Genomic DNA, 57,671 nt, shown 5'->3' with positions numbered 1-57,671 from the left:
AAGACTCAAACCTATCAAACAGCTCCAGGTGCTGGTCCGCGTCATATCATTTTCCATTCTCATTACAAAACCGCCTACCTCATTAACGAATTAAACGCTACCATCGATGTCCTTTTCTATGACGGACTTGGCTACTTTGAACAGTTCCAAACCATCTCAACCCTACCTAAAGATTATGAAGGTCAAAAATGGGCCGCTGCTATTCGCCTCTCAGAGGATGGGAAATTCCTCTATGCCTCAAATCGTGCCCATAACTCCATTGCAGTTTATGAAATCTTGGCAGATGGTAGCTTAGTGCTTCTGGAAATCGTTCCAACCAATGGACTCAATCCACGTGATTTCATTCTTAGTCCGGACCAAGAATATCTCATTGCAGTTCATCAAGATTCAGACAATGCCACTGTTTTTAAACGCGATAAAGCGAGTGGTCGATTGACTGAATTGAGCCATGATTTCCATGTCCCAGAGGCGGTTTGTGTCCTCTTCAACTAACAATCAAAACGCTTGCTAGTTTAGTTAAAAAATGATTAAATAGTGATAATAATAAATAGGTTATAGGAGAAAACTCATGAACCCAATGGATTTGTTTAACCAAGTCAAAGAAATGATCGAAAAGAAAGATTTCGATACAGCTAAAAAATTTATCGATGACAACAAGGATAACCTTGGTGACTACTTAGAACAAGCAAAAGCTCTTGTTGCTGGAAACGATCTAGTAAGTGGTGCTGTTGATAAAATCAAAGGTTTATTCTAATCCCTAAAATTCTCAACCACTTGGTTGAGAATTTTTTGTTTAGCTCGATAGCAAAAAAAATCCTTGAGAAAACTCAAGGATCTTTTTAGTCTAGTAAACTAGCTTATTTTTTCAAGTTGTAGAATGATTTCAATCCACGGTATTCAGCTACTTCACCAAGTTGATCTTCGATACGAAGCAATTGATTGTATTTAGCGATACGGTCTGTACGTGAAAGTGAACCAGTCTTGATTTGTCCTGCGTTTGTTGCAACTGCGATGTCAGCGATTGTTGAATCTTCAGTTTCACCTGAACGGTGTGATACAACGGCAGTGTAACCAGCTTCTTTAGCCATTTCGATAGCATCGAATGTTTCAGTAAGAGTACCGATTTGGTTAACTTTGATAAGGATTGAGTTAGCTGCTCCTTCTGCGATACCCTTTTCAAGGTATGAAGTGTTTGTTACGAAGAAGTCGTCACCAACCAATTGAACTTTTCCACCAAGACGTTCAGTAAGAGCTTTCCATCCGTCCCAGTCATTTTCATCCATACCATCTTCGATAGTGATGATTGGGTATTTGTTAACCAATTCTTCAAGGTAGTCGATTTGTTCTGCAGCAGTACGTACAGCAGCGCCTTCACCTTCGAATTTAGTGTAGTCGTAGACTTTACGTTCTTTATCGTAGAATTCTGATGATGCACAGTCAAATCCGATGAATACGTCTTTACCTGGTACATATCCAGCAGCTTCGATCGCAGCAAGGATTGTTTCAACACCGTCTTCAGTTCCTTCGAAACGAGGAGCGAATCCACCTTCGTCACCTACGGCTGTTTCAAGACCACGAGATTTAAGGATTTTCTTAAGAGCGTGGAAGATTTCAGCACCCCAACGAAGAGCTTCTTTGAATGTAGGCGCACCAGCAGGTACGATCATGAATTCTTGGAAAGCGATTGGAGCATCTGAGTGAGAACCACCGTTGATGATGTTCATCATTGGAGTTGGAAGAACTTTAGTGTTGAATCCACCAAGGTAGCTGTAAAGTGGGATTTCAAGGTAGTCAGCAGCAGCACGAGCTACAGCGATAGACACACCAAGGATTGCGTTCGCACCCAATTTACCTTTGTTAGGAGTACCGTCAAGAGCGATCATTGCACGGTCAATAGCTTGTTGATCACGAACATCGTAACCGATGATTGCTTCAGCAATGATGTTGTTTACATTGTCAACAGCTTTTTGAGTTCCAAGACCACCGTAACGAGATTTGTCACCGTCGCGAAGTTCAACCGCTTCGTGTTCACCAGTAGAAGCTCCAGATGGAACCATACCACGTCCGAAAGCACCTGATTCAGTATAAACTTCTACTTCAAGTGTTGGGTTACCGCGTGAGTCTAGGACTTCGCGAGCGTAAACATCAGTAATAATTGACATTTCTTACTCTCCTTTGAGTTTAAATTTTTTACACCTCTATGATACCTTAAAAATACGCGTTTTTCAAGAAAAAACGTTATCTTTGTGCAGATTTTCCTTAACTTTAGCAAGAAATCGCTTTCTTTATCTTGAAATCCAGCTCCATTCGTTTGTCATTTTGTAGTTAAAGTATGATATACTATTCTTATGACTGATCTATCTAAAGAAATTATGGAAAAGGCCCACGGTGGCTTAAAATTAAATCCTGATGAACAACGTCGCTTTCTAGGTACTTTTGAAGAGCGCGTCCTAGGGTATGCTGATTTAAGAACAAGCAACAGTCCTCAGCTTCAAAAGGGCTTTTTGAAGGTGCTTAAAAGCTTCAGTGAGCAAGCTGACCCTCTCTTTGTAAAAATCTCCCCAAATGTTGATTCTAGCGTCCAGTTGAGCTATCTAAAACAAGCAAAAGAGTTCGGTTGCCAGGCTACCATTGTTTCGGAAGAGCATGACTCCTCTCCTTTTGGGCTCGTGATACATACAGATGCACCAGTGACCACTACTGACAAGGACCTTCGCTCTGCTTTTGCAGATCTCTGGGAGGAAGAAAAGAAACCGAGCAAACCTTCTCTTTGGAAGAAATGGTTTGGTTGATCATGACTGTCCCCTAGGCATTTATATCAATAGCAAAAGATTACATAGAAAAAAGCGGTTTAACCGCTTTTTTCTATGCTTAATAGATTTCCAATATTTCTAGCTGTAAAGAGAAGATTTTCCCTTGCGTTCTTCAGAAGTTGGTCTAAACTATCAGGGTGTTTCGTTATGGAAAAAGCTCCGACTATATTTTCAAATGGGAGACTTGGTAAATCATCTGCAAGACTTCCACAAATAGCTATGACAGGGATTCCCTTTGGGGTTCGTCTCGCAACTCCTATCGGAGCTTTTCCTGATAGACTTTGATGGTCCAGTCGCCCCTCACCGACAATGACCAAGTCTGCATTTGCTACCTTGGAGTCAAAGTCGATTAGCTCTAAACAAGTTTCAATTCCTGAAACAATCCTTGCATGCGCGAAGGCACAGAGACCTGCCGCAAGACCTCCACCAGCTCCCATCCCTGCTTGGGTCAACACACTAGGACAGTTCTTTTCATAAAAGCTGTAAATAGCTTGATCTACTTGCTCAAACAAAGCAGGATTCAGCCCCTTTTGTTTTCCAAAAATATAGGTTGCTCCATCTAGTCCACATAGAGGGTTCGACACGTCTGCTAAGATATGTATCTGGACATCCACTGGAATCTTTATCGCTTTCTCTTTACGGATGGAATCACACTTTAAAAGACTTTGTCCACAGGCCTTCAATTGCTTTCCTTCTCTATCATACAATTGATAGCCTAGACCTACTGCAAGACCAAGCCCACCATCATTGGTGGCTGTTCCTCCAACCCCGATATAAATATCCTTTTTTCCTTTATTGATCAAATAACAGATCAGTTCTCCAATTCCTCGGGTCTCTATGTCAAGTGGATGACGTTGATCAACTGGAATTTTTCCTAAGCCGATCAAGTCGGCTACTTCAAAGAGAGCCATAGTTTCCTTCTCCACATACCGCATTTCTACCGGCTTTCCAAATGGACCTGTAACAAGGGCAAAGGTTTCCTTCAAGTCTAACGAGTATCGGATGGCATCCACTGTCCCTTCCCCTCCATCTCCAATAGGACAAGTAATCGGTTCTACATCGATAATAGACTGTTGCAAGCCTTCCGCAATCACTTCCGCTACTTCTTTCGCGGGTAGGCACTCTTTAAATGAATCTGGAGCAATTAAAATTTTCATGGAGCCACCTCCTTTATCTCTTTCTATGTTGGTATTTTCCATCACACCTTATCTCCATAAAAAAACATCCAGGAATATTCTCCTGGATGTTTTGGATTAGAATCGGATGGATTCTCTTGTTTTTTCATATGAGCTAACAAATCTCTCTGTTACTCCTGGTTCTACTGTTTCCAATGCTTCTGAAATGACTTTGAAGGAAGCAGGATAGTCATACTCTTTTTCAAAAATGTACAAAGCTTCATCAAAAGCTGCTTGGACATGATCATCGAACGAACGATAACGATTTGAGTATTGAAGCAACTGCTCTGTTAGAGTAGCGTATTGTACCAGTTTATAAGTTTCTTCTTCTAACTCTGTCATATCGTTGGTCAAAATATCCAGGAGACGATTGACGTTTTCAATATTGACACGACGACCTTCTAACTCAGCCAAAAGAGCTTCTGTGTTATCACTTGCAGTGAAGAAGATAGTAAGGAAGGATTGAGGAATTCCAGGTAAGTTACGCTTATCCATGTAGCGCTTAATAGCATGTAAACGGTTAGCGTAGATATTTACCTTTTGACGAGCATTCGTATCGTCTTTCTCAATCTTAGACAAGGTTTCGCTCAGTGCAATCTGATCATCTTCAATTTCCTTCAGACGTTCTTCAATCGCTTCTAACTCTTCTTGAAGAATAGAGTAAGCTTTTTGAGTTTCAGATGTATCATTCAAGGCATCCTCTACAACAAGCTCTTGAGCTGTTAATTCAGCTTCTAACTCCTTCAAGTGATTTTCCTTGAGTACTTTGCTTTCAAATATTTTGCTGAGACGTTCAACTTCTTCTGCTAAACTCTTGTTATTTTCCTTAGCATGGGCAAGGTAACCTGGTAATGCTTTGACCAATTTTTCAACCACTTTGTGTGATTCGATTTCACGAGTGAAAATATCATACAAGGCGTTGATTTCTTCTTGAATCTGCTCATTCTCATAGAGTGCATTATCTAATTCAAGAGCAGCAACATTGGCAAGATTGGCTTTCAATGCCGCATGCAGTTGTTGGAAACGTGCTTCCAAGTCGGTCTCTGTAAAATGATAACCAGATTCCAATAGTTTGCGATAACCAGATTCCAAATCTTCCAATTGGTCAGGAAGAGTTGTTTGTAGATCCTTCACAATTGCAGGAACTTTTTCAACAATGTGAGTCAAGGCTACAATATGGTTTTCTGCTGTGTCAAGAATTTCAGCAGCTTCAACAGGGTCACCTGATGAATTCAAGGTTACAAATTTTGAAAACTCAACTTGAATATTTTCAGATTGCTTCTCAATTTCGGGAAGCGCTGGGCCATACGCATCTGGATCAGAAGCCACTTGTTTTTGCAAGTTTTCAAACATATCCAAGGCATGAACAACTCGACCGCTATTCATTTCTTCTTTTTCTTTTAATTCAGATAAAGCTTGACGGATGGCCTTGATATCTTCATCAATTAATTGAACCTGACTCTCAATATTTCCAATTGCTTGCTTGGCTTTTAAAAAGCGGAAAGAATTGTTGTAGCCTTCTGCTTCAAAGAGGTTGTTCTCAATATCGGCAAAAGAATTGAGGGATAGGTCCACCCATTTTTGATTCCATTCACGAAATGCAACTTGACTTTGACCAATCAAATGCATATTCTTCACAGCCTCTACTTCATCATTTACTGGAAGGTTATACAACTCTTCTTTTCGTTCTTCCAGTGCTGCTAGTAAGGCTTCGTTACGCTTTCTCAATAAGACTGCCACTACATATCCTAAAACCAAAAGGACCCCAATGACAATAATGAGAATAATTAGTCCACGAGACATATAAAAACTCCTTCATTAAATTACTTGAAAGTAATCGTAGTTATTATATCATAAATATTCGAATAATTGGCAAATATCGCAGAATTTTATACATCAAGTGTACTATATTCGGCATTTTCTTCGATAAATTCACGGCGAGGTTCTACTCGATCTCCCATGAGCATATCAAAGATCTTATCTGCTTCTGCTGCATCATCCACTGTTACACGAGCCATGAGGCGGTGTTCCGGGTTCATAGTTGTTTCCCAGAGCTGATGATCATCCATCTCACCCAAACCTTTGTATCGTTGAATCGTTGGTTTGGAACGACCTTCAGAATAGCGTTCTAAAGCCGCAGCCAATTCTGCTTCTTGGTTGGCTCCTGGTTGAATGTATTCTTTGATCTCACTACCGACTTTGATACCATAAATTGGCGGTTGGGCGATATAAACATAGCCAGCCTCCAAAACGGGTTTCATATAGCGATAGATCAAGGTTAGGAGGAGGGTTCGAATATGAGCTCCATCGACATCGGCATCCGTCATGATGACTAATTTTTGATAACGGGCTTTTGATACATCAAATTCTGCACCAAAACCGGTTCCCATAGCTGTGAAAAGACTACGAATTTCTTCGTTGGCTAAAATCTTGTCCATGCTAGCCTTTTCCACGTTGAGGATTTTCCCACGAATAGGGAGAATTGCCTGGAACTCCCGGTTCCGACCTGATTTAGCAGATCCTCCGGCAGAATCTCCTTCGACGATGAAGAGTTCTGTCTCAGCTGGATTGTTAGATGAACAGTCTGCTAATTTACCAGGGAGGTTTGAGATTTCTAAACCAGATTTCTTGCGGGTGACTTCTCGGGCTCGCTTAGCAGCAACACGCGCTTTGGCAGCCAGAATTCCCTTTTCAACAATTTTCTTAGCAATCTGCGGATTTTCCAACAAGAAATCAGAGAAGGCATCGCTGAACAAACGGTTGGTAATCTTCACCACTTCAGAGTTTCCAAGTTTGGTCTTGGTTTGTCCTTCAAACTGTGGATTTGGGTGTTTAACAGAAATGACGGCTGTCAATCCTTCCCGAACATCTTCCCCTGTGAGATTCTCTTCATTGTCCTTGAGAAGTTTATTCTTACGAGCATAGTCGTTGATAACACGGGTTAAGGCTGTACGGAAACCTTGCTCATGAGTTCCCCCTTCATGGGTATGGATGTTATTGGCAAAGCTCATGACGGTTTCGTGATAACCAGTCGTATACTGCATAGCCACTTCAACCGTGATATCATCCATTTCGCCATCAGTATAAATCGGAGTTTCGAAGATGACATCCTTGTTTTCGTTGATGTATTCTACATAACTAGCAATCCCACCTTCATAGTGGTAATCTTTCGTTTGCTCCTGGCCTTCACGCTTGTCTGTAATCGAGATCCGTAAACCACGGTTCAAGAAAGCCAACTCTTGAATCCGTTTGTTCAATTTCTCAAAATCAAATTCAGTTGTTTCTGTGAAAATTTCTGGGTCTGGAGTAAAGTGGACTGTAGTACCAGTTCGATCTGTTTCACCGATCACTTCAAGATCTGCAACGACTTGACCGCGTTTGTATTCTTGGTAATGAATTTGGCCATTCTTATGGACGTGTACATCTAGCTGAGTCGACAAGGCATTTACGACGGATGATCCAACACCATGGAGTCCACCAGAAACCTTGTAACCACCACCGCCAAATTTTCCTCCTGCATGGAGAACGGTAAAGACAGTTTCTACTGCCGGACGGCCTGTTTTTTCTTGAATATCAACCGGAATTCCCCGTCCATCATCGATGACTGTAATCGAATTATCAGCTTCGATAAAGACTTCGATATGGCTAGCAAAGCCAGCAAGGGCCTCATCGATAGAGTTATCGACGATTTCCCAGACCAAATGGTGAAGACCTTCTTTAGAAGTGGATCCGATATACATCCCCGGACGCATCCGAACTGCTTCTAAACCTTCTAAAACCTGGATCTGACTGGCATCATATTCTTGGCCAGTCGTTTCTTGTTTCAATTCTTCTGTCATTCTTTCCCTTTTCTAATTAAAAATATAGGCACTTAATTGATCCATTGAGTCAAACAAATAGGTCGCCATGCCAGCTCTCTGGCCAGCTTCGATATCGATCGGGCGATCTCCAATCACCAAGCCTGACTCAATCGTATACTTGTCTTTTAAATACAACATGGAAGTAGGATCTGGTTTACGTGGAAAACCGTCATCAGCTGTCACAACTTCTGTAAAGTAATGACGAATTCCTGTTTTTTCTAGGATGGTCTCTACATGATGGTCACGGTGAGATACCAAAAAATGACGGGCTCCGACTGCTGTCAGACGTTCCAACAACTTCTCAGTCCCCTCGAATAAGCAGGGGATTTCAAGAGCTTCTATCTCTCGCTTTTTATACTCTCCCAAAAAGTCTGGAAGATCTGAGGCAAACTGCTGAACAGCATAATCCGTGGAAACCTTTAAAGCTACATAAACAGAATCATGATCAGCCTCCCTTTGGAAATACTGTAAGGTCGCTACAAAAGCTTTTGTAGAGGTCTCATAATTGTCCAATAAAGTCCCACCAAGATCCCATATAAAATCATGATAATCCATAGCTTCAATTATACCATAATTTTCGAAAAATTGCTTGTAAAGTCAATGTTTTCACGGTTTTTTTACAGTCTTCTCCCTCCTATTTTACTTTCATTCAAAAAGCATTTATATTTTAAGAAATCCAGACGATAAAAAAATAAAGGCAGGAAATTTCCTACCTTCATTTTTCTTCTCACCATCTAAGGTGCCGACGTTCCAAAAACATCTTGATAGAGCATGCCTTCTCTTAATTTTGCTGCATCTCCACCAAAATGCTTGACCAGTGCATAAGAAAAAGCAAGTGCCGTTGCAGGGCCCCGACTGGTCAAGATGTGACCATCCTGAACCACCGCTTCTTTCACATAGTGTCCTCTTCCAATTTCTTTTTCAAAGCCATCATAGCAGGTGTAGTGTTTTTTATCTAGCAGGCCTGCCCGATCCAACACAATCGGAGCTGCACAAATAGCCGCAAGACTTTTTCCTTGTTCATGGGCTTCTTTTAAAGACTGAATCAAGCCTTCATGGTCGCGTAGATTCGCCGCACCAGGCATCCCTCCTGGAAGGACAATGCCATCAAAATGATCCAATGAACCGGACCAGACCTCATCTACCTTCACTGTGATGCCATGAGAACCTGTCACTTCTTGATCAAATCCAACCATCTGACACTCGATTTCTGCTCTTCTCAAGACATCGACAACAGTCAAGGCCTCTATTTCTTCGAACCCACTTGCTAACATTACTGCTACTTTTGCCATATTAAATGATTCCTTTCTCTTGTAGCCGACTGAGTTGTTTCTGTCTCAATAGTCGACTTTCTTTTTTTCGTTCTTCACTTACCCGGTTTTGATGGCTCATCGATAACAATAAGCCAATCCCAATGAGGTTACTAACAATAGCTGATCCCCCTTGTGAGATAAAAGGCAAGGGAATTCCAGTTAGAGGCAATATTCCTGTTACAGCCCCAATATTTTCAAATATGTGGAAGACTAACATCATAATAAACCCAGTCGAGATATAAGTATAAAACTGATTATTGGATTTCAGAGTAATCCGCAACATTTTATAGACTAAAAACATGTATAAGAGGAGAAGAACCAAACCTCCTACAAAGCCAAAATCTTCCGCAATGACCGTAAAAATCATATCACTCTCCCGGACAGGGATCAACAGGTTGGATACATTAAAGCCTTGCCCCAATAAACCACCGCTTGCGATTGCCAACTGTCCTTGTGCCTGTTGAAAAGTCATAGTTTGAGCATAGTCAAAAGGATTCAACCAGGCTAAAATACGATTCATCTGATAGGTAGGCATCCCCAGAGTTTGATGGAGAAAGGCTCGCCCACCGTTTGATAGAAAGACGGCCAAAAAGAGAGCGATCCCACCTACGAGGGTTAAAAAGACTGGTAAAATGATTTTCCAGGAGACCCCTGAAATGAGGACGACTCCTGAGAAAATCGCCATAAATACCAAGGAAGTTCCAAAATCATGTTGAAAGGCCAAGAGTCCAAGAACTGGTATGGTGTAGGCCGCAATTTGTACAATTAGAAAAAAGTCTTTTTTTAGCGTTCGATCTTCTTCCCTATTGTTTCGTAAAAAATGAACAATCGAACGAGAGACCATCAAGATATAAGAAATTTTCATAAATTCTGATGGTTGAAAGAGGCTAATCCCCTTGTAGGCTACCCAGTTTTTAGAACCAGTCGAAGCAACCAAGTTTGGGTTGTAAAAATAAAGGGGCAAAACCATTAAGACCAAACCAAAGACATACAAATAAGGCGTCACTTTCCATAAAAATTCTGTATTAAAAAGCATGACGACAAAACTAATCATACAGCCCAAAACAATCCAGGCAACCTGTTGCCCTAAAATGGGCCAAACCAGGTCCGGATAATCATTTGAAACTGCAATGTAGACTGCCACCACTCCAAATGCCAATAACAACAAAACAGTGGTGATCAAGGAGAAATCTCCTCTAAGTTTGAAAGACTGACGTCTCTTCATTTCATCTCCCTTTCATTTAGATTCCTAAAAAGTATTGAAGTAGCAGACTAGAAATGGATACAGCTACCCAGGCAACAAGGCCAATAAGAAGAGGAGCTACCCCCTGCTTGCGAAAGGCTTGAATAGACACTTGACTTCCAATGCCAACCAAGGCCATAGCCATCAAATATTGTGACAACCATTTACAGAACGGAATCCAAGAACTTGGAAACCAGCCAAAGGAGGTCACTAAAGAGGCCAAAAGGAAGTAGAAAATAAACCAAGGAACGATTTTACTTAGTTTCACTTGCTTCCCTTCTCGATCCTGTTTCGACCGTCCAAGAAGTTTTATACCCAGCATTCCAAAACAGATTGGAATAATCATTAAGGCCCGTGTCAGCTTGACAACAGTCGCAATTTCACCAGCTTCTTTACTATAGGAAAATGCCGCCGCTACAACAGATGAAGTATCATTAATGGCCGTTCCTGCCCAAAAACCAAATTGCTGATTTGTCATCGCAAGAAGGTGACCAAAGAAAGGAAAAAGGAAGACCGCTAAGATGTTGAAGAAAAAGATGGTCGACATGGACAGAGCGATGTCGTTTTCATCAGCTTCTAGAACAGGGGAAGCCGCCGCGATTGCAGATCCTCCACAAATTGCTGTCCCCATTCCAACCAAGGTCGTTAAGATCTTTGGAGCTTTTAAAAGGTAGCCCACTGCAAAAGCAGAGAGAAAGGCAATACTGATGGTCGGTAAACTAACGATCAAAGAAGACAGGCCCAATTTGGTCACCTTTTGAAAGGACAAGGTAAAGCCCATCAAGATAATCGAATATTGCAAGATTTTTTTCCCTGAATAGGATAGACCTGATCTACTCGTTTGAGGCAAGACTTGGCTAGCATTCAAAAGGATGCCACATAAGATGGCAAAGAGACTAGAGCCAAGGATAGGCACTGCTTTTCCTAATACCATAGATAGTCCTGCTGCAAAAACTGCAATCATAAGGCCTGGAAGATACTGGCACCAATTAGATTTTTTATTCATTTTAACTCCTAAATTGTTCAACAACTACTTTTATTTCTCCAGTCTTAGCGATGACAAGAGGAGCGATTTTCTCTAAACTGGCTTGAATCTGCGAGCCATATTGACGGTTTAATAAGCGTTGATCTAATAAAATAACCAGAGATTCTTGCTCGCTCGAACGACTCGAGCGTCCAAGAGCCTGCTTTAGGCGTAAAATCGCTAGAGGCAAACTGTAATCATAGAAAGGATTCTTCCCCTCTAGACGCAAAGCTTCATGTAGCTTTTGTACGAAGAAATCACTTGGATTATCAAAAGGAATGCGAGGAATGACTTGAATAATTTTTGCTTGCTGGGCAAAATCGACTCCCTCCCAAAAACTACCGGATCCTAAAAGGACGGAAGCTTCCCCTCTATCAAATCGCCGTTTAATATTTGCCGCTTCGCCATTTTTATACTGAGCCAGATGACTCACTGTCATCTGATGTGAAGTTGCTAGAAGTAAGTCTTTGGAAGTAAACAAGGCAAAGAGAGGCAAGCCAGTAGCTGCTAGTTCATCCAAATATCGCGCTAAAGAGATTGCTAACTCCTCTTGAGTCAGGTTGGTCAAATCAGGAAATTCTCGATCAATGAAGATGGTTTGACCTTGATGGTAGGACAGTTCTTTCCCGATGAATTGGTAGTTCTCAATTCCTAAAATCGAAGCTAGATTGACCTTTTTACTAATCGATAAGGTAGCTGAGACCAAAAGAAGTCTGGTGGTCGTCGGAATAAAGTCTTGAAGCGAAACCAAGCCCTCTCTTCCAGATTGCAGTCGAATAATCGGATGCTGGTCCTCTTGTGTCCGGTCAATCCAAAAAATTTGAAAACGAGGGTCAAAGACCGTTTTTAATTCCGCTAAAACTGGACTATCTAGTTCAGATAAATCCTGGCGAATCTTTTGAACCTGTTCTGCTCCCAGTTCTATCTTTTTGTTGCCTGATTCAAGATGTTTGAGGATGGCATTCAATTCAAATTGGAGACTTTCAAGGATTCGCCGTTTCAACAAGGATTTTTCGATTTCTATCTCACGCTGCAGATCTTGCATGAAATCTGTTAATGATAAGGAAGCCCTTGAAAACTGCTCCAATGAAAAATAAAGTTTTTGTGCTTCATCCACCACTAGAGTTCGATTTTCTATCAATGAAGGATCATCCTCTAAACGAGTCAATAAATAGGCATGATTGGTAAGCACAACTCGGCTCATTTTGGCTTTTTCTTGACCAAGACGCCAAAAATCTTCTGTATAAAATAAAGATTTTTTTGATAGCTTCCCATCATGACGGAGCCGTTGAACAAAATTCCCGTAGCGATGAAGCTGCCCCACTTCGTTTAGATCACCTGTCCTTGTTTGAGCCAACCAGACCAATAATTGCATTTTGAACCGATTCCAGAGGCGATTTTCCTCAGGTTCATGCAATATTCGAAAGAATTCATCTAGTTTTAAATAATTTTGAGGACTCTTTAAACTATGAAAAGAGGTCTGAAAAACGTCCTCAATCATCTTTGCTTCCTGCTGCATGATTTGGTCTTGTAAGACCTTGGTCGGAACACTAACAACAATCTGGTCCTTTGTATGCGCTAGTAAAGGAAGGAGGTAGCCATAGGTTTTTCCAATCCCAGTAGGACCCTCAACAAAGGTGGCTACATCTCTAGAGGACTGAAGACTTTCTTCGATGGCCTGAGCAAACTCTTTCTGCAAGGGGCGGGGTTCCATCCCCATTAACTGGATATTAATATCAAACTGATCAGAAAAATTCTTAGCATCTCTCCTGATAAGAGGTTTACGAAGAAAAATACCATGACGGGAGGTTAAGTCCTCACCATGAAAAACTACCGTATCCTCGAAAGCATCCTCTATCAAGAGTCTCGACTCGTAAATTAGATTATCAGAAAATGGCAGCAAGGTTTCCACCAATTCTCTTGGGAGGGAAGCAATCGTTTCACGAATTTTAAGGAAGAGCTGGGCGGTTGCTTGGGCATCTGAAATGGCTGAATGGGCATGGTCCAAGGGGATCGCTAATTCTTCGCATAAGCTACTTAAATTGTATCTTTCTAAGGTTGGGAAAAAGACTTGAGCCAATTCAACCGTATCGATCCGGGGTGTTATGAGCTCAAATCCTTCCCAAAACAAAGATTCTGCCAAGAGATTGGCATCAAATTTGACATTATGAGCCACAAAAACAGCATCTTCAATCATTTCGTAAACTTGTCTGGCCACTTGTGAAAAATCAGGAGCCTTTTTTAGTTGCTGATTGGTAATTCCAGTCAGTTGGCGAATATGTTCGTCTAGTTGTTCATGCGGGTTGACGTCAGTCTCATAGGTCTCTACAATCTGCCCATCTTGAATGATGACAATCCCGATTTGAATTATTTTTGCATTGCTGCTTGCACTGGTTGCTTCCAGGTCCACGACAGCATATTTTCTTTTAACATTCGTCGTCATAGCACTTAAAATTATATCATTTTCCGACTCGCTTTGCTTGGGTTTTTATGACATTGAAGGAGCCAAATCCAACCAAGCGAGGATTCTTCGGTTTCTAGAGGCGTTTTAGTCAGCTATTTTATCATATTTTTGATAGACTAATAGAGAAAGGAGCTCTTATGAAAATACACCGTATTGTCAACCCCATCGCTTATGAAAACACCTACCTACTTGAAAACGAGCACGATCTTCTCGTTGTTGACCCTGGCAGTGCTTGGGAAGATATCCGAAAGCGCATTGATCATCTCGCAAAACCAATTGCTGCTATTCTCCTAACCCATACCCACTACGACCATATCATGAGTTTAGAGAAAGTGCGGGAAACTTATGGCCATCCACCTGTTTATGTAGATGCTCATGAAGCGACCTGGCTCCAAAGTCCTGTGGACAATCTTTCCGGGCTAGACCGCCATTCTGACTTAATGGATGTGATCTGCCAGCCAGCCGAAGAGCATTTTGATTACCGAACAGCTTACCATTTGAAAAACTTCCATTTTTATGTCCTTCACACACCCGGACATTCCATCGGAGGTGTCTCTATAGTTTTTCCTAACGATCATCTCGTCTTGACAGGTGATGCCCTTTTCCGAGAAACCATTGGACGGACCGATTTGCCGACAGGAAGCGGTCCCCAACTCCTAGAAAGCATCGAGACACAATTGCTCACTCTTCCCTCCTCTTACGCAGTTTACCCAGGTCACGGAAATGATACCACCATCGGTCATGAAAAAATGTTTAATCCCTTCTTTCGAAATCGTTAAAAAAAGAGAGTGGGACAGAAATCGGTCATTCGTTAGAATTCGATTTCATCGTCCCACCTCCGCACAGTTGAGTAGGGGCTATAAAAGCTGATGAAATCAGCGTAGTAGAGCCCACTCAACCACTGCGTCTTGCTCGACAATCCAAAGACAATTGAGAGGCTAGGACTTTTGTCCCAGCCTCTTTTTTATATTCTTAAATCTTCAAGAAACGTCTCATTGAAATCGATGAACCTAGCGCTCCAATTAAAATACCGAGACCAAACAAAGCACCGACCATAATCGGAACAAGAAGGTTTGGACTGTATAAGAACAATTTCTGATCTTGTAGAGTATTGTACATGGACTTGTAGACAATATTATAGACATAATAGAGCAAGAGAGCAGGTGGAATTGCACCAATCAAGCCAATCCAGGCACCTTCCAAAAGGAAAGGAGCACGAATATAGCCACTCTTAGCACCTACCAGACGCATAATCTTGATTTCTCGACTCCGTGAAATAATGGTAATCCGAATCGTATTGGAAATCAAGAAGACTGCGATAAAGATTAGTAAACCGGCACCAATCAAGCCCCAAATACGGATGAAGTTCCCGAGAGCAAAGAGACGTTGAGTATCAACTCCTCCATCTTTTACTTCAGACACCCCTTCAATTTTCTTAGCGGCCTTGGAAACTTCTTTCACATATTTAGGAGCCGTTGTCTCTACAAAATAGGCATCATAGAGAGGATTGGCATCCCCATCAAAAATTTTCCAGTTGTTACCGGCAGTCTTGATCAAGTTTTCATATTGTTCTTCCTTGCTAGAGAACTCAACCTTATCAACATTCTTCATGGCTGTCAACGCATTATAGACTTTCTTGTAGTCTTCATTATCAACCATCTGCCCTTCTTTTTCTATCTGCGGGCTTTGATCTTGGATATCCTTGCGCATATAGACAACAATTCGTACACTATTTTGAATATCATCTGATAGCTTGATCGTATTCGCAATCACTGAGGCAAAAATTGCTACTAGTCCGAGTGTAATCATCACCGAACTAACCGCAGCAATGGTCATCCAGCCATTCCGTTTTAAACTTTTAAATGATTCAATGAGATGGCGGAAAAATCTTCTAATCATCGTATCCGTACTCTCCTTCCGCTTCATCCCGTACAACACGTCCATTTTCAATGGCGATAACACGGTGACGAAGTGTATTTACAATTTGGCTATTATGAGTCGCCATCAAAACAGTGGTTCCTTGTAAATTAATTCGCTCCAAGAGGTTCATAATTTCCCAAGAATTATCTGGGTCCAAGTTCCCTGTCGGTTCGTCCGCGATCAATACTTTAGGATTGTTCACAATAGCACGCGCAATGGCGATCCGTTGTTGCTCACCACCTGAAAGCTCATTTGGAAATGAACGAACCTTGTGTTTCAAACCAACAAGATCTAGCACTTCCATAACGCGTTTCTTAATGTTGCGACGACGCTCTCCAATTACTTCCATTGCGTAGGCAATATTTTCATATACCGTCTTTTTAGGAAGCAATTTGTAGTCTTGGAAGACTACTCCAACATTTCGACGCAACATCGGAATATCGCGTTTTTTAATTTTATCTAGGTCAAAACCAGCTACTTTCAAGGTTCCTTTATCATGTTTCACCTCACGGTAAAGCAAGCGAATAAAGGTTGATTTCCCTGCACCAGAAGGTCCTACAATATAGGCAAATTCTCCTGGTTCAATATGAACGGTCACTCCACGAAGAGCTGTCGTTCCGTTGTCATACTTTTTGACAACATCTTTCATTTCAATCATTGACATGTATTGAAAATTCCTTTCCACAATTTATATAGAAGGAGGGCTTTAATTGAGACGCCATTTTAAATAGGCATCAATAAAGCCATCAATATCTCCGTCCATTACTTTATCAACTTGGGCTACTTCGTAACTCGTACGATGATCCTTCACCATGGTATATGGCGTAAAGACATAGGAGCGAATCTGACTTCCCCAGGTGATTTCTTTTTTATCACCCTTTAAGGAGTCCACCTCAGCTGCCTTCTTTTCTTGCTCCAATTGATAAAGTTTTGCCTGCAACATTTTCATTGCACGGTCACGGTTTCCGTACTGAGTGCGGTCAACCGTCGAAGCCACTACAATCCCTGTTGGGATGTGGGTCAATCGAACACCTGTTGAAACCTTGTTGACATTTTGTCCACCAGCTCCACCTGAACGGAAGGTATCCATCTTGATATCATCATCTCGGACTTCCACTTCAATCGTATCATCCAATTCTGGCATGACTTCAACTGACGTGAAGGAAGTATGGCGACGCTTAGCTGAGTCGAATGGCGAGATCCGTACCAAACGGTGGACACCCATTTCTGATTTCAACAAGCCATAGGCATGCGGTCCTTCGAAGGACAGCGTCACTGATTTAATCCCAGCCTCGTCTCCTGCCTGATAGTCCAAGACTTCCACTTTGAAACCATGAGCATTTCCGAAGCGGGTATACATCCGAAGGAGCATATCTCCCCAGTCCTGAGCCTCAGTACCTCCAGATCCTGGATGGATTTCCAAGATTGCATTATTATTATCATAGGGTTCTGATAAGAGAAGCGTCATTTCATAACTGGTCATCATCTTATCCAACTCTATCAACTTCTCTTCTAGCTCTTCGTGAACGGATTCATCTTCTGAGAGAAACTCAAGAAGGATTTCGGATTCATCAAACAAGTCTGTCATTTGATGGAAATTCTCGTAGGTTTGTTTCAACTCATTTAATTCCTGAGATGTCTTTTGCGCTGCAATATTATCATCCCAAAAATCAGGTTCTGTCATTTTGTTTTCCAAAATGGCAATTTCTTCTTCCAGACCCTCTAAGTCAAAGAGACCCCCTGAAAGAAGCTAATTTTTCACGATTCGCGTCAATTTTCTGACGGATTTCTGAAATATCCATAAGTACCTCTTTCTAAGTATCAGTCTATTATACCACAAACCCCGTCATTTGCACATAGTAAGAGATAGTAGGAATCATTTATCCTACAAAAATCGCATAAAACCAAGCCGTTGTCACTTCCCTTGTTACATAATTGTTAGATTTGTTACATGTTGGTTAACTTTCTTTTTCTTATCAACTTGTGATACACTAGTGATATGACACGTATTGGTTTTATGAGTGACCTGCACCTGGATTCCAATCAGTTTGGCGAGGCCGAACGCATGCAACTCCTTCAGGTCCTACAAGAAGAACAGATTGATCACCTTCATCTAGCTGGCGACATTTCCAATGACTTTAAGCAGATGAGTCTCCCCTTTATTCAGGAGCTCCAAACCCAGCTCCCTGTTTCCTTTAATCTGGGCAATCACGATATGTTATACCTCTCAGAGGAGGAAATCCATCAGTATGATTTTCAAGTCCAGACCTTTGGAGATAGCCATTTAGTCAGTCTTGCTGGTTGGTACGATTATAGCTTTGTCCCTGAAAAGAGCAAGGAGGCCCACCTACGTACCAAAAATACTTTCTGGTTTGATCGAAGATTGGAACGTCCCTTAGACGACCCAACAATCACGCAAGAAGTTCTCTCCCGATTGGATCAGGTACTAGCTTCTTTAGATGGTAGAATCATCGTCGCTCTTCACTTTGTTCCCCACAAGGATTTTCTCGTTAGCCACCCCTACTTTCAGAAATTCAATGCCTTCTTAGGTAGTCAAGCTTTTCATGATCTCTTTGTAAAACATGGGGTAAGAGATGTGATCTTTGGTCACTTGCATCATCGCCATTCTTCCAGAGTCATCGATGGCATTCACTATCACATGCGGCCCCTTGGCTATATTCGAGAATGGCAATTGACGGAGAATTTTTTCAAGTCCTTCCCTCAGTACAAGATTTCCCAAATGTATCGCCTTCATAAACGCTACAATGCTGTGAAAGACTTACCTGAATTTCATCACTATAAAAGACAGAATATAGCAAATGAATTTCGTCAGGCTTTAACCATCCTTGACTGCTAAAAAAAATAAAAAGATTTCGATCCCATAAGGAGTCGAAATCTTTTTTCGTTAAAATAGCTTATTCTTCTGTTTCAAGGAGATTCTTTGCAACAAGAGCTGCCAAGATACCACCAACGATTGGAGCAAGGATAAAGATCCAAATTTGTTGAAGGGCTGCACTACCTACAAAGAGAGCAGGAGCCAAGCTACGAGCTGGGTTAACAGAAAGACCTGTAATGTTCAAACCTACAAGAATGATCAAGGTCAAGCTCAAACCGATCACAAGTCCAGCAATTTTCCCATTTCCTTTAGAAGCTGATGTCACTGTCATAATGACCAAGATAAAGATAAAGGATGCAATCACTTCGAACAAGAATCCGCCAAGTGGAGTTACTCCTTTAGCCAAGGCATTTTCACCAAGACTAGCTGTTGACATACCTGAATTGGACAAAAGGAAGAAGACAGAAGCAGTCGCAAGGAAAGCTCCCACTACTTGCGCTACAATGTAGTTGACCAAGTCTTTAGATGACAAGCGTTTGTTGACAAACATAGCAATAGAAACAGCTGGGTTCAAGTGGGCACCAGAAACAGTCCCAATAGAGTATGCAGCTGCAACAATTGACAAACCAAATGCCAAGGCAATTCCTAGATGCCCAAGACCTTCAGTTCCATTTCCAAAAACAACAGCGCCAGTCCCGATAAAGACAAGCATAAATGTGCCGATTACTTCAGCAAAAAACTTTTTCATAATATAGTTTCCTTTCTTCAAACTGTCGTCTAGTTTATCAAAAATCAATTCTGGACTCAAGAAATATGCCCAAACATTTCTGCACACAAAAAAAGCCATCTGAAGATGACTTTTCAATGCTTAAATAGCGTTTTTATCCTTACCGAGTGCACGTTGGACGGCTTTGACAATTTCAACAAGAACCACAATCATAATTGCACCTACAGCAACCACCAACCATTGCGTCAAACTCAAGTTTGAAACGTGGAAGAGTTTATTAAATCCAGGTACCATAATGGTTGCCATTAAGAGAATAAAGGCTACTGGGATAGACCAGTTAAAGGTCTTGTTCTTGAAGAGTCCCACTTTAAAGATCGATTGATAGACCGATTTCACGTTAAAGGCATGGAGCAATTGGATTAAACCGAGAGTTGCAAAGGCCATAGTAAGGGCATCCGCATGGATTTCTGCGTGACTCTGGTGCTCTGGGAAAAGAATTGCCCATCCGTATACGCCAAGTACCAAGATAGTTTGGAAGATTCCTTGATATAGGATGGCTCCAAAGACCCCACCGTCAAAGAAGTTGGACTTACGTCCACGAGGTTTGTGGGTCATGACACCTGGCTCAGCTGGTTCCACACCAAGAGCGATAGCTGGTAGGGTATCTGTTACCAAGTTAATCCATAATAGATGCACTGGTTGAAGAACGTCCCAACCAAAGAGGGTTGCAAAGAAGATAGTGAAGACCTCAGCCATATTAGCAGACAAGAGGTATTGGATGGATTTTTGGATATTGGAGAAGACCTTACGTCCTTCTTCAACTGCTACGATAATGGTTGCGAAGTTATCATCGGCAAGGACCATATCAGAAGCTCCCTTAGAAACCTCTGTACCAGTAATCCCCATACCGATACCAATATCAGCAGTCTTAAGTGATGGCGCATCGTTGACCCCGTCACCAGTCATGGCAACAACCTTGCCTTCTTTTTGCCATGCTTTCACAATCCGAACCTTGTGCTCAGGCGATACACGCGCGTAAACAGAGTATTGCTTGAAGACTTTTTGGAATTCTTCATCAGAGAGCTCATTCAATTCAGCCCCTGTGAAGACATGGTCTTCTGTATCATTTGGATCGATGATACCGAGACGTTTGGCGATAGCTTCCGCTGTATCTTGGTGGTCACCAGTAATCATGATTGGACGGATGCCCGCCTCCTTAGCGACACGAACAGCTTCTGCAGCTTCTGGACGTTCAGGGTCAATCATGCCGACCAAACCAGAGAAGATAAGGTCAGATTCAACAATTTCAGATTCCAAGGTTGGAATTTCATTGCTGGTCTTATAAGCCATCATCAAGACACGAAGGGCTTGTTTGGCCAAGTCTTTGTTGGTAGCAAGGATAGCATTTTTATCTTCTTCTGTGATTGGGCGAACTTCTCCGTTGACTTCGATGCGTGTCACGCGTTTGAGCAATTGGTCAGGCGCACCCTTGACAGCGATAAAGTAAGAGCCATCTGCTTCCTTATGAATGGTAGACATGAGTTTACGGTCTGAGTCAAATGGCAATTCAGCCACACGTGGCTCATCCTTCAAGACTTCACGAACATCAAAGTTGTGGTCCAAACCAAACTGTACAAGAGCTGTCTCCGTTGGATCACCAATCAGCTTGCCAGATGGATCCACCTTGGTGTCATTGGCAAAGTTCATGATACGGAGGGTATTATTGCTAACAGCAATTTCAGATGCCGAGCTTTGCAATTGACCGTTGGTATAAACTTTCTCAACCGTCATTTGGTTCATAGTCAAGGTACCTGTTTTATCAGATGCGATGATTTCTGTTGAACCAAGAGTTTCAACCGCTGGCAATTTGCGGACAATCGAATTACGTTTTGCAAGGGTTGTAGTTCCCAAAGATAGAACGATAGTTACAATGGCAGGAAGCCCTTCTGGAATAGCCGCTACTGCAAGGGCAACTGCCACCATCAAGCCTTCTAATGGATGTTCACCACGAACAAAGACACCAACCAAGAAGGTAATCACTGCAATCACAATGATTAAGTAAGTCAAGGCCTTAGATAATTGTTCCAGGCTTTGCTTCAATGGTGTCTCTGTCTCGTCGGCATTAGCCAACATATCTGCAATCTTACCAACTTCTGTATACATACCAGTGTTAGTCACAACACCAATACCACGACCGTAAGTTACGTTTGAGTTTTGGTAAGCCATGTTAACACGGTCCCCGATACCAGCATCTGCTTCAACAAGTCCTGTCACATCTTTTTCAACTGGAACAGACTCCCCTGTAAGAGCTGCTTCTTCAATTTTAAGGGAAGCTGCTTCAAACAAGCGCATATCAGCAGGCACCACATCTCCCGCTTCTAGCAAGACGATATCCCCAGGCACCAGTTCTTTTGAGTCAATCTCAATAACATGACCATCACGACGAACACGGGCCATGGGGCTAGACATATTTTTCAGAGCTTCAATGGCCGCTTCAGCTTGCCCCTCTTGGTAAACCCCAAAGGCAGCATTCAAGACAACAACAGCTAAGATGATAATAGCATCTGTTAAACCATCCATCCCTTCTGTAATCACAGAAAGTGCCGCTGCCGCTAGCAAGATGATAATCATCAAATCCTTAAATTGATCAAGGAATTTAGCTAGTAGGCTACGTTTCTCACCCTCTTCTAACTCATTACGACCATAAGTCGCTAAGCGTTCTTGAGCTTGAGCAGTTGACAAACCTTCGATAGATGAGTCCAATTTCTTTAGGACTTCTTCTGCGGTTTGAGTGTAAAACAAGTCTTTATTTTGTTCTTTTGACAAAACAGTCTCCTCCTTTTTTGGCCTCTTTTTACAAAAAAGAGACCTGTTTTTTAAAAAAACAAGTCTCGCTGTTTAATATAGTGCCGGAAATAATTCGTAATGACGACACTATCGCGGGAAATCCGCCAGCTACTCCCTTGAGTGGTTTCATTATACCACAACTCGTAAAAAAATCAAGAAAAACTACTGATAAACTAGTCTTCCCAAGTCAATTCTAAGTGATAGGTAGCGAATTGCTGACTTTCATCTGCCGTCAACAACTGATAGGACAAACCAAGCTTATTTTGCTCTAATGCATATTCCTTGGTATCAATCACAAATTGTTGCATGCCTTGGGGAGTCGGAATAAGTGCATGGCCTTTCTCTGAAGCCATAAATTTCATGATGGATTTTGGAGTTGAGAAGCGAGTCATGGTCAATTCTTGATCATGGAATTTCAAAGCTACTTTTTCTCCTTCTTCGTTGACGTAAAGCAGATAGTGATAGCCACCCTTTTCCTTCCATTCCCCTTCGTAATATTGATCCATCACTTCGAGTTGATCATCAAATTGAATCTGATTTTGTATTCTAATTTTCAAAAGTTCCCATCCTTTCCCTCTTTCCTTTATTTTACCAAAAACTTCTTTCTTTTTCCTATTGCAACCATCTCTCGATACCAATTTAGGCCGTTTTCTGCTATAATAGAGGCATGAATGAAAAAGTATTTCGGGATCCTGTGCACAACTATATCCACGTGGATCACCCAGTCATTTACAAGCTCATTAATACAAAAGAATTTCAACGACTACGTCGCATCAAACAGTTGGGAACCTCTGGGTTTACCTTTCATGGGGGCGAGCATAGTCGTTTTTCGCACTGTCTAGGAGCCTACGAAATTGCTCGTCGTATCTTATCTATCTTTGATGAGAAATATACCGACCAATGGGACTCGAGTGAATCCCTCCTTACCATGGTTGCAGCCTTGCTCCATGACATTGGACACGGGGCCTATTCACATACCTTTGAAGGACTATTTGATACAGATCATGAAAAAATGACCCAGGAAATCATTACCTGTCCTGAAACGGAAATCTACCAGATTTTAATTCAAGTAGCTCCAGATTTCCCTCAAAAGGTTGCCAGTGTTATCGACCACACCTACACTAATAAACAAGTGGTGCAGTTAATCTCTAGTCAGATTGATGTCGATCGCATGGATTACCTTCTACGAGACGCCTACTTCACTGGTGCCTCTTACGGAAACTTTGATTTAACTCGTATATTGCGCGTTATTCGTCCAGTAGAAAATGGGATTGCTTTTCAGGTCAATGGGATGCATGCAGTTGAAGATTATGTTGTTTCTCGTTACCAAATGTATATGCAGGTCTACTTTCACCCAGCTACTAGAGCAATGGAAGTCCTATTACAGAACCTACTCAAGCGAGCACGTCATCTCTATGCTACGCACAAGGAGTTCTTTCACGCGACTTCACCTCGCTTGATTCCATTCTTTGAACACCAAGTGAACCTTGCCGATTACTTGGCTTTGGACGACGGCGTCATGAATACCTATTTTCAATCTTGGATGGAGAGTCCTGATTCTGTTCTCTCTGATTTGGCCCAGCGTTTTATCAATCGCAAGGTTTTCAAATCCATTCTCTTTCAAGATAAGGATGAAAAACAATTAGCTGCTCTCAAACAACTGATTCAAGAGGTTGGTTTTGATCCAATCTATTATACAGCTATCCATCGAAACTTTGACCTTCCTTACGACGTTTACCGACCAGATTCAGAAAAACCTCGTACTCAAATTGAGATCATCCAAAAGGATGGTAAATTAGCTGAGCTATCCCTACTCTCTCCTATCGTTGCTTCCTTAGCTGGTAGTAGACAAGGGGATAACCGCTTCTATTTCCCGAAAGAAATGTTGCTTGAAAATAGCTTGTTTACACCTCAACTACAATTATTCCAGTCCTATATTATCAACGATACCTTCACAGGAGAGAAACATGAACATTAAACTTGTTGCCCTGGATATCGATGGAACCCTTTTAACATCAGACGGCCAAGTAACCCCCGAAGTTTTCCAAGCTATCCAAGATGCCAAAGCTCAAGGGGTTCATGTTGTCTTAGCAACTGGTCGTCCTCGTTCTGGTGTCCTTCGATTGTTGGAGGAACTTCATTTGGATCAACCAGGTGACCTCGTCATCACCTTCAATGGGGGACTGATTCAAGACGCCCACACTGGTGAAACTCTCTATGAAGAACACCTCTCCTACAACGATTATTTGGATATTGAAGCGCTAGCTCGTAAGTTAGCTGTTCCTATGCATGCTAGTACCAAGTCTGGCATTTATACAGCTAATCGTAACATTGGTACCTATACCGTCCATGAAGCCAAATTGGTCCACTCGGATCTTTTCTATCGGACTCCTGAAGAAATGGAGCATCATACGGTTCTCAAGTGTATGTATGTCGACGAACCGGAAGTCTTAGAAACGGTCCTCTCCGCTATTCCGGATAATTTTTACGACCGTTTTACGATTGTGCGTTCCGCACCTTTTTACCTTGAGATTTTACCTAAGACAGTAAATAAAGGTCAAGCTCTCTTACAGTTAGCGTCCAAGTTAAACCTAAGTCCAGACCAAGTGATGGCGGTCGGAGATCAAGAAAACGACCAGGCCATGCTAGAGGTTGCTAGTCTCCCTGTAGCAATGGACAATGCCAGTCCTGAATTAAAAAAGATCGCTAAAGTCATCACGCGCTCCAACGATGAGTCGGGTGTCGCTTACGCCCTTAGAAAGTGGGTACTCCATTAATGTATAGTTATAAAATCGGTATTACAGCCGAAGAACATGATGAATTCGTTAAAAATAGCCCCCAGACCAATTTGCTTCAAAGCTCAGATTGGGCAAAGATCAAAGATAACTGGGGCAATGAACGCCTTGGGATTTACCAAGATCAAAAACTAGTTGCAGTTGCAAGTATTTTAATCCAACCACTCCCACTTGGTTTTACTATGCTCTATATCCCACGTGGACCTATAATGGATTACCAAAATAGCGAATTAGTGGCCTTTATGCTCCAATCCATCAAAACATATGCTAAAAGCAAGCGAGCTGTTTTCGCCAAATTTGATCCCTCTCTTTTCCTAAGAAAAGGGTTAATTGGCCAAGAGGCAAAACATCAAGAGGCTACTTTAGCGATTATCCAATCTTTAAAAGAATGTGGAGTGGAATGGGTTGGTCGGACGGAGGACATGGGAGAAACCATTCAACCACGTTTCCAGGCCAATATCTACAAGGAATACTTCACAGAGGACCAACTGTCTAAATCCACCAAGCAAGCCATTCGGACCGCCCGAAATAAAGGAGTCGAAGTCATCTTTGGAGGCACTGAACTCTTAGACGAATTTGCAGCTCTAATGAAAAAAACAGAGGCTCGTAAAGGTATCCATCTTCGTGGAAAAGACTATTATGAGAAACTGCTAACAACCTATGCAGGGCAATCTTACATCACTCTATCAAGAATTAACTTGGCTCAACGCCTTGCTTCACTCAAAGAGCAACTTGAAAAAAATCAAGCAGAAGCTAGTCGTTTTAACGAAAAAACAAAACCAGGCAAGGTTGATAACAACCGTCAAGAAAAAGAACGTTTGGAAGAAGAAATCCAATTTCTCAATCAAGAGCTAAAAGACAGCCAAGAAATCGTTTCTCTTTCTGGAACCTTGACTCTTGAATTTGGAGGCACTTCAGAGAATGTCTATGCAGGGATGGATGAGAACTTCCGCCGTTATCAACCAGCTATTTTGACTTGGTATGAAACAGCCCAGCATGCCTTTGACCGTGGAGCTGATTGGCAAAATATGGGAGGAGTTGAGAACCATTTAGATGGAGGACTCTACCACTTCAAGTCAAAATTTAATCCAATGATCGAAGAATTTGTTGGCGAATTCAACCTCCCAACAAGTATTCTTTATCCCCTTGTTAACAAAGCCTATCAATTACGAAAAAAACTAAGAAATAAACAGTAAGGTGACCTATGACATTCAATATTATTAGTAGGGAAGAATTTTACCAACACTCTCTCACTACTTCCAATCACTCTTTTTTACAGAGTATTGAAATGGCTGATTTGCTTCAAAAAAGAGGCGCAACTATTCAATATATTGGATGGGAAGAGCAAGGAACATTAGCTATCTCTGCCATTTTATATAGCCTACCCATGACGGGAGGCTTGCATTACGAAATCAATAGTGGACCAATCGTGACGGATGCTCGCTACCTACCAGATTTTTACGAAGCATTGCAGGATTATGTAAAAGAAAATGGTGGTATCGAATTTATTTTAAAACCTTATGACCACTATCAAGTTTTCGATAGCAATGGAAACCCGACCGAAGAAGAGCAAAAACAACTTCTCCATTCATTACTGGATCTTGGCTATCAATTTGATGGCTTACAAGTAGGCTATCCAGGAGGAGAACCTGTTTGGCATTATCTGAAAGACCTAACTGATTATGATGCGAAATCTCTCCTAAAATCCTTCAACAAAAACTGTAGCCGTAATATTACGACTGCCCTTAACTATGACATTTCCATCCGAAATATTAGTAGAGATGAGATCCCTCAGTTTAAAAAAATTATTGAAGAAACTGGAAAACGTCAAGGATTTGAAGACAAGAGTCTAGACTACTACTACGATCTCTATGATACCTTTAAGGATAATGCAGAATTTCTCATTGCTGAAATCAATACAACTGATGCACTTGCTTACTTAGACCAGAAGATTTCCTTACTAAATCCTTCATCTAAACAATATGAGCAACAGCTACAAAAATTAGAGAAACAAAAGACAATTGTCCGAGAGACCTTGGCTGATGAAACTGCTGAAACTGTTCCTTTGGCCTGCGCCCTCATCATCTATAATCCATCAGAAGTGACCTATTTATTTGGTGGTTCGTATACCAAATATCAGAAATTTTCTGCCGCCTTCTTGATTCAATACCATGCAATGAAGCGCGCACTAGAAAAAGGAATCACCTTATACAATTTCCTAGGCATTCAAGGAATCTTTGACGGCTCAGACGGTGTTCTTCGTTTCAAACAAAACTTCAACGGATATATTGTCCGTAAGATGGGAACCTTCCGATATTACCCAAATCCTCTGAAATTTAAAACCTTGTCCTTGATCAAACGAATCTTAGGACGTTCATAAGAAAACAAAAGCCAGCTTACTAGCTGGTTTTTTTAAGACAAGAAAAGAAGGCTGGGACAAAAGTCCTAGCCTCTCAATTGTCTTTGGATTGTCGAGCAAGACGCAGTGGTTGAGTGGGCTCTACTACGCTGATTTCATCAGCTTTTACAGCCCTACTCAACTGTGCGGAGGTGGGACGACGAAATCGAATTCTAACGAATTACCGATTTCTGTCCCACTCTCTTTTTATGTTCGATTAGTTTACGAAATCAAGCAATGCCAAGAAGCTTTCTGGATCAAGTGATGCACCACCAACAAGAGCTCCATCAACATCTGGACAAGCCATGTATTCTGCAACGTTTTCAGGTTTCACTGAACCTCCGTATTGAACACGTACTTTATCAGCTACTTCTTGACCAAAGTCAGCTGCTACAACGTCACGAACCACTTTACACATTTTTTGTGCGTCGTCTTGTGAAGCTGATTTACCAGTACCGATAGCCCAGATTGGCTCATAAGCGATTACAGATGCAGCAACTTGCTCAGCTGTCAATCCAGCCAAAGCCGCAGATACTTGAGCACCTACGAATTCAGCAGCTTTTCCTGCTTCGTAAGTTTCAAGGCTCTCACCACAACAGATGATTGGAAGCAAACCATTAGCAAAGATTGCTTTTGCTTTTTTGTTGATATCTTCATCAGTTTCATGGAAGTAGTCACGACGTTCTGAGTGACCGATCACGACGTAATCAGTACCGATTTCTTTCAAAACTTGTGGGCTAGTTTCACCAGTGAAGGCACCAGCGTTTTCAAAGTAACAGTTTTGAGCAGCAACTTTAAGGTTTGAACCTTTAGCCGCAGCAAGAACAGTTGTCAAATCAAGGGCAGGAGCTGCAATCCCAGCTTCAACAAGGTCAGATGAAGGAAGTTTTGATGCTACAGCTTCAACGAATGCTTTTGCTTCTTCTGGGTTTTTGTTCATTTTCCAGTTACCAGCAATAAATGGTTTACGTGACATTTCACACACCTCGTTTTTCTAATTTTATATAACCTATTTTACCATAATTTTCGTCATAATGAAAGGTTGCACAAGATCATTTTGCTTTTTAGCATAATAAAAACCCCGTCTTCACGGGGTTTTTTGTCTGTCTATATAATTGTTAATCTGGGAACTAGATCGAATTAAGCTTCGATTTCAGTAACCATACCTGAACCAACAGTACGTCCACCTTCACGGATAGAGAATGTAGTACCTTTTTCAACGGCAATTGGGTGGATCAACTCAACGTCGATAGTCACGTTATCACCAGGCATTACCATTTCAGTTCCAGCAGGAAGTTCGATAGATCCAGTTACGTCAGTTGTACGGAAGTAGAACTGTGGACGGTAGTTGTTGAAGAATGGAGTGTGACGTCCACCTTCTTCTTTAGTAAGGATATAAACTTCACCTTTGAATTTAGTGTGAGGGTTGATTGAACCTGGTTTAGCAATAACTTGTCCACGTTCGATTTCATCACGTTGGATACCACGAAGAAGCACACCAACGTTGTCCCCTGCAAGACCTTCGTCAAGTTGTTTACGGAACATTTCAACACCAGTAACAACCGCTTTTTGGATTTTTTCTTTAATACCAACGATTTCGATTTCGTCGTTGACTTTAACGATACCACGGTCGATACGTCCTGATGCTACAGTACCACGTCCAGTGATTGAGAATACGTCTTCGACTGGAAGAAGCAATGGTTTGTCAGTATCGCGTTCTGGTTCTGGGATGTACTCATCAACAGTGTTCATCAAGTCCATGATGATGTCTTCGTATTTAGAATCACCTTCAAGAGCTTTAAGAGCTGAACCTTGGATAACTGGAAGGTCATCACCTGGGAAATCGTATTCTGAAAGAAGGTCACGGATTTCCATTTCAACCAATTCAAGCAATTCTTCATCGTCAACCAAGTCAACTTTGTTCATGAAGACGATCAAGTGTTTAACACCAACCTGACGTGAAAGAAGGATGTGCTCACGAGTTTGTGGCATTGGTCCATCTGTAGAAGCTACTACAAGGATAGCTCCGTCCATTTGGGCAGCACCAGTGATCATGTTTTTAACGTAGTCCGCGTGTCCTGGAGCGTCGATGTGAGCATAGTGACGTTTTTCAGTTTCGTACTCAACGTGCGCAGTGTTGATGGTGATACCGCGTTCGCGTTCTTCTGGAGCAGCATCGATAGACGCATAGTCTTTTGGTTGGTTAACTGATGAAGGCAAGCGACGTGCCAAAACAGTTGTGATAGCTGCAGTTAGGGTAGTTTTACCGTGGTCAACGTGTCCGATAGTACCAATGTTAACGTGTGGTTTACTACGATCGTATTTTTCTTTTGCCATTTGAGTAAAAGCCTCCAATAAAATATATTTTATAGATAGACAGTAGGCAATACAGTCTAACTTTCCTTACTATTTTATCAAATTTCGTCTAAATTGCAAGTGTTTTACTAGCTTTTTTTCTTATTTCTTTTTTCTTAAATGAATTTGTCCAAATGGAAGTTTGTGAATTTATACTTCCATTACTTCTTTGAAACAAACAGCTAGTTATTTCATTATTTCTCTCCTATTTTCTGTTTTTTCACAAACATTTCCAATTTATTCCAGTAAAAAACCAATCCCTCTAATTGAGATTGGTTTTTAGGGTTCACGATTAACCAGAATTACGCAATCCTGTCGCGACACCATTGATTGTGATATGAATCAACTTGTCCTGATCTGCAGGCAATTCACCACGTCTTTGGCGTTTAATTAATTCTAATTGGATATAGTTCAGAACATTAAAGTATGGCATACGATAATCTAAACTATCTTTTAGATAAGGGTTCTCAGCTAAGAGTTCATCATGCCCTTCAATTTGTAAAATAACATCCTTGGTCAGTTGCCATTCATCCAGGATAATATTGAAGATATCACGAACTTCCTCTTCTTCACACAGCTTGGCATATTCAAATGCGATGTTCATATTGGCTTTTGAGAGCACCATATCTACGTTTGAAAGAAGAGACTTGAAGAATGGCCATTTTTGGTACATATAACGCAAGGTTTCAATGTTTTCAGGGTCTGCATCAATAAATTCTTTAAAACTGGACCCTACACCGTACCAGCCAGGGAACATCACGCGGCTCTGTGACCATGAGAAGACCCAAGGAATGGCACGCAAGCCACCGATTTCTTTGATGGTCTTACGGGCTGCTGGACGCGAACCAATATTGAAACTAGAAATGGCCTTAATTGGACTGGATTCGAAGAAGTAATCATAGAAATGTTCATTGCCAAAAACCAGTTCACGATAAATATCGTAGCTACGATTGACAATCTGATCCATAATCTCATTGTACTGGTCGGACATGCTCTTTTCACTCTTCTTCTTAGCAATCATCCGGTTAATCGTTGCAGAGACCAACATTTCTAAGTTGTAATAAGCTGCATCCTTATTCCCATATTTGTTGCCAATGACCTCACCTTGCTCAGTCAAACGAATTCGATCATTGATGGATCTCAATGGTTGTGAGGTGATAGCTTCATAGGTTGGGCCACCACCACGACCAACCGTTCCACCACGGCCATGGAAGAAGGTGATCTTGACACCAAATTCGTCGCCAATCGCTGTTAATTGTTGTTGGGCCTTATAAAGAGTCCAACAAGAAGATAGATAACCACCGTCTTTATTACTATCTGAGTATCCAAGCATAATTTCTTGGTAGTTGTTCTTAGAAGCAATCCAGCGTTTAGCAATTGGAAGTGACAGATACTTTCTCATCGTATCTTCAGATTGGTCCAAGTCTTCGATCGTCTCAAAGAGAGGAACAATTTGCACACGTGCGCTTTCCTTGTCAATCAGTCCCACTTCTTTCAACATGATGGCCAACTCAAGCATATCCGATACACTGGTTGCATGAGAAATAATGGTTTGACGAATGACATCTTCTCCTAAGCGGTCTTTTAATTCACGCGCTGTTTGGAAAATAGCTAATTCTTTCTCAAGCAATTCTGATTTTTCTGCATGGGTAGCAGATAAAATCCGAGGATCTTCTAACAACTCTTGTAACAGCAACTCGCACTTTTCGTCTTCTGACAAATCACTGTAGTGATCATTAATCCCTGCTTCTTTTAATAGTTCTGCCACACAGGCTTCATGAACACTCGAATCTTGACGCATGTCAATCGAAGCCAAGAAGAAACCAAAGACCTCTACTGCTTCTAATAACTCAGCAAACTCACCTGAGATTAAAGCCTCTGCCTTATTTTCAATCAATGATTCTTGAATCAGGGTCAAATCCTGTTTAAATTCTTCAACTGTTTCGTAATAAGGAGGACGATCTTCTGCCAACTCTTGGATAGCACCACTGATACGGGTACCGATATAATCGGAAACCACTCCTTGTTGATGGGTGTGAGCACCGAGAAGACGTTCAATCGGATGGCGCTCATCTACTGTTGAGCCAACTACTGACCATTCCTTAATATTCAATAAGGTTTGGACCAATTTGGATTGAATATAATGGAAGGCTCGACGGTAGGGTTCCTTCTCTCTAAAGACAGAGGTATCACTCGAACGGGCCGCCATCTCTTCAACCGCTTGACTGGTTTTTGAAAGATTGGTAGAAAGGGAGAAATTCCGATATAGGCTAGATATTTTCTGAATATAGTAGTTTAGAATAACTTCACTTTGAATGGTAGCTGATCGCTTCAAGGTCTCAGCAGTTACAAAAGGATTCCCATCCCGGTCTCCACCAATCCACATTCCCATCGTAATCGGTTTAGGTTGCTGTAACTCGATCCCTTGCTCCTTGGCAAGACGTTTGTATTCCAACATTAAGTTAGGAACAGCCTGAAGGAAGGAACTATTATAGTATTCCATGACATTGGTAATCTCATTTGTTACCTTGAGTTTCTTTTCACGGATCATATCGGTTTGCATCATAATTTCAATGTTTCGACGCAAATTATTGTACCATTTGGTCTCGTTCATCAAGCCTGCTTTCACATCCCGATGTTGGCGCAAAAGGCTGTGAATCTGAGTGGTTAGGTCCAACATGGTTTTCCGTTGCACTTGGGTAGGATGAGCTGTCAATACTGGTACCACGTTGAGGCGTTCCAAAATTTCCTGAGCATTTTCAGTCTCAGCCACCTGGCGGATGGTTGACGATAGTTTTCCTAGATAGTCCTGTCCCACATTATTCTGATGATTGATTTCAAAAGCCAAATCGACATCTTCAGAGATATTAATCAATAAGGGGAGAATGGCAAAGTATCGAGAAATCACGATCATCTCTTCATTTGATAGCTCTCTAACAATTTGATCCAATTTTAAATAGTCTTTTGAGACAGATAGTTTTTTCAATTCAAGAATCTTATCAAAGGTTTCTGGACTCACCAAATTTTTAGCAATGTCTTCTAAAATAGTGGTTAAAATCTCAACTTCTTCTTTGATAATCTCTTTGTTGGTATAGCTCTCTAGTTTTTGTAAAGTCATGATAACTCCTTTCTTTACTCACTCCGGTTTAGTAATAGCTTTGGATTTTCTGAGGCTTCTCGTAAGAAGGGGCCTCTTGAGTAGCTAGGGCGCGCTTTTCACTCGCATCAATATTCAAGACAAGGGCAATCGCAATAGATAAGACCCACAAACTATTTCCTCCTTGTGATAGGAAGGGGAAGGTCACCCCTGTCGAAGGAATCAACCCAGAAATCCCACCAATATTAATAAAGGTTTGAGTCAGAAGCATCCCTCCTATACCGATGGCCATCATCGAATTAAATGGATCTCTTGCCCGTATCCCCACAAGAATAATACGCAAAATTAAGAAGAACAACAAGGCTAAGATGAGACTAGCTCCCACAAAACCAAGTTCTTCAATGACGATCGAAAAGACAAAGTCTGTATGTGCTTCTGGCAAATACCCTTGCTTTTCAATCGAATTTCCAAGCCCTAAGCCAAACCAGCCCCCATTACTCATGGCGTAATAGGAATTGGCCAATTGGTGTCCAGAATCTGATAAATCATTAAAGGGATTATAAAAAGCACTGAAACGTTTCGCTACATATCCAAAGACAGGGATTTTAGAAAATCTCTCAACCCCAATTAACTTGATGGAATAAAGGAGAACAGTCGATCCCCCCACTAGCATAGCTAATAGGCTTGAGAACCAGCGGTAGGCTATCCCACTTGCACTAATCATGATTAAAGTTGTTAGTGCGAGAATGGTCGCATTTCCTAAGTCTGGCATGATTACTACAATAGCGATCAAGAAGAGCACCATCCAACGCCAATCTGCCAAATCACGAGGAATCCATTGATTATGGGTAAGTGCCTGGTAATCATATTGCTGAATCTCTTCTTGCTTTTTAGAGAAAACTAAGGCCAAATACCAAACTAGGATAATTTTCAAGTACTCAGCTGGCTGAATTGAGAAACCTCCAAAATTCAACCACCCATGCGCCCCATTCACCGTGTCTGTGATAAAACGCGATAGCAAGAGAAGGATCGTCTCCGCAATGATAACAATCCCAATGAAAGCCTTTTTCTTAAGGTTATTCAATTTCACCTTATAGATAAAGAGAATGGTAACCAAACTCAGAACAAAAAAGATTCCCTGGCTTTTGATCATCCCAAAAGGACTAACTCCTTTTTGGATGGCTAATGCACTCGTTGTCGAGTAGACAATAATCAATCCTAATATTGACAAAAGGAGGTACGGAATCAGGATTGAATAGTTTAAAAAATGACGTTTTTCTAATTTCATGTAACACCCATACTTCTAATTTTCAGTCTTCATTATATCACCTTTCAATAGTAAAAAAAAGGAAATATCAAATAAGATTCGGTTTTCACCTGTCATAGAGGATTAATCAGATCAGTCTAGCCCTTTTTTTCCTCCTACTAGCTTAGTCCAAAAAAGTAATCCGCATTTTTACGACAATCGTTTGTTTTTGCGCTTTCAGACCCTTTGTTTTGCCTTTTTCCATCTTTTGCGGTAAAATGATTCTGTATGAGAAAAAGGATTAAACCAATTGTCCTCTTCGTCTTTTTCCTAAGCATCTTTTCCTTTCTGCTCATTTCTAAGACAGTAGCAGATATTCAAAGGAATCAACTTGCTAGAAGCAAGACCACACAAGAGGTAAAGAAAACCAATCAATCAAAAGTCCCATCTTCCTCTTCTTCTGATTCAGTAAAAGAACTAGATCAAGAATTTTTGAATCGACCAATTATTGACATCTCTGGTTGGCAATTACCAAGCGAGATTGATTATGATCTCTTAGCACAGAATGTTTCTGGAGTCATTGTTCGCGTTCATAGTGGCGCTCAAGCTAAAAAAGAAAATGCTGCGACTTATTTAAATGGAATAGACAAATCATACGAAACTCATATTAAAGAGTTTCAAAAACGAGATATTCCAGTTGCGGTATATGCTTACGTAGCTGCCAAGGACAAGAAAGAAATGGAAAAGGAAGCAGAAGAGTTCTATCAGGCATCCAAAAAATACAAACCAACCTATTATTGGCTGGATGTAGAAGAAAAAACCATGGGTGATATGAACGCTGGAGTGGAAGCCTTCCGTGCCAAGCTAGCATCATTGGGAGCCAAAAATATCGGAATCTATATTGGGACCTACTTCATGGAGGAACATAGTATCTCCACTGATAAATTTACCGCCCTCTGGATTCCAACTTATGGTTATGATGATGGCTACTACAATGCGGCTCCATCTACTGATGATGAGTATGATCTTCACCAGTACACCTCTCAGGGGCAATTGAATGGCTTCACCCACTACTTGGACTTAAACCAGATTGCACCTACACAAGATCAAGAAAAAATCTACCGAAAACTATTTACAGTAGAAAAGAATTAAAAGAGGCAGACGCCTCTTTTTCTCTTAAACTGCAACTCAAAGAGTATGATATAATATTAGAAAATTTAGAGAAAGACAACAGTAAGATGGCGAAAAAACAAAAAGTAAAAAAAACATTGGTGGAACAAATTTTGCAAAAAGCAAAAATCCCCCATATGGGATTACAAATCAATGCCCTTGAAGGAATAATTCCAGAAGGGATTAGGACTGAGCAAATTTATAAGACATTGGCTCTAACTGGCGATAAAACTGGTCCTGTTATCGGAATTGTTCCCATCTCTGCCCACTTGTCAGAGAAAAAATTGGCCAAACTATCTGGCAATAAAAAAGTCAGCATGATTCCACAGAAAGACTTAGAAAAAACAACAGGCTATGTCCACGGGGCCAATAATCCTGTCGGCATTCGACAAAAACACAACTACCCTATTTTCATTGACCAATCTGCCTTGGAACTTGATCAGATGATTGTCTCTGCAGGTGAAGTTGGTCACAGTATTCAAATCAAGGCGCAAGATTTAGCTGATTTGGTCAAGGCTAGCTTCGAGGATTTGGTTGAGTAAAGGATAAAACTACTATGAAACTATATTTTGTCCGTCATGGACGCACTGAGTGGAACGAGGAGGGCCGTATCCAAGGGGCAAACGGCGACTCCCCGCTTTTAGAATCTTCCATCCAGCAGTTAGAAGCCTTGGGTCGGCATCTATCTCAAACACACTTTGATGCAGCTTATTCAAGCGATTTGCCTAGAGCCGTCCATACTGCTCAAATCCTCCTCAAGCAAAATCAGCATCCTACCTCCCTCCAAGAGACTCCTGCTCTACGGGAATGGCAGCTTGGTAGGCTAGAAGGTGGTAAAATTGTGGAGTTGAAAGCTCTCTATCCTGAGGAAATGAAGGCTTTCCGACACGATCTATCACAATTCCATCACGACCTATTTGAGGCAGAATCCGTTTCTGAAACAACCAAGCGTACCTGTGATTTTGTGAAAAGCCTGAAAGGAAAAGAGTTCGATACCGTTCTTATCGTTGGACATGGGGCTAATTTAACAGCTTCCATTCGGACCCTACTTGGCTATAAACCAGAGGAACTCCGTAAAAACGGTGGCCTCAATAATGCCAGTGTGACCATTTTGACAACAGATGATTTTGAGCACTATCACTTAGAAACTTGGAATGACACCTCTTATTTGGAAGACTAAAAAACACTGATCTTGCGATCAGTGTTTTCTTTTATCTTATTTCATAGTTGGGAAGAGAAGAACATCCCGAATAGTAGTTGTGTCAGTAAGGAGCATGCAGAGACGGTCGATACCGATTCCGAGTCCTCCTGTTGGTGGCATACCATATTCAAGAGCTTCAATATAGTCGTAGTCAATACCAGTCGCTTCATCGTCTCCCAATTCTTTGGCGCGTGCCTGCGCTTTGAAGCGTTCCAATTGGTCGATTGGGTCGTTCAATTCTGTAAAGGCATTGGCATATTCCTTGGTCATGATGAAGAGCTCAAAACGATCCGTGAAACGAGGATCTTCATCATTCTTCTTGGCCAATGGAGATACAGCTACAGGGTGTCCATAGACAAAGGTTGGTTGTGTCAAGGTTTCTTCCACATATTCTTCGAAGAAGGCATTGATGACATGACCCACTTCAGTGTAGTGTTTTTCAACTGGCACATGTTTTTCTTTGGCAAGGGCTACTGCTTCTTCAAAGCTCATTTCCTTCCAGAAATCAACGCCAGCAATTTCCTTGATGGCATCCACCATGTGGACCCGTTTAAAGGGTTCATTAATCTTGATTTCAGTTCCTTGGTAGTTAACTGGACCATCCCCATGAATCGCTTTAGCAGCATGTTGGATAATGCCTTCTGTCAAGTCCATAATATCTTGGTAGTCAGCATAGGCTTGGTAGACTTCGATCGATGTGAATTCAGGGTTGTGGGTGGCATCCATTCCTTCATTACGGAAGATACGTCCGATTTCATAGACGCGTTCCATTCCACCGACAATCAAGCGTTTCAAGTGAAGCTCAGTCGCGATCCGAAGGACCATATCAATGTTTTGGGCATTGTGGTGAGTGATAAATGGACGCGCAGATGCTCCACCAGCTTCGTTGTGAAGGACAGGTGTTTCTACCTCAAGGAAGCCTTGACCATCCAAGTAACGACGGATTTCTGAAATGATTTTTGAACGGGTTACAAAGCGGTTAAAGCTTTCACGGTTAGAAATCAAGTCCAAGTAGCGTTTGCGGTAGATGGTTTCCACATCTGAAAGCCCATGGAATTTTTCAGGCAAGGGACGAAGGGCTTTAGATAAATGAGTGATGTGAGTAGCTTTGATTGAAAGCTCACCCATGTCTGTCCGCATCACTTCTCCTTCTACACCAAGGAAATCTCCAAGGTCGGCCTTTTTGAAAATTTCATAATTCTCTTCACCAACCGCGTCTTTACGAACGTAAATTTGGATTTGACCTTCACGGTCTTGAAGGTGGGCAAAACCAACCTTCCCTTTTCCACGTTTGGTCACGAGACGGCCTGCAATAATAGCTGTCTCGTTCAAGTCATGAAGTTGTTCTTTATCTAATTCTGAATATTTTTCTTTTAATTGACCAGAATCAGCAGTACGTTCGAATCGCTTTCCAAATGGATCGATTCCTTGTTCACGAAGGGCCGCCATTTTTTCGCGACGGACAATCTGCTGGTCATTTAATTCTTCCATATGTTCAGTAGTCATTTGGAACCTCCTAAGTTATTCTCCCCTATTTTATCATATTTACCGAGGAAATACACTATTCTTGAGCAGGAAAAATGAAAAAAGGAATGGAAGGAAAGGGAGTTTGCTACCTTTCCAATCACATTCCTAGATTTCAGAAGGGAACACGACGATTGTCCCAATCCATCATTCAAGTCATTCTACCTTATTCATAGCGTAGGGCTTCAATTGGGTCTAGTTTTGATGCCTTGCTAGCTGGTAGGATACCAAAGATAATTCCGACACAAGCTGAGAAGATGATACTTCCAATAGCCACTGACATGGAGACGACTGGAGGCCCTTCTAGAGCACCTGCAGCAGCTGTGGCGATGAGAGCATTGACACCATAGGCCAATCCCAAACCGAGAATTCCTCCCATCATGGTCAAGACCATTGATTCGATGAGGAATTGAATCAAGATTTTGCTACGAGTAGCTCCAAGTGCTTTTCTTAGACCGATTTCACGTGTCCGCTCAGTCACAGAAACCAACATGATATTCATGACCCCAATCCCACCAACGAGAAGGGAAATTCCTGCAATCGCTCCAATGACTGTTGTCATAATACTGAGCATTTGATTGGTCTGCTCTAAGAGACTATCCATATTAAAAATTTGGAACTCCCCTTGGCGAACTCCTGATAGCTCGGTTAATTTTTTCGCTGCTTCGATTCCAGTTGATTTAATCTGTTTGACATCAGGAATATGCACCACAATAGTGGAAATTTCTTCTGTTCCAAATTCTGAAGCTACTTGGGTATTAGCCATCAAGGCACTTCCTCCAGAAGAAGCCCCATATAATGCAGATCCAGCATTTGGATCCTTGAAGATTCCTACCACCCGATAGTTATTGTCTCCGACAGCAACCACTTGGTTGAGAGCACTTTCCGTTCCAAACAAGGTCGAAGCTAAGCCTTCATCCAGCATGATGACCCGAGAAAAACTCTGGTAATCTGAGGCATTTAGTTTTCTTCCTGAAACCAATTCAAATTTTCTAACAGAGAAATAGGTATCATTGACTCCCATAATATTCACCCCTTCAGATTTTTTCTTCTGAAAGGAGATAGTAGCATTGGCTGTATTACCAACATAGTAGCCATCAACCCCAGGAATCTTGGTCAGTTCTTTGACCCATTCTTCTTGGACAACAGGAGGGGTTTCAAGGATTGGATTATCAACATCTTCGCTAGTTTCCTCTCCATAGCCAGCTGGTGGTGACATTCCTTGGTCTTCTTCACTTGCGACGCCACCTTCCCCACCACCTTCAGCGCCGCCTTCTTCTGAGACAGGTTCTGGGCCAAGATTAAAACCAGTCATGTAGCCACTCTTTCGGGCGGAATAAGAAATCTGAACATACTGTTGATCCTTAGTAAAGGTCTTGGTCACTCCAGCTTTCATCCCATCTCCGAGAGCCATGATGACAACGACTGAGGCAACCCCGATAATAATCCCTACCATGGTTAAGAAAGATCTCATTTTATGTCCCATAATGGAACTAATGGCGAATTTCCAGTTCTGCATCAGGCCCTCCTTTCATTGCGACTATCCGATGATATCACTCCATCTCGAATGACAATCTGACGTTTGGCATAGGCAGCAATCTCCGTTTCGTGGGTTACCATGATGATGGTTTTCCCTTCTTGATTGAGTGCTGTCAAAAGCTCCATAATTTGTTCGCCGGTTTTGGAATCAAGAGCTCCTGTTGGTTCATCCGCTAAGATAATAGAAGGATGATTCACCAAAGCCCGGGCAATGGCCACCCGTTGTTTTTGCCCTCCGGACAATTCAGAAGGAAGGTGGTGCATCCGCGTATCTAGCTCAACTTTCTTTAAAAACTGTTCGGCTAATTCCTTTCGTTTGGAAGGATTCACTCCTGCATAAATTAAGGGGAGCTCGACATTTTGAAAGGCATTAAGTTTTGATAGGAGAAAAAATTGTTGAAAGACAAAGCCAATTTGCTCATTGCGAACCTGAGCCAACTTCTTCTCACTGAGGTTCCCAACCTCTTCCCCTTCTAATCTGTACTCACCACTAGTCGGACGATCGAGAAGGCCAATAATATTCATTAGAGTAGATTTCCCAGAACCAGAAGGTCCCATAATGGCTAGAAATTCTCCCTCTTCTACTTCTAAATGGATATCCTTTAATACCTGTAAGGTTTGATCTCCATTTTTATAACTTTTATTGATATTTTTCAGCTCAATCAATTTTGTCATATTTTCCGACCTCTTTCCCATCTTCCAAATCTCCAGAAGGGTTGATGATCACTTGCGCATCTTTCTTCAAGCCAGATAAGACTTCCTGATTTTCTGCATCTGCATTTCCTAAGGTAACCATAACTTTTTTAGCCTTACCAGCTTCAATGGTCCAAACATAGCTTTGCTCGCCATCCGATAGGACACTTGTCACAGGAACTAAAGGATGGATGGTTGAACTTTTTACTTCAATATTGACAGAGAAACCTTGTTTCAAATCGCCGATCTCACTCGTAATATCTACAGTAAACGGATATTTGGCTCCTCCTGTTCCTTGTCCAGAACCTGCAGCACTTGCACCTGCCTGACCTGCATCCGTCGGATAGTTAGCTACATAGCTAATCTTTCCAGTCCATTTTTTCCCAGGATAGACCTTGGAGGTTAAGGTCACTTCCTGGCCAACTGAAATGTTGGCTAGATTATATTCAGACAACTCTCCTTTTACTTGAAGGTTTCCATTGCTGACGATATGAACAAGAGTTTGGTTGGTTCCTGTTGTTGATTTTGAAACATCCTTATTAACTTCTACAACTGTCCCATCTGTACTACTTTTTACGGTTGTAGCATCCAATAAGGCCTTGGCTTTTTCCATATTGGCTACAGCATCTGCACGGGCATCGCGTAAATCACCCACTTGAGTATCCAAAGATCGTTGAGCTTGAGAGGCTGAGCTGCTATCTGCTTCCTCATCCCCTGTTGTATCAATCGTCACCCCATTGGTCAAGAGATCGTTTAATTGACGATCCGCTTTATTAACTGCACGAACAGCGGCATCATAGGCAGATTGCGCTTCTGTACTGCTATATTGAACAATGGCTTGTCCAGCAGTCACTTGATCCCCAACATTCACTAAGATGGATTGCAAATCTCCTTTCGTTCCGTCAAAGTAGATATATTGCTCCTGATTGGCAGTGACTTTCCCCGTCAACAATACTGATGAAGCAATGGAACCTTCTTTGACTGTTTGAACCATAGGAGTCATATCCACCAACTCCTCAGGACCATTGCTAGATCTTCCAAAAGCAAGCCAGCTCCCGATTCCTAGGACTGCTAGTGCAGCGCCTGTAGCTGTAACGATTTGCCATTTTTTAAATTTTTTCATTTCTTTCCTCCAGTATTCGAAAGCGTTTCAAATTATAAGTTTAGTATATCATATTTCCTCATTTTTCAATTCAAAATCATCTGTTTTGCAAGTTTTTTTTGCTATCTTGTTTTCTCCTCCTATTCAACGATGGCAATTTCTTGATTTTTGTAACCTATGTTGTTACAATGAAGGTGTAAATCAACAAAGGAGTACGAACCATGAAAGAATTTGATATTATCTCCATTGGTGGAGGTAGCGGAGGGATTGCTACCATGAACCGTGCTGGAGAACATGGAGCCCGCGCTGCTGTTATTGAAGAAAAGCAACTAGGTGGAACCTGTGTCAACAAAGGATGTGTCCCTAAAAAAATTATGTGGTATGGCGCCCAAATTGCTGAAGCCATTCGTGATTACGGTCCAGATTATGGGTTTACTTCTGAACAGACCAATTTTGATTTTGCGACATTAAGAAAAAATCGCGAAGCCTATATTGATCGGGCTCGTTCGTCTTATGACGGCAGTTTTAAACGAAATGGTGTGGAATATATCCAAGGTCGAGCTCGCTTTATCGACCCCCATACGGTTGAAGTCAACGGGGAAACCATCAAGGCTAAACACATTGTTATCGCTACAGGTGCCCATGCTTACGTCCCAGATCTACCTGGAGCAAACCTAGGAGAAACCTCTGACGATGTCTTTGCTTGGGAAGAACTACCAAAATCAGTTGCCATTATTGGCGCTGGTTACATTGCGGTAGAACTAGCCGGTGTCCTCCATGCCCTTGGTGTTCAGACAGATCTCTTCGTTCGCGGTGATCGTCCCTTAAGAAGGTTTGATTCATACATTGTTGATGGCTTAATGGAGGAGATGGACAAACAAGGATTGCCTCTCCATCTTCACAAGGTTCCTGTTCGACTCACAAAGGAAGAAAATGGTCAAATCCGAGTCTATTTCGAAGACCAAACATCTTTTGTCGCTGATCATATTATCTGGGCGACCGGTCGAAAACCAAACGTTCAGGACCTCCATCTAGAAGCTGCAGGTGTCACCTTAAATGAAAAAGGATTCATTGCAGTGGATGAATACCAAAATACCGTTGTCCCTGGCATCTATGCTCTTGGGGACGTCACAGGAGAAAAAGAATTAACCCCTGTCGCTATCAAGGCAGGGCGTACCCTATCCGAACGTCTCTTTAATGGAAAAACCGATGCTAAAATGGACTATTCAACCATTCCTACCGTTGTCTTTTCCCATCCCGCTATTGGTACAGTCGGTCTCACTCAAGAAGAAGCCGAAAAACAATATGGAAAAGAAGCTATCAAGGTCTACACTTCTAGTTTCGCCTCTATGTATTCAGCTGTGACCCAACATCGTCAGCTGGCTAAATTTAAACTCATCACTGCAGGACCAAAAGAAACCGTCGTCGGCCTTCATGGTCTTGGATATGGTGTAGACGAAATGATTCAAGGATTTGCCGTTGCCATCAAAATGGGAGCGACAAAAGCCGATTTCGATGCCACTGTCGCCATCCATCCAACCGGTTCCGAAGAATTCGTTACCATGCGCTAATATCAGAAAAGGTTTGTTTAACAAGCCTCTTCTTATGTTTAAATTTTAACTGATCATCACTGGAGCTACCATAGTCTAATCTTTCATTTTAAACTGATTAGCTTACATTTTTGTAAGATAAGAGTTTTCGAAAGAATGAAAGCTAGCTTTACTAGTTATGTTATTAATAAATCATATAAAAAAGAGAGTGGGACAGAAACCGGTCATTCGTAAGAATTCGATTTCGTCGTCCCACATCCGCACAGTTGAGTAGGGCTGTAAAAACTGATGAAATCAGCGCAGTAAAGCCCACTCAACCACTGCGTCTTGCTCGACAATCCAAAGACAATTGAGAGGCTAGGACTTTTGTCCCAGCCTCTGCTTTTTCTTATGGTAAGATGGCAATGGCACGAACAGGTGAACCAGTCGCCTTGTCCCAATGAGGGAAGGCAATTGAAATCAAAGCTCCTACAGCTGGTACTTGATCCAATTGGTTCAAGACTTCTACTTGATAGATATTTTGTTCCAAAAGGTAGTATTCATTGACCAAGCCATGCTCTGCAGCAGGAATACCCGCATCTGTATCGAAGGTCTCATGACCCACCGCCTTAACATGGCGTTCATGGATCAAGAATTCCAAAGCTTCACGACTCCATCCTGGACTTTGTTGAACCCCATTTTCATCTAGGTTGCGCATAGCATCTTGATCTGGCCAACGTTTTGACCAATCACTACGGAAGGCGAAAAAAGCTCCTTCTGCAATTTGTCCATGTTCTGCTTCAAAGTCTAAGATATCTTGTTTGCTCAAAATAAAGTTTGGATTGGCTGAAACTTCTTTCGATTTGTCGATGACATAAAGTGGCAAGAGGAGATCCTTGAGATCAATCTCATCCAACCAACGTCCACCTTCTACAAAGTGAATCGGTGCATCGATATGCGTTCCGTATTGACCAACCACCGTAAATTTTTGGACATGGAAGCCATCTTTTAGTGTGAAGAGATCTTCTTGTTGCAAGGCAGGGAGAGCTGGAAAGTGAGGACTTTCTGCATTGATTTGGTGACTCAAGTCCACCCATTTTTTAGCTTGTAATTCTTTGTAAATACTAAGTAAATCTGACATAAGGGTTCCTTTCCTATAAGTGCGACATGAAATAAACGAATAAGGTTATTATAACAGTCAATGTCAACATCCACAATGATTTGCCTTAATCTTGTTTTCTTGAATAGGATATAGTTTCAAGCTATAATTATAGAAAGCATCAGAAAAGAGGCTAGGACAAAAGTCTTAGCCTCTCAATTGTCTTTGGATTGTCGAGCAAGACGCAGTGGTTGAGTGGGCTCTACTAGGCTGATTTCATCAGCTTTCACAGCCACACTCAACTGTGCGGAGGTGGAACGACGAAATCGAATTCTAACGAATGACCGATTTCTGTCCCACTCTCTTTCTTACTCTGTCCATTACTGTTTAAATGCATCTAACAGAACTTGGAATTCTTCATTAGTGAGCGTAATCCCCTTGCCCATCTTCGTATGGTCTGGACTCCAAGTGCGGATATCATATTTAGCAGGTGCTCCATTAAAGCTCACCCGGTTTAACTCCTTGGTCCATCCCTTTTCATTTTCAGATAACACCAAGAGTTGTTCTTCAATTTCAAAACTAAAATCTGCCATGAATACTCCTTTCAATGTCTTTCACCTTAATAATTCGTAAAAAATTTTACAAAATGAATGAAATTTTCTATAATATATTGTATCAACTTATGGAGAATTATGCTATGAAAAGATTTCTTGAGCTTCTCAAGGACCGAGCGAATGAATTTTTTAACGATAAAACCTCCCAACCAGCCCCACTAGAGGATGATAAAATTATTCAGATTATTGAACTGGCCCTTCGAAAAAAACAAGGAGTCCATGTCATTTTCCAAAATAAAAGCTTTACAGGCGATATCGTGAAATATGATCAGGAACGAAAACAACTCATTGTCAAGAATTTTAAAAAGAGTATGTCAACCATTATTCGAATTTCTGACATTCAAAAGATTAGTCTTGTTCCACATACGATTCGAATCGCCCAACAAAAAACACCGTAAACTTCCAAGCTAGGGAGGCATGCGGTGTTTTTTTCTTGTACTTTTTAGGCACGAACTGTTTGACTCGTTCCATCTTCTTTATAGAGATTGATCAAGCCTTCTTTGAGAGCACGGATCATATCACCTGGTTCAACTGGTGTTGGCATATGAATGGTCAATAACTCCATCGGATTTGGTGCTCGGTCAATTTTATTGCCCTTGGCATCATGCAAATCTTCGATGACTGTTTCAAAATGTCGGAAACCAGGTCCGTAAAATTCCACTTGGTCCCCTTCGTTGATGACATTCCGTTGACGAATGGTCGCAATTTGCTTGTCCGCATCATAGGCAACCACTTCTCCAACGAACTTGTATTCTGGAATCTTCCGACGAGCCCCAAACAGTTGCTCGTTTTCTGAAGGAGTACCATAGTAAAAACCAGTCGCTAGCTCACGTTGGGCCACTTTCCACATCTCATCAATCAAATCTTGCTTAATGGCTTCGAACTTCTCAGGACTTTCCAAATAAGCATCAACAGCCGCCTTGTAGCAGTTCGTTACAGTAGAGACATAGTGAATGGACTTCATGCGACCTTCGATTTTAAGACTGTCCACTCCATTTTCAATCATATCAGGGATATGATCAATCATCGACATATCAACTGCTGACATCGAGAATTCTTCAGGGATTTCCCCTTTGAGACTCTTGCGTTCTTGACCGAACGGCATATCGTAGAGATCATACTTCCAACGACAAGATTGGGAACAGCCACCACGGTTAGCATCCCGCATACTCATATGATTGGACAGGGTACAACGACCAGAGTAGGAAATACACATCGCTCCGTGAACAAAGGCTTCAATCTCAACGTCCGTCCGCTTACGAATCTCAGCTAGTTCTTCCATCGAAACTTCACGAGCCAAAACGACCCGTGTCAAGCCCAAGTCTTTCCAAAACTCAAGGGTCTCATAGTTGGTAGCACTAGCTTGCGTAGAAAGGTGAATTTCCAAACCTGGCGCTTCAGTCGCTGCGATGGTAATCAAGGCAGGGTCTGAAACAATGACCGCTGCGATTCCGATATCCCGTAAACGACGGAACCATTCTCCAGCTCCTACTTCATTTCCTTCGTGCATGACCATATTGGCCGCAACATAGACCTTGGCTCCATACTTAGCCGCAAATTGGACTCCTTCTTCCATTTGCTCAAAGGTGAAGTTTCCTGCACGGCTACGAAGACCATAGGCCTGCCCACCGATAAAGACAGCATCCGCACCATAGCGAACAGCGACTTTTAGTTTTTCTAAAGTTCCAGCGGGGGATAAAACCTCTGGACGTTTCAATTGTTTTGTCATCATATCTCCTAGTATATTACAAGTATATTAGTTAGATTATCAATCTTGTCTATTTTATAGCAAATCCAGTCGAAAGGCAATGGTTTGGGAATTGTTTTGACAATTCTCATTCTTTACCATCATCAAAAAGGAAGGCCCGCACTCCTGGCAGGCTTTTCTCCTTTATTTAACCATGTCTGGATCGTAGTCATAAAATCCAGTATCGAGGAAGCGATTCTTGGGATGCAATTGGTGAATCTGTTCATCCAATAGGAAGGCCTGGTCCGAAGTGAAGGTTCCAGCTTCCAAGAGCTCCCGTGCTTTCACAAAACACTTGGCAATTTCCACAAAGTTTTGACCAGGTGTATAAATCCCCTCTAACTTCCAATGAGTAAATCCATGTTCAACTAACTCAGACAATTTGGTCATCAAATCCAAATCATTGTTGGCAAAAATATGAGTTCCATGTTTATCTTCAAAAATAGAGTAATGGCTATCTGGATCCCCAGGCTCTGCCAGAAAGAGATCGCGCTCTCTCGTCTTTTCGTCATCGATGTGAGTAAAATTATAATAATTCTGCAGAAGAGGTCGTTTTGAATGGTGAATTACACTAGCCCCATAGACCAATACTTCAGCAGGAATCTCTAAGATTTCTGGCATCTTGAAAAGCTCTGCAGATGGGATTTCTCGAGCAAGAACAGCTTCAGAAACACCAGCCTTTTGTCCCCAGAAATTGATTTGACGGCTACTTGTCACCATGGTAGAAGCATCATAAATGGTTTTAAAGTTGTAGCCATCCCGCTTCAAGACATAAAAGACACCTGCATCCCCCACCGTGATATAATCGACGTTAATCGATGCAAGGAAATCTAAAAATGGTTTGATATGATCCATCATATCTTGATGCATCAAGGCATTGACAGCCACTGTCAATTCTTTTCCTGCTGCATGGACTAGATCAGAAATTCGACTTAATTCGTCATACGAGAAAGTATGAGGAAGTCGTAATCCATAATCTTTTTCACCAACATAAATTCGGTCTACGCCTGCTTCTAGAAGGGCTTGAACCTGTTCAATACTTTCAGCTGTAGCTGTAATAATTATCTTATTCATGAAAACTATTATACCAAAAAAGTATTTTTGCTCTCCAAATTTCTTAATTTTGTAAAAATTGTAACAGTTTTGTAACATTTCTATACTTGAAAACGTGTTAAAATAATAGAGTACTGTTAGGAGAGAGAAATATGCCCGTAAGAAAACTTAGAGTTGTTGAAGAATACGACTATGTCGAAATTCCCCTTCAACAAGAGAATACAACAACTAATTATGATTTTAACATTGATACTGAACCAGCTCCTCAATTAAGTGAGCTACTATTTTTCCTTAATATTGCTGTGTTTTGTGTCTTAACTGTTTTATTTAGTTTCATCTTTTTATCAATGAAGATGAATACTTTCTTTGCTTTTGCCTCAGCAATCGCTTGTAGTTTGGGAAGTATCCAAGCTTTCCGCATTTTCCAGTTAAAACGGAAAAAGGACTAAGATTAAATTTTTAGCCTCCTTCGGGAGGCTTTTTGGCATTTCTCATTCTAGTTTGCCAGTTCATAAGAGAAATCCCTCACCAAATGGTGAGGGATTATTTTTATTCTTCTTCTACAGCTGTTTCTTTGAGTTCTTCTTCAACTCCTGGAAGAGCTGTTTCTTCTTCTAATTCCAGGACAATCTCTTCACTTTCTTTCTCTTGTGTCGGGTAGAAAGGAGTTGCTTGATTACCGGTCTTTTGCTGAATTTTTTCCTTAATCGTTTGGATGGCATCTTGTGAAAATTCTACCACATCTTGTGTCTTATCTTTGACCGTTTCGATGACAGTGTCTTTGTTGATCTCTCCACTTTCAACTTTTTCCTTAGTTTGTTGAATGGCGTCTGACGCTTGCTTAGATAGTTCCATTGCGGATTGTTTTACTGAATCATGAACTTCTTGTGGATTGTCTTGGTATTCCTTCACAAAATCTTTGACTTTACTAGTCCATTCTTTTCCTCTTTTTGTTGTCAGGAAGTAAGCGGCGGATGCGCCTGTGATTGTTCCAATTAATAATGATGATAAACGTCCCATAGGGTACCTCTTTTCTTATTTAAATAATTTCATAGCCATGCGAGCTGCTTTTAATCCGACGGATGTTTTAACAGTCTTTCCACCAACAACGACAGCTTTTTTGCTAATCTGACGTGCTTGATCATTCAGATCCGACACAGATACAGATAAATCTGCCACTGCTGTGAAGAGTGGATCAATGGTTGCAACTTTTTGATTCAAATCTTCTGTCAAAACATTCACTTTTGCTAACAACTCATTGGTTTGGTGTAAGGTTACATTTACATCTGATGTCAAGGTCTTAATCGTTACTTGAGTCTCATCTACAACTTTTCCAATCTTTGAAAACAAGATAATCAAGTAGATGACCAAAACTACTAAAGCTAACCCTAAAAGCCCATAGGCAATTTCAATAAACATTTCTTTTCTCCTTAATCTATTTCCGTTCTATAAAATGGTGCATTCTTTTTTCGTTGATAGATCATGATGCTGATTCCAAGCAGGATGAGGACCAGGGAAAGCCATTGTGAAACTCGAATTCCCAAAAACATCAAGCTATCTGTCCGCATTCCTTCAATAATCATTCGACCAAAGCCATACCAGATTAGATAGAAAGCAGTAATTTCGCCCTTTCTCAACAGTTTCGGACGACGACGCAAGTAAAGAATCAGCACAAAACCAAGCAAGTTCCAACAAGATTCATATAAGAAGGTCGGTTGACGGTAATGTCCATCAATAAACATCTGATTCCGAATGAAAGAAGGTAAATAATCTAAATTCTTAACAATGGCTCCGTAGGCTTCTTGGTTAACAAAATTGCCCCAACGGCCAATACTTTGAGCAATCATGACACTCGGTGCAGCGATATCTAAAAAATCAACTGGGTCAATCAAACGACTGCGTGAAAATAGGTAGAGGACTAGAGCCCCTGCCAGGAGTCCACCATAGATAGCAATCCCACCGTTCCATACGGCAAAAATCTCTCCTGGGTGTTCCCTGTAATAAGACCATTGAAAAATAACATAGTAAAGACGGGCCCCTATGATCGCTACTGGAAAAGCAATCAGAATGAAATCAATAATATCGTCTGACTCTATCCCTTTACGAGGGGCTTCTTTCATAGACAGGATAACCGCCAAAAGGAGACCGAGGACGATACAAATCGCATACCAGCGAATGCTAAAGGGACCAAGTTGAATGGCTACTGGATTCATACTTTCACCTCATTCTGATCAATCAACTGGGTCAATCGATCTTCAAAGGTTTTAGTAGCATCATATCCCATTTCTTTGGCGCGGTAGTTCATTGCTGCTGCCTCAATGACAACGGAAATATTGCGACCTGTCTTAACAGGGATGCGAATTCTTGGAATAGTCACTCCACAGAACTCAATTTCTTCTGCATTATTGCCAAGACGATCGTAGGTTTGTTCCTTGGTGTAGTTTTCTAAATAGACCGCGATTTGAACCTGTGAAGAATCTTTCACAGCACTGGCACCATAGAGACTCATAACATCAATGATCCCTACTCCCCGAATCTCTAGCATATGACGTAGAATTTCAGCAGGCTCACCCCACAAGGTCATCTCATCACGGGCGAAGACATCTACCCGGTCATCTGCTACCAAACGATGCCCTCGTTTGACGAGCTCTAAACCAGTCTCACTCTTCCCGATTCCACTATCTCCTTGGATCAGAACCCCCATGCCATAGATATCCATCAAGACACCATGGACACTAGTTCTTTCCGCAAGGAGAGAATCTAGGTAGCTTGATAGTTCACCAGATAGGCGACTAGTTGGAACGCGACTGCTTAAAATCGCGATTTGCTTTTCCTCTGCAGCACGGAGCATTTCTTCAGGAACCTCTAGATCCCGCGCGATGATGAGTACCGGTGTTTCCGGCTGGAACATCTTTCTCAAAACTTGGTGACGATTGTGGGAGGTCATCTTGATGAGGTAAGACCACTCTTTCATCCCAACCAATTGAATTCGTTCTGGAGTATAGTAATCAAAATATCCTGTCATTTCAAGTCCAGGACGTGAAATATCTGCCGTTGTGATTTCTTTTTCAAATAGGCTTTCATTGCCGTACACAACCTTCAAACGAAGCTTATCAATTAAATCTCGGACTGTTATTGCCATAGGCTTCTCCCTTTTTGTTTTCTCTTACTATTATAGCAAATTATCCCAGGTAAGACTTGCTCAAGCATCTTTTTTTAGTATCAAAACTGATGCTATTATTCTCACACTCATTCCAGTACTCTTTGATGTTTCTCTTTATCCTTGTTATCCCATATTTCTATCGTTTCTTCATTTGAAAAAAAAGATGAGAGTGGGACAGAAATCGGTAATTCGTTGGAATTCGATTTCGTCGTCCCACCTCCGCACAGTTGAGTAGGGCTGTAAAAGCTGATGAAATCAGCGTAGTAGAGCTCACTCAACCACTGCGTCTTGCTCGATAATCCAAAGACAATTGAGAGGCTAGGACTTTTGTCCCAGCCTCACATTCTTATTCGATTCATGAAAATTCTTTAAAAGAATGGATCATCGTCTTTGATTACTTGTGCATCCTTCCGTTTGCGAGGTCCGAGGCCATACTTTTCTCTTTCAAGATCTTCTTTATACGGCAAGGAGAAGGCACATAGGCAATAAATAGCCAAGCCTACAAGCCCATAAGCATGAAAGATACTAAAGAGCACAAAGAGAAAACGCAATAGGTTTGCATCGAGCCCAAATCGATCCGCTAGTCCAGCAAATACTCCGAAAACGATTCTGCCTCGACGTAATTTATAAAAAGTTGGATTCAAGGGCATACCTCCTATTATTTTAGAACAGTATATCCCGAAATCAAGTCACTGTCATCCGACTCAAGGCCGATTTCCTGGATCAATTGTCCCTTGATACTTAAGTAGTCCTCGACACCGACCACAGCGGTACTTTTGCAGATCAATCTGCCGCTTTCTCCTGAATTCTTGCCCACAGCTCGTACAAACATAAATCTTATAGTTTCCCTTATCAACTGAAGGGGCATACCGCAAGCCGTCTACCTTTTTGAGTAAGGCCTTGAAATCTTGATCCTGGTGGCGATAGCCCTTTTTCATATAGTAGAGATGGTAGTGACACAACTCATGACGGACAATCTTTCGAAAAATCTCCCAGCCAAATCTTTCTAGGATTCTAGGATTGAAATCCAGATGACCATCTTTAGGAAAGAAGCGACCGCCGGTCGAACGCAAGCGAGGGTTCCAGATCGCTTGGTGAAGAAAAGGGTGACCAAAATCTTCCAGCGATACTTCTTGAACGTATTTAGTCAGATTCATGTGGTGCCAAGAGGGAAAGATTCACTTTTTCCCGTTCTAAATCAATCTTGTAGACCCAAACGGTCACTAGGTCGCCAACTGAAACAACTTGACTTGGATGCTTGATAAATTGCTGACTCATCTGTGAAATGTGGATCAAACCATCTTCATGAATCCCAATATCGACAAAGGCTCCAAAGTCAACAACATTGCGGACAACTCCTTCTAGTTTTTGACCAATCTTCAAGTCTTTCAAATCAAGAACATCCTGGCGAAGGACAGGAGCATCAAAAGAATCACGTAAATCGCGACCTGGTTTGAGAAGATCTGCGACAATATCTTTCAAGGTTTCAGGGCCAATTTCAAGTTCCTGGGCCATAGAAACCGTGTCAATTTGTTTCAACTTGGCTTGGGCCTCTTCATCCATCTCCTTGATGCCTAGTAAGGTAAAGAGCTTCTTCACTGCAGGGTAACTTTCTGGATGGACCCCTGTCCGATCGAGGAAATTCTCACTTTCTGGGATCCGTAAGAAACCAGCTGCTTGTTCAAAAGCCTTGGCTCCCAGACGAGGAACCTTTTTAATCTGTGCCCGAGAAGTGATCAACCCTTCTTCTTCCCGGTACTTCACGATGTTCTCAGAAATGGTTTTATTGAGACCAGCCACGTGAGACAAGAGGGCTGGACTAGCAGTGTTAATATTAACTCCGACTTGGTTTACCACGGTATCGACTACGAAATCAAGGCTTTCAGATAATTTCTTCTGGCTGACATCATGCTGGTACTGGCCGACTCCGATAGATTTTGGATCAATCTTAACCAACTCAGCCAGTGGATCCTGCAAACGACGGGCAATGGAGATGGCTGAGCGCTTTTCAACTGTCAGTTCTGGAAACTCATGGCGAGCCAATTCACTAGCTGAATAGACAGATGCCCCGCTCTCGTTCACAATGACATAGCTGACATTTGGAACTTCCTTGAGAACTTCCGCAACAAAGGCTTCGCTCTCTCGACTAGCCGTCCCGTTCCCAATCGCAATGATTTCCACGCCGTATTGACGAATCAGCCGTTTCAGTTCTTCTTTGGCCGCTTCAATTTGTGCTGGTTTAGCCGGCGCAACAGGGTAAATCACCTGGGTGGTCAACATCTTTCCTGTCTGATCGACAACAGCTAATTTAGCTCCTGTCCGAAAAGCTGGGTCAAATCCCAAGACCACGCGCCCCTTGAGGGGAGCAATCAGCAAAAGGTGTCGAAGATTTTCAGAGAAAAGCTGAATGGCTCCATCTTCTGCCACTTCTGTCAGTTCTGTCCGAATTCGACGCTCCATAGCTGGTAGCATTTTCTTTTTCAGAGCCTGGTTAATGACTTCTTCAATGTAGCTATTCTTCGATTTAAATCGGGCTTCAAAGTGACGAATCAAACGGTCTACAGGATGCTCAAATCCAACCTTTAATACCCCTAATTTCTCTCCACGGTTTAAGGCCAGGGTTCGGTAGCCCTGCATGTTTGCAATCTTCTCAGAAAAATCATAATAGATTTGGAAGACTTGCTTCTCGTCTTTGCTTTCATCCTTCAAGCTAGAGGTGATCAAAGAGTGTTTGCGAATCTCCTGGTAGGTAAGGTTGCGCAATTGTGGGTCTTCTGCAATGGCTTCGACCAAAATATCGATTGCTCCAGAGATTGCATCCTTTACAGTTGGAAATCCTTCAGATAGGAATTCTTCTGCTGCTGTTTCCAAGTCCTTTTGATCTTGCAGAATCATCCGAGCAAGTGGAAAAAGTCCTGCCTCACGCGCAATGGTTGCCTTGGTCCGGCGTTTTTCCTTGTAGGGAAGATACAATTCTTCCACATCCGCCAATTTTTCAGCTTGCTCAATCGCTTCTTTTAAGGCTGGGGTCAGTTTCCCAAGCTCTTCAATCTTAGCGAGAACAGTTTCTTTCCGATCAGCTAAGGCTGTTAAAGACTTGTCCATGTCGATAATAGCTTTGATGGCTACTTCATCTAAATTACCCGTAGCATCTTTCCGATACCGAGCGATAAAGGGGATGGTGGATCCCTCTGCTGTTAAGGTCAAAACAGTATCAATCTGTTTGAGACTGACGCCCAATTCTTGGGCTATTTTTTCATATTTTTCCATATCTTCTATTATACCATAGAAGGCCTTCTATACTGCTTTTTCATCTTACTTTTGGACTTGATTTTCCCCTCTTTTTTGAGAATTTGATATAATGAGAAAAAAAGAAAAGGAGACCTATCATGGCGATTAAATTTTCAAAAACAGACGATTTAGACAAACTCTTTGAGGAATTTGCTGTCTTCCCAGATCCCCCTCAAGTCACTTTACCAGATGACAAGAAGAATGAGAAAGCAGGGGAAAAAGAGCAGAAGGATTCTAACAAATGAGTTTCTTCCAACAACTGCCAACCAGTGTCCTTCAGGCTGGAGCGATTTTTCTTTCGATTATGATTGAAGCCCTTCCCTTTGTTTTAATTGGAAGTATCATTTCAGGGGCGATTGATGTCTACATTACCCCTGAAAAAGTCTACCGAGCCCTTCCCAAAAATAAATGGGGGAGAATTCTATTTGGGACCTTGATTGGCTTTATTTTCCCTTCCTGTGAGTGTGGTATCGTCCCCATCATCAATCGCTTTTTAGAGAAGAAGGTACCTAGCTATACAGCTGTGCCCTTCCTAGTGACAGCCCCGGTTATTAATCCCATTGTCCTCTTTGCCACTTATTCTGCCTTTGGCAATTCTATTCAAATGGCTCTCTTACGAGCGATCGGCTCTATCCTGGTGGCGACTGTTCTGGGAATTTTCCTAGGTTTTTTCCAAACAGCTTCTATTCAACGGGCCAACCGCAAGGAAGTCCATCTTCATGACTTTTCAAAACTATCTGCCGGTCAACGCTTCTTCCAAGTGTTTGTGCAGGCCATTGACGAGTTTTTCGACACTGGACGCTATCTGGTCTTCGGTTGTTTATTTGCCAGTGTGGTTCAGGTTTATGTGCCAACTCGCGTGCTAACTTCTATTTCAGCGACGCCACTCCTAGCCATACTCCTCCTTATGCTTCTCTCCTTCCTCCTCTCCTTGTGTAGTGAGGCGGACGCTTTTATCGGCTCTTCCCTTCTCTCGAGTTTTGGCTTAGCTCCCGTTTTAGCCTTTCTGGTTATCGGACCTATGTTAGACGTCAAGAACCTCTTGATGATGAAGAATTATCTGACCAATCGCTTTATTGTCCAATTCATTAGCATCGTCAGTCTCGTTGTCTTGGTTTATGCTTGGTTTGTGGGGGTGGTCCTATGATTCGATTTCTCATTTTAGCAGGCTATTTCGAAATTACTATGTATTTGCAGCTTTCTGGTAAGCTCAACCAATACATTAATATGCATTATTCCTATTTAGCCTATATCTCTATGATTCTTTCCTTCCTCTTGGCTGTCGTCCAGCTCTATATTTGGATGAAGAATCTGCCCGTTCATAGTCACCTCACCAGTAAAAAAGCCAAAGTCATGAGTATTCTTCTGCTCCTGATTCCCTTGATTGTAGGGATTGGATTCCCGACAGTGACCTTGGATTCCCAAACGGTTTCAGCCAAGGGCTATCATTTTCCCATCGCGGCTGGCTCTTCCAAAGATATTCAAAATGATGAGGGCACAACCAACCAATACCTCAAGCCAGATACTAGCAGTTATTTTACCAAGTCTGCTTATGAATCTGAGATGAGGGCTGCAGCCAAGAAGTACCTCAAGCAAGATCATATCCAGATCACGACAGAAAACTATATGGAAGTCATGGAAGTGATCTACGACTATCCAGATGAATTTGCTGGAAAAACCTTTACCCTAACCGGCTTCATTTATAAGGATCCCCAGGATCCGGGCAGTCAGTTCCTCTTCCGTTTTGGAATTATCCACTGTATCGCTGATTCAGGAGTCTATGGTTTGTTAACCAAAGGAGCCTCCCAAACCTATGACGATAACACCTGGGTCCAGGCGACTGGAACTCTCAAGATCCAATACCATAAACAACTTGGCCAAAGCCTTCCTGTCTTAGACATAGAGGAAGCTCACTCAGTAGAAAAACCTACTAATCCCTATGTCTATCGAGTCTTCTAAAGGCTACTAAACATTACTCGGTTGTGACCTTTCGGTCCAACCTTTTTTCGTGGTTTCTTCCCTCATCCTTCTCTATGAAACTCAGAATCCTTTTACTTTCAAAGAGAAATTTTCTGAATTTTATGGTAGAATATGGTTTATCAAGTTAGAAAATAGGTATGAACATGTCCTCAAAAGTAATTGTAACCATTTTCGGGGCCAGTGGAGATCTAGCCCACCGCAAGCTCTATCCTTCCCTTTTTAGACTCTATAAAACTGGAAATCTTTCAGAGCATTTCGCAGTGATTGGAACTGCTCGTCGTCCTTGGAGCAAAGAATACTTTGAATCCGTTGTCGTTGAATCCATTTCGGATTTAGCAGACAGTCCTGAACAGGCGCAGGAATTTGCCAGTCATTTTTACTATCAAAGTCACGATGTTAATGACACGGAGCACTACATCAAGCTTCGTGAACTTCAAAATCAGCTCAATGACACCTACCAAGCTGAGCATAATAAACTCTTCTTCCTATCCATGGCACCTCAATTCTTTGGTACAATTGCCAAACATTTGAAATCTGAAGGCATTGTGGATGGAAAAGGCTTTGAGCGTTTGATCGTTGAAAAACCATTTGGAACGGATTTAGAAACAGCTAGTCAGCTCAACAAAGAACTGGAAGAAACCTTTGAAGAAGAGCAAATTTTCCGGATTGACCATTACCTCGGTAAAGAAATGATCCAGTCCATCTTTGCCCTCCGCTTTGCCAACCTAATTTTTGAAAACATCTGGAATCGTGACTATATCGACAATGTTCAAATCACTTTTGCAGAACGACTAGGAGTCGAAGAACGTGGTGGCTACTATGATGAATCTGGTGCCCTCCGCGACATGGTCCAAAACCATACCCTTCAACTGCTTTCTCTTTTAGCTATGGACAAACCAGCTTCCTTCACCAAGGAAGACATCCGTAAAGAGAAGGTGAAAGTCTTTGAACAATTGGTCAACCCATCTGATGAAGAATTAAAGAAACAATTTATCCGAGGTCAATACCGTTCTGGAAAAATTCAAGGGAAAAAGGACATCTCTTACCGTAGTGAACCAAATGTCAACCCTGAATCCATGACCGAAACCTTTGCTTCTGGTGCCTTCTTTGTGGATAGTGATCGCTTCCGTGGAGTACCTTTCTTCTTCCGTACAGGAAAACGTCTCACAAAAAAGGGAACCCATGTGAATGTGGTCTTTAAACAGATGGACTCTATTTTTGGTCAAGAAATTGAACCCAATGTGCTGACCATCTACATCCAACCAAACGAAGGCTTCTCTCTCTCTGTCAACGGGAAAGAAGTCGGCGAGCAATTCCAGATCGCTCCGATATCCTTGGATTATGAAACTGATGCGACAGCGACCGGTGCTTCTCCAGAGCCTTACGAAAAGTTAATCTATGATGTCTTAAATAATGACTCTACCAACTTTAGCCACTGGAACGAAGTAAAAGCATCTTGGAACTTGATTGACCGGATTGAGAAATTATGGGCAGAAAATCAAGTCCCTCTTCATGAGTACAAATCTGGAACCATGGGACCTCAAGCATCCTTCGACCTCTTGAAGGATTACAATGCTGAATGGGTCTGGCAACCAACGATTGAAGAATAATCTATCCATCTTACAAATAATACAACTGAAAAGAGGCTGGGACAAAAGTCCTAGCCTCTTTTCAGTTGTATTTGGATTGTCGAGCAAGACGCAGTGGTTGAGCGGGCTCTACTACGCAGGTTTCATCAGCTTTTACAGCCCTACTCAACTGTGCGGAGGTGGGATGACGAAATCGAATTCTAACGAATTACCGATTTCTGTCCCACTCTCTTTTTGTTTATATCAAGCCTTCTAACAAGCCAC

The 57,671-nt window shown here is 41.8% G+C and carries 54 protein-coding genes (2 of these 54 running past the window's edge); 19 read left to right on the top strand and 35 right to left on the bottom strand.

Annotated elements, in window-relative coordinates:
* Together ACOXXR_RS03130 and ACOXXR_RS03125 are read left to right on the top strand one after the other, a co-directional pair.
* Positions 1-492, top strand: the final stretch of a protein-coding gene (locus tag ACOXXR_RS03130) for a lactonase family protein (RefSeq protein WP_445278698.1). It extends 519 nt beyond the left edge of the window; 492 of the gene's 1,011 nt are visible here — the last part of the coding sequence; the start codon falls outside the window, past its left edge; the stop codon is at positions 490-492.
* Positions 493-568: 76 nt separating this feature from the next.
* Positions 569-754 carry a hypothetical protein gene (locus ACOXXR_RS03125; protein WP_123159043.1) on the top strand — a complete coding sequence of 62 codons (186 nt, stop codon included), beginning with the start codon at positions 569-571 and terminating at the stop codon, positions 752-754.
* 103 nt (positions 755-857) lie between these two features.
* Here ACOXXR_RS03125 and eno read toward each other — a convergent pair whose 3' ends face one another.
* Positions 858-2,162, bottom strand: a complete 1,305-nt coding sequence (eno, locus tag ACOXXR_RS03120; protein WP_000022824.1) for a surface-displayed alpha-enolase — start codon at positions 2,160-2,162, stop codon at positions 858-860.
* Positions 2,163-2,348: 186 nt separating this feature from the next.
* On the opposite strand from eno, the gene ACOXXR_RS03115 reads away from it, so the two are divergent.
* Entirely contained in the window at positions 2,349-2,792 is a 444-nt protein-coding gene (locus ACOXXR_RS03115) for a DUF1694 domain-containing protein (RefSeq protein ID WP_023027060.1), read from the top strand.
* Positions 2,793-2,851: 59 nt separating this feature from the next.
* Here ACOXXR_RS03115 and ACOXXR_RS03110 read toward each other — a convergent pair whose 3' ends face one another.
* The 8 genes from ACOXXR_RS03110 to ACOXXR_RS03075 form a co-directional block, all read right to left on the bottom strand.
* Positions 2,852-3,970 (bottom strand): glycerate kinase, encoded by a 1,119-nt coding sequence (locus ACOXXR_RS03110; RefSeq protein WP_445278697.1) that lies wholly within the window; start codon positions 3,968-3,970, stop codon positions 2,852-2,854.
* 96 nt (positions 3,971-4,066) lie between these two features.
* Complete coding sequence (ezrA, locus tag ACOXXR_RS03105; protein WP_023027062.1) at positions 4,067-5,791, bottom strand: septation ring formation regulator EzrA; 1,725 nt, start codon at positions 5,789-5,791, stop codon at positions 4,067-4,069.
* 86 nt (positions 5,792-5,877) lie between these two features.
* The gene (gene gyrB, locus ACOXXR_RS03100) at positions 5,878-7,827 is read right to left on the bottom strand and encodes a DNA topoisomerase (ATP-hydrolyzing) subunit B (RefSeq protein ID WP_445278696.1); all 1,950 of its coding nucleotides are present in this window, start codon (positions 7,825-7,827) and stop codon (positions 5,878-5,880) included.
* A gap of 12 nt (positions 7,828-7,839) precedes the next feature.
* Positions 7,840-8,403 carry an HAD-IA family hydrolase gene (locus ACOXXR_RS03095; RefSeq protein ID WP_445278695.1) on the bottom strand — a complete coding sequence of 188 codons (564 nt, stop codon included), beginning with the start codon at positions 8,401-8,403 and terminating at the stop codon, positions 7,840-7,842.
* A gap of 179 nt (positions 8,404-8,582) precedes the next feature.
* Entirely contained in the window at positions 8,583-9,140 is a 558-nt protein-coding gene (locus ACOXXR_RS03090) for a DJ-1 family glyoxalase III (protein WP_023027064.1), read from the bottom strand.
* Position 9,141: 1 nt separating this feature from the next.
* Positions 9,142-10,386 carry an FtsW/RodA/SpoVE family cell cycle protein gene (locus ACOXXR_RS03085; RefSeq protein ID WP_023027065.1) on the bottom strand — a complete coding sequence of 415 codons (1,245 nt, stop codon included), beginning with the start codon at positions 10,384-10,386 and terminating at the stop codon, positions 9,142-9,144.
* 16 nt (positions 10,387-10,402) lie between these two features.
* A complete protein-coding gene (locus ACOXXR_RS03080; protein WP_023027066.1) occupies positions 10,403-11,410 on the bottom strand; it encodes a YeiH family protein in 1,008 nt (335 codons plus the stop codon).
* 1 nt (position 11,411) lies between these two features.
* The gene (locus ACOXXR_RS03075; protein ID WP_120701767.1) at positions 11,412-13,871 is read right to left on the bottom strand and encodes a bifunctional DnaQ family exonuclease/ATP-dependent helicase; all 2,460 of its coding nucleotides are present in this window, start codon (positions 13,869-13,871) and stop codon (positions 11,412-11,414) included.
* Positions 13,872-14,029: 158 nt separating this feature from the next.
* Here ACOXXR_RS03075 and ACOXXR_RS03070 point away from each other — a divergent pair, with 158 nt between their 5' ends.
* Positions 14,030-14,671, top strand: coding sequence for an MBL fold metallo-hydrolase (locus tag ACOXXR_RS03070; RefSeq protein ID WP_125374309.1), 642 nt, complete (start codon positions 14,030-14,032; stop codon positions 14,669-14,671).
* 193 nt (positions 14,672-14,864) lie between these two features.
* Here ACOXXR_RS03070 and ftsX read toward each other — a convergent pair whose 3' ends face one another.
* The 3 genes from ftsX to prfB all read right to left on the bottom strand — a co-directional run bounded on the left by ftsX (position 14,865) and on the right by prfB (position 17,614).
* Positions 14,865-15,791 (bottom strand): permease-like cell division protein FtsX, encoded by a 927-nt coding sequence (ftsX, locus tag ACOXXR_RS03065; protein ID WP_117744466.1) that lies wholly within the window; start codon positions 15,789-15,791, stop codon positions 14,865-14,867.
* Positions 15,784-16,476 (bottom strand): cell division ATP-binding protein FtsE, encoded by a 693-nt coding sequence (ftsE, locus tag ACOXXR_RS03060; RefSeq protein ID WP_023023829.1) that lies wholly within the window; start codon positions 16,474-16,476, stop codon positions 15,784-15,786. Before ftsE ends, ftsX begins: the two co-directional genes overlap by 8 nt.
* Before the next feature lie 42 nt (positions 16,477-16,518).
* A protein-coding gene (gene prfB / locus ACOXXR_RS03055) for a peptide chain release factor 2 (protein ID WP_111674402.1) occupies positions 16,519-17,614 on the bottom strand; the annotation gives its coding sequence in 2 pieces (ribosomal slippage) (positions 16,519-17,541 and positions 17,543-17,614; 1,095 coding nt in all).
* A gap of 197 nt (positions 17,615-17,811) precedes the next feature.
* Here prfB and ACOXXR_RS03050 point away from each other — a divergent pair.
* Positions 17,812-18,669, top strand: a complete 858-nt coding sequence (locus ACOXXR_RS03050; protein WP_445278694.1) for a metallophosphoesterase — start codon at positions 17,812-17,814, stop codon at positions 18,667-18,669.
* Between the two features lie 58 nt (positions 18,670-18,727).
* Here the strand turns inward: ACOXXR_RS03050 and ACOXXR_RS03045 are convergent, their stop codons facing one another.
* From ACOXXR_RS03045 to ACOXXR_RS03035, 3 genes are all read right to left on the bottom strand, one after another.
* On the bottom strand, positions 18,728-19,396 hold the full coding sequence (locus ACOXXR_RS03045) for an MIP/aquaporin family protein (RefSeq protein WP_445278693.1): 669 nt from the start codon (positions 19,394-19,396) through the stop codon (positions 18,728-18,730).
* A 120-nt stretch (positions 19,397-19,516) separates the two neighbouring features.
* The gene (locus ACOXXR_RS03040; protein ID WP_123160466.1) at positions 19,517-22,201 is read right to left on the bottom strand and encodes a cation-translocating P-type ATPase; all 2,685 of its coding nucleotides are present in this window, start codon (positions 22,199-22,201) and stop codon (positions 19,517-19,519) included.
* 194 nt (positions 22,202-22,395) lie between these two features.
* Positions 22,396-22,779 carry a DUF1934 domain-containing protein gene (locus ACOXXR_RS03035; protein ID WP_120701764.1) on the bottom strand — a complete coding sequence of 128 codons (384 nt, stop codon included), beginning with the start codon at positions 22,777-22,779 and terminating at the stop codon, positions 22,396-22,398.
* A 110-nt stretch (positions 22,780-22,889) separates the two neighbouring features.
* On the opposite strand from ACOXXR_RS03035, the gene ACOXXR_RS03030 reads away from it, so the two are divergent.
* The 4 genes from ACOXXR_RS03030 to ACOXXR_RS03015 are packed head-to-tail and all read left to right on the top strand — an operon-like array spanning position 22,890 to position 27,397.
* Entirely contained in the window at positions 22,890-24,200 is a 1,311-nt protein-coding gene (locus ACOXXR_RS03030) for an HD domain-containing protein (RefSeq protein WP_445278692.1), read from the top strand.
* On the top strand, positions 24,190-24,999 hold the full coding sequence (yidA, locus tag ACOXXR_RS03025; protein WP_445278691.1) for a sugar-phosphatase: 810 nt from the start codon (positions 24,190-24,192) through the stop codon (positions 24,997-24,999). Before ACOXXR_RS03030 ends, yidA begins: the two co-directional genes overlap by 11 nt.
* Complete coding sequence (locus ACOXXR_RS03020; RefSeq protein WP_123159036.1) at positions 24,999-26,213, top strand: aminoacyltransferase; 1,215 nt, start codon at positions 24,999-25,001, stop codon at positions 26,211-26,213. The genes yidA and ACOXXR_RS03020 overlap by 1 nt, the downstream gene beginning before the upstream one ends.
* A gap of 8 nt (positions 26,214-26,221) precedes the next feature.
* Positions 26,222-27,397, top strand: coding sequence for an aminoacyltransferase (locus tag ACOXXR_RS03015; RefSeq protein ID WP_023027077.1), 1,176 nt, complete (start codon positions 26,222-26,224; stop codon positions 27,395-27,397).
* A 235-nt stretch (positions 27,398-27,632) separates the two neighbouring features.
* On the opposite strand, the gene tpiA is transcribed toward ACOXXR_RS03015, so the two are convergent.
* From tpiA to ftsW, 4 genes are all read right to left on the bottom strand, one after another.
* Positions 27,633-28,391, bottom strand: coding sequence for a triose-phosphate isomerase (tpiA, locus tag ACOXXR_RS03010; protein WP_445278690.1), 759 nt, complete (start codon positions 28,389-28,391; stop codon positions 27,633-27,635).
* A gap of 164 nt (positions 28,392-28,555) precedes the next feature.
* Complete coding sequence (gene tuf, locus ACOXXR_RS03005) at positions 28,556-29,752, bottom strand: elongation factor Tu (RefSeq protein ID WP_023023854.1); 1,197 nt, start codon at positions 29,750-29,752, stop codon at positions 28,556-28,558.
* 310 nt (positions 29,753-30,062) lie between these two features.
* Positions 30,063-32,888 carry a phosphoenolpyruvate carboxylase gene (gene ppc, locus ACOXXR_RS03000; RefSeq protein ID WP_023023856.1) on the bottom strand — a complete coding sequence of 942 codons (2,826 nt, stop codon included), beginning with the start codon at positions 32,886-32,888 and terminating at the stop codon, positions 30,063-30,065.
* 28 nt (positions 32,889-32,916) lie between these two features.
* Positions 32,917-34,155 (bottom strand): cell division peptidoglycan polymerase FtsW, encoded by a 1,239-nt coding sequence (ftsW, locus tag ACOXXR_RS02995; RefSeq protein WP_117744475.1) that lies wholly within the window; start codon positions 34,153-34,155, stop codon positions 32,917-32,919.
* Positions 34,156-34,401: 246 nt separating this feature from the next.
* On the opposite strand from ftsW, the gene ACOXXR_RS02990 reads away from it, so the two are divergent.
* From ACOXXR_RS02990 to ACOXXR_RS02980, 3 genes are all read left to right on the top strand, one after another.
* Entirely contained in the window at positions 34,402-35,265 is an 864-nt protein-coding gene (locus ACOXXR_RS02990; RefSeq protein WP_195348122.1) for a GH25 family lysozyme, read from the top strand.
* A gap of 86 nt (positions 35,266-35,351) precedes the next feature.
* Positions 35,352-35,825, top strand: a complete 474-nt coding sequence (locus tag ACOXXR_RS02985) for an aminoacyl-tRNA deacylase (protein WP_023023863.1) — start codon at positions 35,352-35,354, stop codon at positions 35,823-35,825.
* A gap of 14 nt (positions 35,826-35,839) precedes the next feature.
* On the top strand, positions 35,840-36,463 hold the full coding sequence (locus tag ACOXXR_RS02980; RefSeq protein ID WP_023023865.1) for a histidine phosphatase family protein: 624 nt from the start codon (positions 35,840-35,842) through the stop codon (positions 36,461-36,463).
* A gap of 36 nt (positions 36,464-36,499) precedes the next feature.
* On the opposite strand, the gene lysS is transcribed toward ACOXXR_RS02980, so the two are convergent.
* From lysS to ACOXXR_RS02960, 4 genes are all read right to left on the bottom strand, one after another.
* Entirely contained in the window at positions 36,500-37,990 is a 1,491-nt protein-coding gene (lysS, locus tag ACOXXR_RS02975) for a lysine--tRNA ligase (protein ID WP_445278689.1), read from the bottom strand.
* Between the two features lie 184 nt (positions 37,991-38,174).
* Positions 38,175-39,527, bottom strand: coding sequence for an ABC transporter permease (locus tag ACOXXR_RS02970; RefSeq protein WP_023023869.1), 1,353 nt, complete (start codon positions 39,525-39,527; stop codon positions 38,175-38,177).
* Positions 39,527-40,222: an ABC transporter ATP-binding protein gene (locus ACOXXR_RS02965; RefSeq protein WP_023023871.1), complete on the bottom strand. Its 696-nt coding sequence runs from the start codon at positions 40,220-40,222 to the stop codon at positions 39,527-39,529. Before ACOXXR_RS02965 ends, ACOXXR_RS02970 begins: the two co-directional genes overlap by 1 nt.
* The gene (locus tag ACOXXR_RS02960; protein ID WP_023027084.1) at positions 40,206-41,363 is read right to left on the bottom strand and encodes an efflux RND transporter periplasmic adaptor subunit; all 1,158 of its coding nucleotides are present in this window, start codon (positions 41,361-41,363) and stop codon (positions 40,206-40,208) included. The genes ACOXXR_RS02965 and ACOXXR_RS02960 overlap by 17 nt, the downstream gene beginning before the upstream one ends.
* A 200-nt stretch (positions 41,364-41,563) precedes the next feature.
* Here ACOXXR_RS02960 and gorA point away from each other — a divergent pair, with 200 nt between their 5' ends.
* The gene (gene gorA, locus ACOXXR_RS02955) at positions 41,564-42,913 is read left to right on the top strand and encodes a glutathione-disulfide reductase (protein ID WP_270308803.1); all 1,350 of its coding nucleotides are present in this window, start codon (positions 41,564-41,566) and stop codon (positions 42,911-42,913) included.
* 367 nt (positions 42,914-43,280) lie between these two features.
* Here the strand turns inward: gorA and ACOXXR_RS02950 are convergent, their stop codons facing one another.
* Together ACOXXR_RS02950 and ACOXXR_RS02945 are read right to left on the bottom strand one after the other, a co-directional pair.
* Complete coding sequence (locus ACOXXR_RS02950) at positions 43,281-44,012, bottom strand: cyclase family protein (RefSeq protein WP_270308804.1); 732 nt, start codon at positions 44,010-44,012, stop codon at positions 43,281-43,283.
* A gap of 338 nt (positions 44,013-44,350) precedes the next feature.
* Positions 44,351-44,563 carry a YdbC family protein gene (locus tag ACOXXR_RS02945; RefSeq protein WP_006597402.1) on the bottom strand — a complete coding sequence of 71 codons (213 nt, stop codon included), beginning with the start codon at positions 44,561-44,563 and terminating at the stop codon, positions 44,351-44,353.
* Positions 44,564-44,652: 89 nt separating this feature from the next.
* Here ACOXXR_RS02945 and ACOXXR_RS02940 point away from each other — a divergent pair, with 89 nt between their 5' ends.
* Positions 44,653-44,982: a hypothetical protein gene (locus ACOXXR_RS02940; RefSeq protein WP_042361426.1), complete on the top strand. Its 330-nt coding sequence runs from the start codon at positions 44,653-44,655 to the stop codon at positions 44,980-44,982.
* A gap of 44 nt (positions 44,983-45,026) precedes the next feature.
* On the opposite strand, the gene ACOXXR_RS02935 is transcribed toward ACOXXR_RS02940, so the two are convergent.
* Together ACOXXR_RS02935 and ACOXXR_RS02930 are read right to left on the bottom strand one after the other, a co-directional pair.
* On the bottom strand, positions 45,027-46,313 hold the full coding sequence (locus tag ACOXXR_RS02935) for a peptidase U32 family protein (RefSeq protein WP_042361172.1): 1,287 nt from the start codon (positions 46,311-46,313) through the stop codon (positions 45,027-45,029).
* Between the two features lie 162 nt (positions 46,314-46,475).
* Complete coding sequence (locus ACOXXR_RS02930) at positions 46,476-47,405, bottom strand: peptidase U32 family protein (protein ID WP_117744480.1); 930 nt, start codon at positions 47,403-47,405, stop codon at positions 46,476-46,478.
* Between the two features lie 131 nt (positions 47,406-47,536).
* On the opposite strand from ACOXXR_RS02930, the gene ACOXXR_RS02925 reads away from it, so the two are divergent.
* Positions 47,537-47,833, top strand: coding sequence for a DUF3270 family protein (locus tag ACOXXR_RS02925; protein WP_117744481.1), 297 nt, complete (start codon positions 47,537-47,539; stop codon positions 47,831-47,833).
* A 100-nt stretch (positions 47,834-47,933) separates the two neighbouring features.
* Here ACOXXR_RS02925 and ACOXXR_RS02920 read toward each other — a convergent pair whose 3' ends face one another.
* The 7 genes from ACOXXR_RS02920 to ACOXXR_RS02890 all read right to left on the bottom strand — a co-directional run bounded on the left by ACOXXR_RS02920 (position 47,934) and on the right by ACOXXR_RS02890 (position 53,817).
* Positions 47,934-48,404 (bottom strand): YtxH domain-containing protein, encoded by a 471-nt coding sequence (locus ACOXXR_RS02920; protein WP_123159032.1) that lies wholly within the window; start codon positions 48,402-48,404, stop codon positions 47,934-47,936.
* 15 nt (positions 48,405-48,419) lie between these two features.
* A complete protein-coding gene (locus tag ACOXXR_RS02915) occupies positions 48,420-48,803 on the bottom strand; it encodes a DUF948 domain-containing protein (RefSeq protein ID WP_006595909.1) in 384 nt (127 codons plus the stop codon).
* Between the two features lie 11 nt (positions 48,804-48,814).
* Entirely contained in the window at positions 48,815-49,597 is a 783-nt protein-coding gene (gene lgt / locus ACOXXR_RS02910) for a prolipoprotein diacylglyceryl transferase (protein ID WP_006595908.1), read from the bottom strand.
* Positions 49,594-50,526 (bottom strand): HPr(Ser) kinase/phosphatase, encoded by a 933-nt coding sequence (hprK, locus tag ACOXXR_RS02905; RefSeq protein ID WP_023027089.1) that lies wholly within the window; start codon positions 50,524-50,526, stop codon positions 49,594-49,596. Before hprK ends, lgt begins: the two co-directional genes overlap by 4 nt.
* 389 nt (positions 50,527-50,915) lie before the next feature.
* A complete protein-coding gene (locus ACOXXR_RS02900) occupies positions 50,916-51,191 on the bottom strand; it encodes a PspC domain-containing protein (RefSeq protein ID WP_048689503.1) in 276 nt (91 codons plus the stop codon).
* 60 nt (positions 51,192-51,251) lie between these two features.
* Positions 51,252-51,704, bottom strand: coding sequence for a SprT family protein (locus ACOXXR_RS02895; protein ID WP_061564199.1), 453 nt, complete (start codon positions 51,702-51,704; stop codon positions 51,252-51,254).
* Positions 51,691-53,817, bottom strand: coding sequence for a Tex family protein (locus ACOXXR_RS02890; RefSeq protein ID WP_061564200.1), 2,127 nt, complete (start codon positions 53,815-53,817; stop codon positions 51,691-51,693). Before ACOXXR_RS02890 ends, ACOXXR_RS02895 begins: the two co-directional genes overlap by 14 nt.
* A 119-nt stretch (positions 53,818-53,936) precedes the next feature.
* On the opposite strand from ACOXXR_RS02890, the gene ACOXXR_RS02885 reads away from it, so the two are divergent.
* The 4 genes from ACOXXR_RS02885 to zwf all read left to right on the top strand — a co-directional run bounded on the left by ACOXXR_RS02885 (position 53,937) and on the right by zwf (position 57,428).
* A complete protein-coding gene (locus ACOXXR_RS02885) occupies positions 53,937-54,083 on the top strand; it encodes an SPJ_0845 family protein (protein WP_023023895.1) in 147 nt (48 codons plus the stop codon).
* Positions 54,080-54,985 carry a permease gene (locus ACOXXR_RS02880; RefSeq protein WP_023023898.1) on the top strand — a complete coding sequence of 302 codons (906 nt, stop codon included), beginning with the start codon at positions 54,080-54,082 and terminating at the stop codon, positions 54,983-54,985. The genes ACOXXR_RS02885 and ACOXXR_RS02880 overlap by 4 nt, the downstream gene beginning before the upstream one ends.
* The gene (locus ACOXXR_RS02875) at positions 54,982-55,797 is read left to right on the top strand and encodes a TIGR03943 family putative permease subunit (RefSeq protein WP_023023901.1); all 816 of its coding nucleotides are present in this window, start codon (positions 54,982-54,984) and stop codon (positions 55,795-55,797) included. The genes ACOXXR_RS02880 and ACOXXR_RS02875 overlap by 4 nt, the downstream gene beginning before the upstream one ends.
* Before the next feature lie 164 nt (positions 55,798-55,961).
* Entirely contained in the window at positions 55,962-57,428 is a 1,467-nt protein-coding gene (gene zwf, locus ACOXXR_RS02870; protein ID WP_023023903.1) for a glucose-6-phosphate dehydrogenase, read from the top strand.
* Between the two features lie 217 nt (positions 57,429-57,645).
* Here zwf and ftsY read toward each other — a convergent pair whose 3' ends face one another.
* Positions 57,646-57,671, bottom strand: the final stretch of a protein-coding gene (gene ftsY, locus ACOXXR_RS02865) for a signal recognition particle-docking protein FtsY (RefSeq protein ID WP_023023905.1). It continues 1,642 nt past the right edge of the window; 26 of the gene's 1,668 nt are visible here — the last part of the coding sequence; the start codon falls outside the window, past its right edge — the gene reads right to left on this strand; its stop codon occupies positions 57,646-57,648.

This window comes from Streptococcus sp. KHUD_013 (genome assembly GCF_052588545.1).
The sequence above is the reverse complement of the archived record's forward strand: the minus strand, read 5'-3'. Positions and strand labels throughout refer to the sequence as shown.

What these genes read in the sequence shown, in the direction of transcription:
- ACOXXR_RS03125 (WP_123159043.1), top strand. Translation starts at nt 569, where the DNA reads ATGAACCCAATGGATTTGTTTAACCAAGTCAAAGAAATGATCGAAAAG.
- eno (WP_000022824.1), bottom strand. Translation starts at nt 2,162, where the DNA reads ATGTCAATTATTACTGATGTTTACGCTCGCGAAGTCCTAGACTCACGC.
- ACOXXR_RS03115 (WP_023027060.1), top strand. Translation starts at nt 2,349, where the DNA reads ATGACTGATCTATCTAAAGAAATTATGGAAAAGGCCCACGGTGGCTTA.
- ACOXXR_RS03110 (WP_445278697.1), bottom strand. Translation starts at nt 3,970, where the DNA reads ATGAAAATTTTAATTGCTCCAGATTCATTTAAAGAGTGCCTACCCGCG.
- ezrA (WP_023027062.1), bottom strand. Translation starts at nt 5,791, where the DNA reads ATGTCTCGTGGACTAATTATTCTCATTATTGTCATTGGGGTCCTTTTG.
- gyrB (WP_445278696.1), bottom strand. Translation starts at nt 7,827, where the DNA reads ATGACAGAAGAATTGAAACAAGAAACGACTGGCCAAGAATATGATGCC.
- ACOXXR_RS03095 (WP_445278695.1), bottom strand. Translation starts at nt 8,403, where the DNA reads ATGGATTATCATGATTTTATATGGGATCTTGGTGGGACTTTATTGGAC.
- ACOXXR_RS03090 (WP_023027064.1), bottom strand. Translation starts at nt 9,140, where the DNA reads ATGGCAAAAGTAGCAGTAATGTTAGCAAGTGGGTTCGAAGAAATAGAG.
- ACOXXR_RS03085 (WP_023027065.1), bottom strand. Translation starts at nt 10,386, where the DNA reads ATGAAGAGACGTCAGTCTTTCAAACTTAGAGGAGATTTCTCCTTGATC.
- ACOXXR_RS03080 (WP_023027066.1), bottom strand. Translation starts at nt 11,410, where the DNA reads ATGAATAAAAAATCTAATTGGTGCCAGTATCTTCCAGGCCTTATGATT.
- ACOXXR_RS03075 (WP_120701767.1), bottom strand. Translation starts at nt 13,871, where the DNA reads ATGACGACGAATGTTAAAAGAAAATATGCTGTCGTGGACCTGGAAGCA.
- ACOXXR_RS03070 (WP_125374309.1), top strand. Translation starts at nt 14,030, where the DNA reads ATGAAAATACACCGTATTGTCAACCCCATCGCTTATGAAAACACCTAC.
- ftsX (WP_117744466.1), bottom strand. Translation starts at nt 15,791, where the DNA reads ATGATTAGAAGATTTTTCCGCCATCTCATTGAATCATTTAAAAGTTTA.
- ftsE (WP_023023829.1), bottom strand. Translation starts at nt 16,476, where the DNA reads ATGTCAATGATTGAAATGAAAGATGTTGTCAAAAAGTATGACAACGGA.
- ACOXXR_RS03050 (WP_445278694.1), top strand. Translation starts at nt 17,812, where the DNA reads ATGACACGTATTGGTTTTATGAGTGACCTGCACCTGGATTCCAATCAG.
- ACOXXR_RS03045 (WP_445278693.1), bottom strand. Translation starts at nt 19,396, where the DNA reads ATGAAAAAGTTTTTTGCTGAAGTAATCGGCACATTTATGCTTGTCTTT.
- ACOXXR_RS03030 (WP_445278692.1), top strand. Translation starts at nt 22,890, where the DNA reads ATGAATGAAAAAGTATTTCGGGATCCTGTGCACAACTATATCCACGTG.
- yidA (WP_445278691.1), top strand. Translation starts at nt 24,190, where the DNA reads ATGAACATTAAACTTGTTGCCCTGGATATCGATGGAACCCTTTTAACA.
- ACOXXR_RS03020 (WP_123159036.1), top strand. Translation starts at nt 24,999, where the DNA reads ATGTATAGTTATAAAATCGGTATTACAGCCGAAGAACATGATGAATTC.
- ACOXXR_RS03015 (WP_023027077.1), top strand. Translation starts at nt 26,222, where the DNA reads ATGACATTCAATATTATTAGTAGGGAAGAATTTTACCAACACTCTCTC.
- tpiA (WP_445278690.1), bottom strand. Translation starts at nt 28,391, where the DNA reads ATGTCACGTAAACCATTTATTGCTGGTAACTGGAAAATGAACAAAAAC.
- tuf (WP_023023854.1), bottom strand. Translation starts at nt 29,752, where the DNA reads ATGGCAAAAGAAAAATACGATCGTAGTAAACCACACGTTAACATTGGT.
- ppc (WP_023023856.1), bottom strand. Translation starts at nt 32,888, where the DNA reads ATGACTTTACAAAAACTAGAGAGCTATACCAACAAAGAGATTATCAAA.
- ftsW (WP_117744475.1), bottom strand. Translation starts at nt 34,155, where the DNA reads ATGAAATTAGAAAAACGTCATTTTTTAAACTATTCAATCCTGATTCCG.
- ACOXXR_RS02990 (WP_195348122.1), top strand. Translation starts at nt 34,402, where the DNA reads ATGAGAAAAAGGATTAAACCAATTGTCCTCTTCGTCTTTTTCCTAAGC.
- ACOXXR_RS02985 (WP_023023863.1), top strand. Translation starts at nt 35,352, where the DNA reads ATGGCGAAAAAACAAAAAGTAAAAAAAACATTGGTGGAACAAATTTTG.
- ACOXXR_RS02980 (WP_023023865.1), top strand. Translation starts at nt 35,840, where the DNA reads ATGAAACTATATTTTGTCCGTCATGGACGCACTGAGTGGAACGAGGAG.
- lysS (WP_445278689.1), bottom strand. Translation starts at nt 37,990, where the DNA reads ATGACTACTGAACATATGGAAGAATTAAATGACCAGCAGATTGTCCGT.
- ACOXXR_RS02970 (WP_023023869.1), bottom strand. Translation starts at nt 39,527, where the DNA reads ATGCAGAACTGGAAATTCGCCATTAGTTCCATTATGGGACATAAAATG.
- ACOXXR_RS02965 (WP_023023871.1), bottom strand. Translation starts at nt 40,222, where the DNA reads ATGACAAAATTGATTGAGCTGAAAAATATCAATAAAAGTTATAAAAAT.
- ACOXXR_RS02960 (WP_023027084.1), bottom strand. Translation starts at nt 41,363, where the DNA reads ATGAAAAAATTTAAAAAATGGCAAATCGTTACAGCTACAGGCGCTGCA.
- gorA (WP_270308803.1), top strand. Translation starts at nt 41,564, where the DNA reads ATGAAAGAATTTGATATTATCTCCATTGGTGGAGGTAGCGGAGGGATT.
- ACOXXR_RS02950 (WP_270308804.1), bottom strand. Translation starts at nt 44,012, where the DNA reads ATGTCAGATTTACTTAGTATTTACAAAGAATTACAAGCTAAAAAATGG.
- ACOXXR_RS02945 (WP_006597402.1), bottom strand. Translation starts at nt 44,563, where the DNA reads ATGGCAGATTTTAGTTTTGAAATTGAAGAACAACTCTTGGTGTTATCT.
- ACOXXR_RS02940 (WP_042361426.1), top strand. Translation starts at nt 44,653, where the DNA reads ATGGAGAATTATGCTATGAAAAGATTTCTTGAGCTTCTCAAGGACCGA.
- ACOXXR_RS02935 (WP_042361172.1), bottom strand. Translation starts at nt 46,313, where the DNA reads ATGACAAAACAATTGAAACGTCCAGAGGTTTTATCCCCCGCTGGAACT.
- ACOXXR_RS02930 (WP_117744480.1), bottom strand. Translation starts at nt 47,405, where the DNA reads ATGAATAAGATAATTATTACAGCTACAGCTGAAAGTATTGAACAGGTT.
- ACOXXR_RS02925 (WP_117744481.1), top strand. Translation starts at nt 47,537, where the DNA reads ATGCCCGTAAGAAAACTTAGAGTTGTTGAAGAATACGACTATGTCGAA.
- ACOXXR_RS02920 (WP_123159032.1), bottom strand. Translation starts at nt 48,404, where the DNA reads ATGGGACGTTTATCATCATTATTAATTGGAACAATCACAGGCGCATCC.
- ACOXXR_RS02915 (WP_006595909.1), bottom strand. Translation starts at nt 48,803, where the DNA reads ATGTTTATTGAAATTGCCTATGGGCTTTTAGGGTTAGCTTTAGTAGTT.
- lgt (WP_006595908.1), bottom strand. Translation starts at nt 49,597, where the DNA reads ATGAATCCAGTAGCCATTCAACTTGGTCCCTTTAGCATTCGCTGGTAT.
- hprK (WP_023027089.1), bottom strand. Translation starts at nt 50,526, where the DNA reads ATGGCAATAACAGTCCGAGATTTAATTGATAAGCTTCGTTTGAAGGTT.
- ACOXXR_RS02895 (WP_061564199.1), bottom strand. Translation starts at nt 51,704, where the DNA reads ATGAATCTGACTAAATACGTTCAAGAAGTATCGCTGGAAGATTTTGGT.
- ACOXXR_RS02890 (WP_061564200.1), bottom strand. Translation starts at nt 53,817, where the DNA reads ATGGAAAAATATGAAAAAATAGCCCAAGAATTGGGCGTCAGTCTCAAA.
- ACOXXR_RS02885 (WP_023023895.1), top strand. Translation starts at nt 53,937, where the DNA reads ATGGCGATTAAATTTTCAAAAACAGACGATTTAGACAAACTCTTTGAG.
- ACOXXR_RS02880 (WP_023023898.1), top strand. Translation starts at nt 54,080, where the DNA reads ATGAGTTTCTTCCAACAACTGCCAACCAGTGTCCTTCAGGCTGGAGCG.
- ACOXXR_RS02875 (WP_023023901.1), top strand. Translation starts at nt 54,982, where the DNA reads ATGATTCGATTTCTCATTTTAGCAGGCTATTTCGAAATTACTATGTAT.
- zwf (WP_023023903.1), top strand. Translation starts at nt 55,962, where the DNA reads ATGTCCTCAAAAGTAATTGTAACCATTTTCGGGGCCAGTGGAGATCTA.